This is a genomic window from Arthrobacter endolithicus (genome assembly GCF_026627425.1).
In the GTDB taxonomy this organism is placed as follows: Bacteria; Actinomycetota; Actinomycetes; order Actinomycetales; family Micrococcaceae; genus Arthrobacter_M.
In genome coordinates, this window is sequence record NZ_JAPNLH010000009.1 from 113,415 (window position 1) to 170,397 (window position 56,983).

The 56,983-nt window shown below is 62.8% G+C and carries 49 protein-coding genes; 30 read left to right on the top strand and 19 right to left on the bottom strand.

The annotated features are described in order from the left end of the window. Window positions 1-6: 6 nt before the first annotated feature. Window positions 7-489, bottom strand: a complete 483-nt coding sequence (locus OS914_RS10025; RefSeq protein WP_267545918.1) for a hotdog fold thioesterase — start codon at window positions 487-489, stop codon at window positions 7-9. Here OS914_RS10025 and polA point away from each other — a divergent pair. Next, complete coding sequence (gene polA / locus OS914_RS10030; RefSeq protein WP_267545919.1) at window positions 488-3,277, top strand: DNA polymerase I; 2,790 nt, start codon at window positions 488-490, stop codon at window positions 3,275-3,277. The two genes, OS914_RS10025 and polA, sit on opposite strands and share 2 nt — an antisense overlap. On the opposite strand, the gene OS914_RS10035 is transcribed toward polA, so the two are convergent. After that, window positions 3,274-4,032, bottom strand: coding sequence for an ABC transporter permease (locus tag OS914_RS10035; protein ID WP_267545920.1), 759 nt, complete (start codon window positions 4,030-4,032; stop codon window positions 3,274-3,276). The two genes, polA and OS914_RS10035, sit on opposite strands and share 4 nt — an antisense overlap. A 56-nt stretch (window positions 4,033-4,088) precedes the next feature. Here OS914_RS10035 and OS914_RS10040 point away from each other — a divergent pair, with 56 nt between their 5' ends. Together OS914_RS10040 and rpsA are read left to right on the top strand one after the other, a co-directional pair. Further along, the gene (locus OS914_RS10040; protein ID WP_267545921.1) at window positions 4,089-5,405 is read left to right on the top strand and encodes a GNAT family N-acetyltransferase; all 1,317 of its coding nucleotides are present in this window, start codon (window positions 4,089-4,091) and stop codon (window positions 5,403-5,405) included. Window positions 5,406-5,623: 218 nt separating this feature from the next. Continuing rightward, a complete protein-coding gene (gene rpsA, locus OS914_RS10045; RefSeq protein ID WP_267545922.1) occupies window positions 5,624-7,108 on the top strand; it encodes a 30S ribosomal protein S1 in 1,485 nt (494 codons plus the stop codon). Between the two features lie 163 nt (window positions 7,109-7,271). On the opposite strand, the gene OS914_RS10050 is transcribed toward rpsA, so the two are convergent. Then, window positions 7,272-7,994, bottom strand: a complete 723-nt coding sequence (locus tag OS914_RS10050) for an IMPACT family protein (protein ID WP_420713924.1) — start codon at window positions 7,992-7,994, stop codon at window positions 7,272-7,274. Between the two features lie 22 nt (window positions 7,995-8,016). On the opposite strand from OS914_RS10050, the gene coaE reads away from it, so the two are divergent. Beyond that, complete coding sequence (coaE, locus tag OS914_RS10055; RefSeq protein ID WP_267545923.1) at window positions 8,017-9,249, top strand: dephospho-CoA kinase; 1,233 nt, start codon at window positions 8,017-8,019, stop codon at window positions 9,247-9,249. 90 nt (window positions 9,250-9,339) lie between these two features. Here the strand turns inward: coaE and OS914_RS10060 are convergent, their stop codons facing one another. Further along, the gene (locus OS914_RS10060) at window positions 9,340-9,831 is read right to left on the bottom strand and encodes a DUF4190 domain-containing protein (protein WP_267545924.1); all 492 of its coding nucleotides are present in this window, start codon (window positions 9,829-9,831) and stop codon (window positions 9,340-9,342) included. A 151-nt stretch (window positions 9,832-9,982) separates the two neighbouring features. Between OS914_RS10060 and uvrB the strand changes: the two genes are divergently transcribed. After that, the gene (uvrB, locus tag OS914_RS10065; RefSeq protein ID WP_267545925.1) at window positions 9,983-12,070 is read left to right on the top strand and encodes an excinuclease ABC subunit UvrB; all 2,088 of its coding nucleotides are present in this window, start codon (window positions 9,983-9,985) and stop codon (window positions 12,068-12,070) included. A gap of 20 nt (window positions 12,071-12,090) precedes the next feature. Here the strand turns inward: uvrB and OS914_RS10070 are convergent, their stop codons facing one another. From OS914_RS10070 to OS914_RS10080, 3 genes are all read right to left on the bottom strand, one after another. Further along, the gene (locus OS914_RS10070) at window positions 12,091-13,440 is read right to left on the bottom strand and encodes an alpha/beta fold hydrolase (RefSeq protein WP_324290646.1); all 1,350 of its coding nucleotides are present in this window, start codon (window positions 13,438-13,440) and stop codon (window positions 12,091-12,093) included. Further along, on the bottom strand, window positions 13,437-13,997 hold the full coding sequence (locus OS914_RS10075; protein ID WP_267545926.1) for a GNAT family N-acetyltransferase: 561 nt from the start codon (window positions 13,995-13,997) through the stop codon (window positions 13,437-13,439). The genes OS914_RS10070 and OS914_RS10075 overlap by 4 nt, the downstream gene beginning before the upstream one ends. An 83-nt stretch (window positions 13,998-14,080) precedes the next feature. Beyond that, window positions 14,081-16,612: a DEAD/DEAH box helicase gene (locus tag OS914_RS10080; RefSeq protein ID WP_267545927.1), complete on the bottom strand. Its 2,532-nt coding sequence runs from the start codon at window positions 16,610-16,612 to the stop codon at window positions 14,081-14,083. A gap of 44 nt (window positions 16,613-16,656) precedes the next feature. Between OS914_RS10080 and OS914_RS10085 the strand changes: the two genes are divergently transcribed. Both OS914_RS10085 and OS914_RS10090 read left to right on the top strand, forming a co-directional pair. Further along, the gene (locus tag OS914_RS10085) at window positions 16,657-17,613 is read left to right on the top strand and encodes a trans-aconitate 2-methyltransferase (protein WP_267545928.1); all 957 of its coding nucleotides are present in this window, start codon (window positions 16,657-16,659) and stop codon (window positions 17,611-17,613) included. Beyond that, complete coding sequence (locus OS914_RS10090; protein WP_267545929.1) at window positions 17,610-18,308, top strand: PIG-L deacetylase family protein; 699 nt, start codon at window positions 17,610-17,612, stop codon at window positions 18,306-18,308. Before OS914_RS10085 ends, OS914_RS10090 begins: the two co-directional genes overlap by 4 nt. A gap of 187 nt (window positions 18,309-18,495) precedes the next feature. Here the strand turns inward: OS914_RS10090 and OS914_RS10095 are convergent, their stop codons facing one another. Beyond that, window positions 18,496-19,152 carry an MBL fold metallo-hydrolase gene (locus tag OS914_RS10095; protein ID WP_267545930.1) on the bottom strand — a complete coding sequence of 219 codons (657 nt, stop codon included), beginning with the start codon at window positions 19,150-19,152 and terminating at the stop codon, window positions 18,496-18,498. A gap of 158 nt (window positions 19,153-19,310) precedes the next feature. Here OS914_RS10095 and OS914_RS10100 point away from each other — a divergent pair, with 158 nt between their 5' ends. The 15 genes from OS914_RS10100 to OS914_RS10170 all read left to right on the top strand — a co-directional run bounded on the left by OS914_RS10100 (window position 19,311) and on the right by OS914_RS10170 (window position 37,042). Beyond that, window positions 19,311-21,053 carry an ABC transporter ATP-binding protein gene (locus OS914_RS10100; RefSeq protein ID WP_267545931.1) on the top strand — a complete coding sequence of 581 codons (1,743 nt, stop codon included), beginning with the start codon at window positions 19,311-19,313 and terminating at the stop codon, window positions 21,051-21,053. Further along, complete coding sequence (locus OS914_RS10105) at window positions 21,050-22,969, top strand: ABC transporter ATP-binding protein (RefSeq protein WP_267545932.1); 1,920 nt, start codon at window positions 21,050-21,052, stop codon at window positions 22,967-22,969. The genes OS914_RS10100 and OS914_RS10105 overlap by 4 nt, the downstream gene beginning before the upstream one ends. Next, complete coding sequence (locus tag OS914_RS10110) at window positions 22,966-23,394, top strand: GntR family transcriptional regulator (RefSeq protein WP_267545933.1); 429 nt, start codon at window positions 22,966-22,968, stop codon at window positions 23,392-23,394. The genes OS914_RS10105 and OS914_RS10110 overlap by 4 nt, the downstream gene beginning before the upstream one ends. A gap of 63 nt (window positions 23,395-23,457) precedes the next feature. Further along, window positions 23,458-26,382, top strand: coding sequence for an excinuclease ABC subunit UvrA (gene uvrA, locus OS914_RS10115; RefSeq protein ID WP_267545934.1), 2,925 nt, complete (start codon window positions 23,458-23,460; stop codon window positions 26,380-26,382). After that, window positions 26,379-27,125, top strand: coding sequence for an HAD hydrolase-like protein (locus tag OS914_RS10120; RefSeq protein WP_267545935.1), 747 nt, complete (start codon window positions 26,379-26,381; stop codon window positions 27,123-27,125). Before uvrA ends, OS914_RS10120 begins: the two co-directional genes overlap by 4 nt. 66 nt (window positions 27,126-27,191) lie before the next feature. Beyond that, window positions 27,192-29,183 (top strand): excinuclease ABC subunit UvrC, encoded by a 1,992-nt coding sequence (gene uvrC, locus OS914_RS10125; RefSeq protein WP_267545936.1) that lies wholly within the window; start codon window positions 27,192-27,194, stop codon window positions 29,181-29,183. Between the two features lie 93 nt (window positions 29,184-29,276). Then, window positions 29,277-30,194: an RNase adapter RapZ gene (gene rapZ, locus OS914_RS10130; RefSeq protein WP_267545937.1), complete on the top strand. Its 918-nt coding sequence runs from the start codon at window positions 29,277-29,279 to the stop codon at window positions 30,192-30,194. Beyond that, complete coding sequence (locus tag OS914_RS10135; RefSeq protein WP_267545938.1) at window positions 30,194-31,204, top strand: gluconeogenesis factor YvcK family protein; 1,011 nt, start codon at window positions 30,194-30,196, stop codon at window positions 31,202-31,204. The genes rapZ and OS914_RS10135 overlap by 1 nt, the downstream gene beginning before the upstream one ends. Before the next feature lie 30 nt (window positions 31,205-31,234). Next, a complete protein-coding gene (whiA, locus tag OS914_RS10140) occupies window positions 31,235-32,215 on the top strand; it encodes a DNA-binding protein WhiA (RefSeq protein WP_267545939.1) in 981 nt (326 codons plus the stop codon). A gap of 137 nt (window positions 32,216-32,352) precedes the next feature. Beyond that, the gene (locus OS914_RS10145) at window positions 32,353-32,976 is read left to right on the top strand and encodes a superoxide dismutase (protein ID WP_267545940.1); all 624 of its coding nucleotides are present in this window, start codon (window positions 32,353-32,355) and stop codon (window positions 32,974-32,976) included. A gap of 227 nt (window positions 32,977-33,203) precedes the next feature. Then, window positions 33,204-34,214: a type I glyceraldehyde-3-phosphate dehydrogenase gene (gap, locus tag OS914_RS10150; protein WP_267545941.1), complete on the top strand. Its 1,011-nt coding sequence runs from the start codon at window positions 33,204-33,206 to the stop codon at window positions 34,212-34,214. 8 nt (window positions 34,215-34,222) lie between these two features. Further along, window positions 34,223-35,503, top strand: a complete 1,281-nt coding sequence (locus tag OS914_RS10155) for a phosphoglycerate kinase (RefSeq protein WP_267545942.1) — start codon at window positions 34,223-34,225, stop codon at window positions 35,501-35,503. Beyond that, window positions 35,500-36,315, top strand: a complete 816-nt coding sequence (tpiA, locus tag OS914_RS10160) for a triose-phosphate isomerase (RefSeq protein WP_267545943.1) — start codon at window positions 35,500-35,502, stop codon at window positions 36,313-36,315. Before OS914_RS10155 ends, tpiA begins: the two co-directional genes overlap by 4 nt. Before the next feature lie 45 nt (window positions 36,316-36,360). After that, window positions 36,361-36,606 (top strand): preprotein translocase subunit SecG, encoded by a 246-nt coding sequence (gene secG / locus OS914_RS10165; RefSeq protein WP_267545944.1) that lies wholly within the window; start codon window positions 36,361-36,363, stop codon window positions 36,604-36,606. 130 nt (window positions 36,607-36,736) lie between these two features. After that, window positions 36,737-37,042: an RNA polymerase-binding protein RbpA gene (locus OS914_RS10170; protein WP_267545945.1), complete on the top strand. Its 306-nt coding sequence runs from the start codon at window positions 36,737-36,739 to the stop codon at window positions 37,040-37,042. On the opposite strand, the gene pgl is transcribed toward OS914_RS10170, so the two are convergent. The 6 genes from pgl to tkt form a co-directional block, all read right to left on the bottom strand. Then, window positions 37,026-37,835, bottom strand: a complete 810-nt coding sequence (gene pgl / locus OS914_RS10175; RefSeq protein WP_267545946.1) for a 6-phosphogluconolactonase — start codon at window positions 37,833-37,835, stop codon at window positions 37,026-37,028. The genes OS914_RS10170 and pgl overlap by 17 nt on opposite strands. After that, window positions 37,832-38,770 (bottom strand): glucose-6-phosphate dehydrogenase assembly protein OpcA, encoded by a 939-nt coding sequence (locus OS914_RS10180; protein ID WP_267545970.1) that lies wholly within the window; start codon window positions 38,768-38,770, stop codon window positions 37,832-37,834. The genes pgl and OS914_RS10180 overlap by 4 nt, the downstream gene beginning before the upstream one ends. Then, window positions 38,767-40,311 (bottom strand): glucose-6-phosphate dehydrogenase, encoded by a 1,545-nt coding sequence (gene zwf / locus OS914_RS10185; RefSeq protein ID WP_267545947.1) that lies wholly within the window; start codon window positions 40,309-40,311, stop codon window positions 38,767-38,769. Before zwf ends, OS914_RS10180 begins: the two co-directional genes overlap by 4 nt. Before the next feature lie 6 nt (window positions 40,312-40,317). Then, complete coding sequence (locus OS914_RS10190; protein WP_267545948.1) at window positions 40,318-41,952, bottom strand: glucose-6-phosphate isomerase; 1,635 nt, start codon at window positions 41,950-41,952, stop codon at window positions 40,318-40,320. A 4-nt stretch (window positions 41,953-41,956) separates the two neighbouring features. Further along, a complete protein-coding gene (gene tal / locus OS914_RS10195) occupies window positions 41,957-43,114 on the bottom strand; it encodes a transaldolase (RefSeq protein WP_267545949.1) in 1,158 nt (385 codons plus the stop codon). A 76-nt stretch (window positions 43,115-43,190) separates the two neighbouring features. Further along, window positions 43,191-45,395 (bottom strand): transketolase, encoded by a 2,205-nt coding sequence (gene tkt / locus OS914_RS10200; RefSeq protein ID WP_267545971.1) that lies wholly within the window; start codon window positions 45,393-45,395, stop codon window positions 43,191-43,193. Window positions 45,396-45,817: 422 nt separating this feature from the next. On the opposite strand from tkt, the gene OS914_RS10205 reads away from it, so the two are divergent. Further along, window positions 45,818-46,765, top strand: a complete 948-nt coding sequence (locus OS914_RS10205; protein ID WP_267545950.1) for a heme o synthase — start codon at window positions 45,818-45,820, stop codon at window positions 46,763-46,765. Between the two features lie 194 nt (window positions 46,766-46,959). Here OS914_RS10205 and OS914_RS10210 read toward each other — a convergent pair whose 3' ends face one another. Genes OS914_RS10210 through OS914_RS10220 form a run of 3 tightly spaced genes read right to left on the bottom strand, consistent with a single transcriptional unit; the run spans window position 46,960 to window position 49,650 of the window. After that, window positions 46,960-47,916, bottom strand: coding sequence for a COX15/CtaA family protein (locus tag OS914_RS10210; protein ID WP_267545951.1), 957 nt, complete (start codon window positions 47,914-47,916; stop codon window positions 46,960-46,962). Window positions 47,917-47,920: 4 nt separating this feature from the next. Continuing rightward, the gene (locus OS914_RS10215; protein ID WP_267545952.1) at window positions 47,921-48,697 is read right to left on the bottom strand and encodes an ABC transporter permease; all 777 of its coding nucleotides are present in this window, start codon (window positions 48,695-48,697) and stop codon (window positions 47,921-47,923) included. Next, window positions 48,694-49,650: an ABC transporter ATP-binding protein gene (locus OS914_RS10220; protein WP_267545953.1), complete on the bottom strand. Its 957-nt coding sequence runs from the start codon at window positions 49,648-49,650 to the stop codon at window positions 48,694-48,696. Before OS914_RS10220 ends, OS914_RS10215 begins: the two co-directional genes overlap by 4 nt. A 214-nt stretch (window positions 49,651-49,864) precedes the next feature. On the opposite strand from OS914_RS10220, the gene OS914_RS10225 reads away from it, so the two are divergent. The 7 genes from OS914_RS10225 to OS914_RS10255 all read left to right on the top strand — a co-directional run bounded on the left by OS914_RS10225 (window position 49,865) and on the right by OS914_RS10255 (window position 55,772). Then, window positions 49,865-50,659, top strand: a complete 795-nt coding sequence (locus tag OS914_RS10225) for a helix-turn-helix transcriptional regulator (protein ID WP_420713925.1) — start codon at window positions 49,865-49,867, stop codon at window positions 50,657-50,659. Continuing rightward, on the top strand, window positions 50,659-52,134 hold the full coding sequence (sufB, locus tag OS914_RS10230) for a Fe-S cluster assembly protein SufB (protein WP_267545954.1): 1,476 nt from the start codon (window positions 50,659-50,661) through the stop codon (window positions 52,132-52,134). The genes OS914_RS10225 and sufB overlap by 1 nt, the downstream gene beginning before the upstream one ends. Continuing rightward, complete coding sequence (gene sufD, locus OS914_RS10235) at window positions 52,134-53,420, top strand: Fe-S cluster assembly protein SufD (RefSeq protein ID WP_420713926.1); 1,287 nt, start codon at window positions 52,134-52,136, stop codon at window positions 53,418-53,420. Before sufB ends, sufD begins: the two co-directional genes overlap by 1 nt. Further along, window positions 53,420-53,797, top strand: coding sequence for a non-heme iron oxygenase ferredoxin subunit (locus OS914_RS10240; protein WP_267545955.1), 378 nt, complete (start codon window positions 53,420-53,422; stop codon window positions 53,795-53,797). The genes sufD and OS914_RS10240 overlap by 1 nt, the downstream gene beginning before the upstream one ends. A gap of 16 nt (window positions 53,798-53,813) precedes the next feature. After that, window positions 53,814-54,578: a Fe-S cluster assembly ATPase SufC gene (gene sufC / locus OS914_RS10245; RefSeq protein WP_267545956.1), complete on the top strand. Its 765-nt coding sequence runs from the start codon at window positions 53,814-53,816 to the stop codon at window positions 54,576-54,578. Between the two features lie 37 nt (window positions 54,579-54,615). After that, window positions 54,616-54,960, top strand: coding sequence for a metal-sulfur cluster assembly factor (locus tag OS914_RS10250; protein ID WP_267545957.1), 345 nt, complete (start codon window positions 54,616-54,618; stop codon window positions 54,958-54,960). Between the two features lie 179 nt (window positions 54,961-55,139). Further along, window positions 55,140-55,772, top strand: coding sequence for a glycosyl hydrolase 53 family protein (locus OS914_RS10255; protein ID WP_267545958.1), 633 nt, complete (start codon window positions 55,140-55,142; stop codon window positions 55,770-55,772). On the opposite strand, the gene OS914_RS10260 is transcribed toward OS914_RS10255, so the two are convergent. Continuing rightward, window positions 55,740-56,402: a DUF1254 domain-containing protein gene (locus tag OS914_RS10260; RefSeq protein ID WP_267545959.1), complete on the bottom strand. Its 663-nt coding sequence runs from the start codon at window positions 56,400-56,402 to the stop codon at window positions 55,740-55,742. The genes OS914_RS10255 and OS914_RS10260 overlap by 33 nt on opposite strands. After that, window positions 56,399-56,794 carry a DUF1214 domain-containing protein gene (locus OS914_RS10265; protein WP_267545960.1) on the bottom strand — a complete coding sequence of 132 codons (396 nt, stop codon included), beginning with the start codon at window positions 56,792-56,794 and terminating at the stop codon, window positions 56,399-56,401. Before OS914_RS10265 ends, OS914_RS10260 begins: the two co-directional genes overlap by 4 nt. Window positions 56,795-56,983: the final 189 nt, after the last annotated feature.

The window sequence follows — 56,983 nt, forward strand, 5'->3', positions numbered from 1 at the left end:
AATGGGCTAGCGGGACGTGGCAGCAGCGTCCGGTTTTTGCCTGATCATATTGGTGATCCGTGCGGTGGAAAGGCGTCGGCCGGCTTCGTCCCGTATGACGATCTCGTGGGTGGCCAGCGTGCGCCCCAAATGGAGTGCCGTGCACGTGCCGGTGACCAGTCCGGTCGCAATACCCCGGTGGTGCGTGGCGCCGATTTCTATACCCAGCGCCTGACCGCCGGCGCCGGCGTGCACCCCGGCGGAAAAAGAGCCCAGCGTTTCTGCCAGCACCAGATGTGCGCCGCCGTGCAGAATACCGGCCACCTGAGTGTTCCCTTCGACCGGCATTGTGGCCACCGAAAGCTGCGCGCTGATTTGTTGGAAGCGGATGCCCATTTTCTCCACCAGCGCGCCGATCCCATAGCCGCTGAGCCATTCGTGCATGTCCTCCGGGACGCCGGCCGCCCGCAGGACCGCGGTAAATGGGTTCGGTGTGAGTTTGTCGGTCATGATGACTAGGCTGGCACCTGTGAGCGAAACTACCAAAACGGCCCCTGAAGCAACCGCACTGCCTGCAGTATCCGACGTGGCACCGGTGGCCATTCCTGCCGGTTCAGATCCGGGCCGTCTGCTGGTCATTGACGGCCATTCCATGGCCTTCCGGGCGTTTTATGCCCTTCCACCCGAGAACTTCTCGACGGACACCGGCCAGCATACCAACGCCGTCTATGGATTCACCTCAATGCTGCTGACCATGATCCGCCAGCACAAACCGACGCACGTGGTCGTCGCCTTTGATCTGGACACGCCCACCTTCCGGTCGGTCGAGTACACCGAATACAAAGCCGGCCGTTCCAAGACGCCGCAGGAATTCCACGGCCAGGTCGACCTCATCATCAAGGTGATGGACGCCATGCGGATTCCCACCATCTCCCTGGATGGCTATGAGGCGGATGATATCATTGCCACCTTGGCGGCACAGGGAGAGGCTGCCGCGTGGGATGTTCTGGTCGTCTCGGGGGACCGGGACGCGTTCCAGCTCATCACGGACAAGGTCTCCGTGCTCTATCCGAAAAAAGGTATTTCCGACATCCCGCCGATGGACGCCGCAGCCGTCGAGGCAAAGTATTTTGTCCGGCCGGACAGGTATTCCGATCTTGCAGCACTGGTGGGGGAGAGTGCGGACAATCTGCCGGGCGTACCCGGCGTCGGGCCGAAGACGGCGGCCAAGTGGATAAACCTGTACGGCGGCCTGGACGGCATTCTGGCGAACATCGGGTCCATCGGCGGCAAAGTCGGTGCTGCGCTGCGTGAACATGAGGAAAGCGTCAAGCGTAACCGCCGGTTGAACCACCTGCTGCGCGATCTTCAGTTGCCGGTGCAGCTGGAGGCGATGGTGCTGCAGCGTCCGGACCGCGGCGACATCGAGGAGCTCTTTGATGCGTTGCAGTTCAACACTTTGCGTAAACGGCTCTTTGATCTTTTCGAGGACGAGGCGGAAGTCGTCGAGAACGATGGCCACACGCCTCCGGTGCACAGCACACTGCGCAGAGCCGCCGAGCTGACCGCGTGGTTCACCGCGACAAACGAATCCACCGTCGGGCTGGCCTTGGTCAGTGAGAGCGCAGCTGCGGGGCTTAGCGCCGTCGGGCCTGACGTCGTCGGCCTGGCGTTTTGCACCAACAGTTCGGCGGCCTACGTCGGGTTAGCCGACCTGGACGCCGCCGCTGATGCCACTCTTGGCCAGTGGCTGGGGAGCCGGGACGCACCCAAGGCCGTTCATGATTTCAAGTCCGCGTACAAGGCGCTGTCCGCACGAGGACACGAACTTGCCGGCGTTGTCGATGACACTGCACTCTCCGCCTACCTGATCCAGCCGGACCGGCGCAGCTACGATCTGGCCGACCTGAGTGAAGTCCATCTGAAAATCACGGTGGGCGCGTCGGCTGCCGATGCCGGCGGCCAGCTGGAGCTGGGGCTGGAGGATACGACGGCGGCGGATGCCGTGCTGAAGGCGTACGTGACGCTTCAGCTTAGCGAGCACTTTGTCGGCCAGCTGCTGGAGCGCGGGGCCAACAAGCTCCTGGGCGAACTTGAGCTTCCGCTGGCGAAGGTGCTGGCCGGAATGGAGATGACCGGAATAGCGGTATCGTCCCCGAAGCTGGACCGGCTGCTGGCCGACTTCAGCGCCACCATCAGCGCCGCTCAGGCCGCTGCCTTCGAGGCGATTGGCCACGAGGTTAATCTTGGCTCGCCGAAGCAGCTGCAGACCGTGCTGTTCGATGAGCTGGGCATGCCGAAAACAAAAAAGATCAAGACGGGGTTCTCCACGGATGCCGATGCCTTGGCGGATTTGGCAGTGAAGACCGGGCATCCCTTCCTGCTCCAGCTCCAGGCATACCGTGACGCGTCGAAACTGCGGCAAACGGTGGAGGGCCTGAACAAGGCAACCGCCGAGGACGGCCGCGTCCACACCACGTACGCGCAGAATGTGGCCGCAACCGGGCGGCTGTCCTCCACAAATCCGAATCTGCAGAACATTCCGATCAGAAGTGAAGAAGGCCGCCGCATCCGCGAGGTATTCGTTGTGGGGGATGGATACGAAACGCTGCTGACGGCGGATTATTCGCAGATTGAAATGCGGATCATGGCCCATCTCTCGGGAGACCAAAGTTTGATTCAAGCGTTCCGTGAGGGTGAGGACCTGCACCGGTTCGTGGGCTCGCACGTCTTCCACGTCGCCACCGAGGACGTCACCAGCGCTATGCGTTCGAAGGTCAAGGCGATGTCCTATGGTCTGGTCTACGGGCTGAGTTCGTTCGGGCTATCCAAGCAGCTGAGTATTTCGGTGGACGAGGCGCGCACGCTCATGAAGGACTACTTCGACCGCTTCGGTGCCGTACGGGATTACCTTCGCGGCGTGGTCGAGCAGGCCAGGAGCGACGGGTTTACTGCCACCATCGAGGGCCGTCGCCGTTACCTGCCGGATCTCTCCAGCGATCACCGGCAGCTGCGGGAAATGGCGGAACGGGCCGCGCTTAATGCGCCCATTCAGGGCTCGGCTGCGGACATCATCAAGAAAGCCATGCTGGGCGTTGATGCTGCGCTGCGGGCACAACGGCTGTCCTCCCGTATGCTGCTGCAGGTTCACGATGAGTTGGTGCTGGAGGTCGCGCCGGGCGAGCGCGAGGCGGTAGAGGAGCTGGTGGTGGCCCAGATGGGCCAGGCGGCAGAACTTTCCGTGCCGCTGGATGTCCAGATCGGCGTCGGGGCGAGCTGGCATGAGGCCGGGCACTAACGCCCGGCAGCAGCATGCCGCCACGCGCCGTGGTTGCTCAGCAGCATGGTGACCCAGGCCGCCGAGGTGTTCACCAGCAACAAGGAAATGAGCACCAGCAGCTGAATCAGGCCAGCGTCGAGGGGGCTGGCCCCGCCCAGAATAAGACCGACGAAGGCACCCGGCAGCGTAACCAGGCCCGAGGTCCGCGTCTGGTCGATGCTGGGCAGTACGGCCTCGCCGGCCACCGGCTTGGCCACCATTGACCGGGCCTCAGACCAGAGGAAACCCAGGGCCACGCCGGCTTCCACCTCACCCCGGCGCGTGATCAGCTCAGCTTCCACCCGGCGCCCCGCAAGTGTTGTGCTGGCCATCGCGCCGCCAATCTGCTGGCCCAGAACTGCTATGACGGCCAGCGCGTTCCACGGCAGGACCGAGCTGACAAACATAAGGGCCGCCGTAGGCAGCACACCTGCGGCTATCGGGATGCCGGCGAGCCACCACCGCCCCGTTGGCGCAACGCGGTGCCCGGACGTCCAGACCGACACTGCAAACATCAGCGCCACAAACGCCAGGGCGAGCCCGGGATGCCCGGCCAGCCGGGAAATCAGCAGCGCCACGACGGCGAGTTGAACGAGTGCCCGCAGACCGGCAATGATCACTTCCGAGGCGCGGCGCTCCAGTGCGGCACGCCACACCGTTGCGGCGAGAGCCAACAACAGGGCCAGCAGAACCCAGCTCGCCGGCCCGGTGTTCAGCAGAGTTGAATTGTCCACGAAGTGAATTATCCCTGCTGGCGGGAGAGGATCAGACTGATCTACGCTGGGAAACTGTGACGATCATTGTGGAACCCACCGACGACTTTCCCTACGAGATCCGCAGCTTCCCGGCAAAGTTTGCCGCCGGCGGTGCCGATCCGGCGTCGAGGAAATGGGAGGAAGCCGTCGACTTTGGCTTTCATGGCAGCGCACCGGAAGACTCGGACATCGAAAAATCCCTGATTTCCGAGGAAAAAGACGGGCGGGTCCACACCGGCGCTTATGCGGCGTCAGCGCCGCACGGAGCCTGGGACGCCGCCTACCCGGTGGCCACCTATGCGAGCTACCGCAAGACCCTCAATGTAGGAGCAGGCAAGCTGCTGCCGGCGCATTTGATCAGCGCTGTGACGGTCCGGCCCACACACCGGCGGCGTGGACTGTTGCGTGCCATGATCACCGAAGACCTTCGCCGTGCCAAAGCCGATGGGCTGGCGATCGCCGCGTTGACGGCGTCAGAGGCCACCATTTATGGTCGCTTCGGATTTGGCGCGGCCACGCACGCCGCCACCATCGAGGTGGACAGCGGCCACGGTTTTGCGCTCAAGGCTGCCCGGCTGGGCCGCGGATTTGTAGAGATCGCGGAGCCGGGCGAATTGCGGGGGCTGGAGCCCGGCCTTTTTGACCGTGTCCACGCCCGCACCTTCGGATCGATCGGCCGGCAGGACTCCTACCGCCACCGGGTGTCCGGCTACTGGAATTTCGGCAAACCCGGCCGGGACAGGACCGTGCGGGCGGCGTTGTATTACGCCGCGGACGGAACGTGCCAGGGCTATGTTTCCTACCGGGTGCAAGAGAGTGAAACGCCGCCCACCCTGAAGGTGATAGATCTGTTGGCTACCGACAGCGACGCCCACCTGGCCCTGTGGCACTTCCTGGGGTCCGTGGACCTGGTGCAGCGGATCCGCAGGGAGGGCGTTCCATTGGCCGATCCGCTGCCCTGGGCGCTGGCGGACAAGCGCCGGTACCAGGTCAAGGAGGTGGAGGATCATCTGTGGCTTCGGATCCTTGACACGGTGGCGGCTCTGCAGGCCCGGCACTACTGGCTGGACGGCACCGTGACGTTTAGGGTGACGGACGCACTGGGTTTCGCCGGCGGTGTTTTCCGGCTGCACACGCTCGACGGCGTCGGAACCGTCACCCAGCTGGCCGCGAGTGAACCGGCGGACCTGGAGTTGGGCGCGGCGGAGCTGGCGCAACTGTATCTGGCCGGAGTCGGCGCACAGACGCTGCTGGCGGCCGGTACGGTCCGCGAGCTGCGCACCGGCGGGGCCGCCGCCGTCGACGCCGTATTTGCGGCACCCGTACCCGCGCACTCCCTGACAGACTTCTAGACCGGGCGTGACCTGACGCGGTCGTCCGTTTTTTGCGATCGATTGGCGAAGTGACTAGACTCAAAAGGCGCGTAATGCGCGAATTGCCTTGTGCAGTCAGTGTTTGACTGCACACACCATGTCACTGCACAATCCATAATCCGGAGTCATCAGGCGCCGCCGAAGCGTCGCCGCGTGAGTCTGGCTCAATTTACTATCCACAACGGAGCCCCTACTACATGACCATCACGACCCCCGAGAAGACCAGCACCCCCGTTGTCGCCATTAACGACATCGGTTCGGCTGAGGACTTCCTCGCAGCTGTTGACGCCACCATCAAGTACTTCAACGACGGAGATCTTGTTGAAGGTACCGTCGTCAAGGTTGACCGCGACGAAGTCCTGCTCGACATCGGTTACAAGACCGAAGGCGTCATTCCTTCCCGCGAACTGTCCATCAAGCACGATGTTGATCCCGGAGACGTTGTTTCCGTTGGCGATCTCGTCGAAGCCCTGGTTCTGACCAAGGAAGACAAAGAAGGACGCCTGATCCTCTCCAAGAAGCGCGCGCAGTACGAGCGCGCCTGGGGAGACATCGAGAAGGTCAAGGAAGAAGACGGCGTCGTTACCGGTACCGTTATCGAGGTTGTCAAGGGTGGACTTATCCTCGACATCGGCCTGCGCGGCTTCCTGCCCGCTTCCCTGGTCGAGATGCGCCGCGTCCGCGACTTGGCTCCGTACATTGGTCAGAAGATCGAAGCCAAAATCATCGAGCTGGACAAGAACCGCAACAATGTGGTCCTGTCCCGCCGTGCCTGGCTCGAGCAGACCCAGTCCGAGGTTCGTTCCACGTTCCTCAACAAGCTGGAAAAGGGTCAGGTCCGTCCCGGCGTCGTTTCCTCCATCGTCAACTTCGGTGCCTTCGTGGACCTGGGCGGCGTAGACGGTCTGGTACACGTTTCGGAACTGTCCTGGAAGCACATCGACCACCCGTCCGAGGTCGTCGAAGTCGGCCAGGAAGTCACTGTCGAGGTGCTCGAAGTGGATCTGGACCGCGAGCGTGTTTCGCTCTCGCTCAAGGCTACGCAGGAAGATCCGTGGCAGACCTTCGCCCGGACGCACGCTCTGGGTCAGGTTGTCCCCGGTAAGGTCACCAAGCTTGTTCCGTTCGGCGCGTTTGTCCGCGTTGAAGACGGCATCGAGGGCCTGGTGCACATCTCCGAGCTGGCCGTGCGCCACGTGGAGCTGGCCGAGCAGGTTGTCTCCGTGGGCGACGAGCTGTTCGTCAAGGTCATCGACATCGACCTGGAGCGTCGTCGGATTTCGCTCTCACTCAAGCAGGCCAACGACGGCGTCGACGCCGACAGCACCGAGTTCGACCCGGCACTGTACGGCATGGCGGCCGAGTACGACGAAGAGGGCAACTACAAGTACCCGGAGGGCTTCGACCCGGAGTCCAACGAGTGGCTGGAGGGCTACGAGACGCAGCGCGCCGTGTGGGAGCAGCAGTACGCTGATGCCCAGGCCCGCTGGGAAGCGCACAAGAAGCAGGTTGTCCAGCACGCCGCCGACGATGTCGCAGCTGCCATGACCACCAGCGAAAGCGATTCCGGCTCGTCCTCGTCCAGCTACTCCTCGGAGCCGGTAGCTACCGATTCGGGTGCCGGCACGCTGGCCTCCGATGAGGCACTCGCGGCTCTGCGCGAAAAGCTCACCGGCAACTAGCGTGCACCGCTGGCCCTTCCGTGTCGACTCCGTCGCCACGTAGGGACCCGGCAGCGCTGCACTTGCACTGAGAGGACCTCCGCCCGCGGGCGGGGGTCCTCTTTGCATGCCGGATGGGGTCTACCCGGTTCAGGAGTTCGCGGGAACGCATGGCGGCATCGATTCAGCTGACGTCTACCCATGTTGTGGTGCCGAAGGTCGGCTCTGCCGTGCCAGCAGACAACGCCGCGACGAGTTGCCGGGCGGCGGCGATGGCTTCTGGTGTGTCTTTCAGAGCCACTTCCAGCTGGACACCCGCGGGACCGTAATTGCTCCCGCGAAGCGTCATTCCAGCCGCGCGTAGCCCATGCTCCAGCCGGCCTGCTTCGGCGTGGATGACGGTCACGGTGAACAGACGTAGCCGTTGTCGGCGTACCAGAACGGCGGCGTCCAGCGCCAGGGAAACGGACGATGAGTACGCCCGGACCAGGCCGCCGGCGCCGAGCAACACCCCGCCAAAATACCTGACGACGACGGCACACACGTCACTGAGGTCAGCGGCGGCGCCGCTGGCGCCCGTCCTGCGGGCTGCATGCCTGCGCAGCACCTCAAGCATCGGCGCGCCGGCAGTTCCGGACGGCTCGCCGTCGTCGTGAGCGCGCTGAATGTTCCGGTCCGGACCCAATATCAGCGCCGAACAATGGTGGCGGGCGTCGCGGAATTCCCTGCGCACGGAGCCCAGCACGTCAGCGGCCGCTTCTTCGGTCCCGACGCGGCGTAGCACAGTGATGAAGCGGGAGCGTTTGATTTCGAGTTCATGCCGGAATTCCCTGCCCGCGACGGGAACAGTGTATTCCGCCACTGCGCCCGTACCGTCGAACGGCTGCGCACTGGCGGGAAGGCTCACCGGATCAGCTTAGTGTGTAGGTATGCTCAAAATAGGCCTGACCGGCGGGATTGCCAGCGGAAAGTCACTGTCGGCACGGTATCTGCAAAGTCTTGGTGCAGTCCTGATCGATGCGGATGAGCTGGCCCGAGCGGTGGTGGCGCCGGGCAGCAAGGGTCTGGCGGCGGTGGTGCAGCGGTTTGGTCCAGGGGTTCTTGGGCCAGACGGTGCGCTCTACCGGGCAGCGCTGGGAGCGCTGATTTTTGCCGATTCCTCAGAGCGCGATGCCTTGAACGCCATCATCCATCCGCTGGTCCGCGCCCGTGCCGCAGAATTAGTGCAGGCCGCCGCTGCGGACGACGATAATGCGGTCGTGGTGCAGGACATTCCCTTGCTGGTGGAGACGGGCCAGGGCAGCTCATTCCACCTGGTGCTGGTGGTGGATGCGCCGGTGGAACTGCAGATTGCGCGCATCGTGGCGCACCGCGGGCTCAACGAAGCGGATGCTGCGGCGCGGATTGCTGCGCAGGCCCCGCGCGGGGACCGGCTGGCCGCGGCCGACGCCGTCATCGATAACAGCGGGACCGTCGAAGGGACGCTTCGCCAGATGGATCGATTGTGGGAGCAACGGCTGCTGCCCTTCGTGGACAACCTAAGGCACGGCAGGGTAGCGGGACGGGCCGGACCGGCAGTATTGGTACCGCCGAATCCGCTATGGCAAACCCAAGCGGCCAGACTCTCCGCACGGATTGCCGCGGCCGCCCCGGGGGAGGTGCTGGCCGTGGACCACATTGGTTCCACCGCGGTGCCCGGCCTTCCCGCGAAGGATGTCCTGGATCTGCAGGTCCGGGTCCGTTCGCTGGCAGCGGCGGACCGGTTGGCTCCGGCTCTGGCTGCTGCCGGCTTTCCGCGGCTGCCCGGGGTCTTGCACGATACCCCGCATGCCCCGTTCCTTGATCTGGCGCAGTGGCAAAAGCGGTTGCATGCTTCTGCAGACCCGGGGCGCGCGGCGAATGTCCATGTCAGAGTGGAGGGATCCGCCGGCGCACTTTTCGCGCTGGCCTTTCGTGATTGGCTGCGGGCAGAGCCCGCGGCCTGTGCCGAGTATCTGAGCATCAAACGAGGTGCAGCAGCACAGCACAGTGCTGATCTGGGAACCGGCGGCTATGCCGTAGCGAAGGAACCGTGGTTCAGGGACGTTGCCTTCCCGGCAGTATCACGCTGGACAGCCGCTATGGAATGGACTCCGCCCTTGGACCACTTCCCGCTGCCGTAGCGGGGTACGTGTCCACGTGTCCGAAGTTGAAAAGAGCCGTCGCTGCGGATGCAGCGGCGGCTCCTTTCGGTCCCTGATCAGTTCCAGGGCCTATTGCTTCACAGCGGGGCAGGCCTGCTGCACACCGTTGAATACGAAGGTGGGCTGCCCGTTGCCGCAGGCATCTTGAAGTTCGTTGGTCAGGTTCACCAGCGCAATCGCGACGATGATGATTCCGGCGATCCACAGCACCGAGACAATGATGCTGACAAAGATTCCTACCTTGGCCGGGGTATTCTTGAAACCCGCGGCCTTGGACTTCTGAAGCGCAATGATGCTGACGACGAGGCCGGCGATGCTGATCAGGAAGGCCAAGACCAGGCCGATGATGCCGAGCGTTTTGCCCGGATCCTGCACGGTGGCGCCCTGGTAGCTTTGTTGTGGCTGCTGGCCGTAGGGAGCCGGCGGCTGGGCGCCGTAGGCAGGCGGGGCCGCTTGCTGGTAGGGGGGCGGAGCAAACTGACCGAAGGCCGGAGTTGGCTGATCGGACTTCGCGGACTCCTGGCCGTAGGGTGTGGGCTGCTGCGGATTGCTGTCAGTCATAATATCCTCTGTCTTAGGTGCCGAGCAGATACGGGTGGTTCCCCGGCCATTCTTCCACCCAACCAGCGTACCGGGCTGGGGACAACGGAGTTCCACCGCTGCGGCACCCGTATGCCTTACCCGTGTCGGTGGCACGCGGTAGCGTTAGGGTATGAGTCTTGCGCAGGAAATCAACCGTATTGTGGCACCCTTTGAAGTCATTAGCGACTATCAGCCGGCGGGCGATCAGCCTGCTGCGATCAAGGAACTGACGGAGCGGATCAACAACGGCGAGAAGGATGTTGTCCTCTTGGGCGCCACGGGAACCGGTAAATCGGCGACGACGGCGTGGCTGATCGAACAGGTCCAGCGGCCCACGCTGGTGATGGTGCAAAACAAAACGCTGGCCGCGCAGTTAGCGAACGAGTTCCGCGAGCTGCTGCCGAACAACGCCGTAGAATACTTTGTTTCGTATTACGACTACTACCAGCCGGAAGCGTACGTTCCGCAGACGGACACTTTTATCGAGAAGGATTCTTCGGTCAACGAAGAGGTTGAGCGGCTGCGGCACTCGGCAACCAACACCCTGCTGACCCGCCGGGATGTGATTGTGGTGGCCACCGTCTCCTGCATCTATGGACTGGGTACGCCGGAGGAGTACGTGGCCGGCATGGTGACTTTGCGTCGCGGTGCCGAGATGAGTAGGGACAATCTGCTGCGAAAGTTTGTCAGCATGCAGTACGCGCGCAATGACATCGATTTCCACCGAGGCACATTCCGGGTGCGCGGGGACACGGTGGAAATTATCCCTATGTATGAGGAACAAGCAATTCGGATCGAGTTCTTCGGCGACGAGATTGAAAAGATCTACACCCTGCACCCGTTGACCGGCGAGGTCATCCGCGAAGAGACCGAAATGTATGTTTTTCCGGCCTCGCATTATGTTGCCGGCCCGGAGCGGATGAATCGTGCTGTTAAGCAGATCGAGGATGAGCTGGCCGTACGGCTCCAGGAGCTGGAGGGGCAAAACAAACTGCTGGAAGCCCAGCGGCTGCGCATCAGGACCACCTACGATCTGGAAATGATGCAGGAGATGGGGTTCTGCAACGGCATTGAGAACTATTCGCGGCACATTGATGGACGCGGCTCCGGGACCGCCCCGCACTGCCTGCTGGATTACTTCCCGGACGATTTCCTGCTGGTCATCGATGAATCGCACGTCACGGTCCCGCAGATTGGGGCGATGTATGAGGGGGACATGTCGCGGAAGCGCACATTGGTGGATCACGGATTCCGGCTGCCCTCGGCAATGGACAACCGGCCGCTGAAATGGGACGAATTCCTCGAACGGGTGGGCCAGACGGTCTACCTGTCCGCGACGCCGGGCAAGTACGAGCTGGCCAAGGCGGACGGTACGGTGCAGCAAATCATTCGCCCCACCGGACTGATCGATCCGGAAATCATCGTTAAACCCAGCAAGGGACAGATTGATGATCTGCTGGCCGAGATCCGGGTCCGGGTGGAGCGGAACGAGCGTGTTCTGGTCACTACGCTGACCAAGCGGATGTCTGAGGACCTCACCGAGTATCTCCTGGGACACGGCGTCAAGGTCCAATACCTGCACTCCGACGTGGATACGTTGCGGCGCGTTGAACTGTTGCGCGAACTCCGGATGGGCACCTTCGACGTGCTGGTGGGAATTAACCTCCTCCGCGAGGGCCTGGACCTGCCGGAAGTGTCCCTGGTGAGCATTCTGGATGCGGACAAGGAAGGCTTCCTGCGCTCCGCCACCTCGCTGATCCAGACCATTGGGCGTGCAGCCCGGAATGTCTCGGGTCAGGTGCACATGTATGCGGACCGGATCACGGACTCGATGGCCAAAGCCATCGATGAAACGAACCGCCGGCGCGTTATTCAGGTCGAGTACAACACGGAGCACGGGATAGATCCGACGCCGCTGCGGAAGCGGATCGCGGACATCACGGACACGTTGAACCGTGAGGATGCCGATACCAGAGAACTGCTGGAGGCTGCGGGTAAGGGACGCGGCAAAGCGCGCGGTAAAGCACCGGTCCCGGTCCGCCACGATGGACTTGCTGCCGTGCCGGCCGAGAACCTGCTGGATCTTATATCTCAGCTGACGGAACAGATGCATTCCGCGGCCGCGGATCTGCACTTTGAACTGGCGGCCAGACTGCGTGACGAGGTGGGGGACTTGAAAAAGGAACTGCGTCAGATGCAGTCCGCCGGGCACGCCTAGGCCTGCCCCGCTGCGGCCGGCTACAGTCCTCGGCACATCCCCAATAACCGGGCGAAGATTTCTTCGCCGTCTTCGGTGATGCCGTCATGATGGTAGTCGGCTGTTTCCCAGGCCTGTAGTCCGCGCACGGCGGCAGCCGTCTCCATCGACAGATCATGATCAACATAGATGTCGTCGAGATACACGGCCGCGGCCACCGGCACGGAGTTCCGGGCCAGCTGGGTCGGATCATACAGCGGAGGCCAAGCTGGCCGGGCGGCCAGCAGCTCCGCCACGTCCGCCAGCGGCACGAGCGCCGGGTCCTGGTCGAAGTACCAGGGGTAGACCATTTCACCGGTCAGCAGCGGCGCCTCGCCGCCCGGCTGGAAGTCAGGGTATTGGTCCAGCACCCGCCACGCGGCCCAGTTGGTGGCCCCGCCCTGGGCGTAGATCGACTCGTGCAGCAGCGCATAGAGCGGGTTCGAACTGCGGCTGACCTGGGATCCTACCTGGGCCATGAACACATCCGACAGGCGCCAGCCATCGGCAGTGGAGAGGAACGCGTCTTCCAATAAGTAATGCAGCGCGTCCATCCGGGTATTGCCGCCCAGGAAGTTTCCGACCATCTGAAAGCGCTCGGGCGTTAGCCGCTCGCCCGTCGGAAGGTTCTCCGTTACATTTGCCAGGTGCCGGAAGATCCGGCTGGTCAAGGCACGGTCTTCGGGGTAGCGGGCAAAATATTCGGCGTTGCGGGCGGCTACCCTGGCATAGGTGGCCTGGTAGACGCGGTCCGGAGAACCGGCTAAGGGGGCAAGGCCTCCGGTGATCAATACCTCACGCAGGCCCTCGGGCGCGAAGGAGAGATAGGTCAGGGCGCAGAACCCGCCGAAACTCTGGCCAAAAATGGTCCACGGTGCGCCGACGAGTACGCCCCGGATGAGCTCGGCATCGGCAACGATCGAGTCAGCCCTAAAATTCGACAGATACTCTGCCTGCGCTGCGGCGGTTCCTACCGAGGGCAGAGTCTGGCGTGTGGCGGGCGTGGACAGGCCGGTTCCGCGCTGGTCCAACATCAGCACACGGAAGGACGCCGTAGCTTCCTTCAGCCAGCCGTTGAGGGAAGCGGGGCGATTGCCGCGGCCTCCCGGGCCACCCTGCAAGTACAGCAGCCACGGGAGCTCCGCCACGTCAGCGGGGGAGTGGGCGGAGGCCGATATTTCCCGGGCGAAGATTTCCAGTTGCGCACCCTTGGGCTGGGAGTGGTTCAGTGGCACGGTGAACCAATGATCCGTTAGCCGCATCCCTCGCGTTTTATGCGTTAGGCCCAGTCGATGTACCTGTGGCTGCAGCTCACTGGGGCGGTCCCGGCGAGTGGACAGTTTCCCGCTCATGGGAGCTTCTGGCCTGCCGCTGCCCGGACGCTTCCGAAGTTAGCCAAGGCCTCACCGCTGAGTCGAAAAACGGACCAGCCATCCATCGGCGCAGCGCCGATTCCCTGGTAAAACCGGATCGACGGCGCGTTCCAATCCAGCACGCTCCATTCCACCCGTGCATAACCCCGGTCGGACGCAATGCCGGCGAGTGTTCGCAGCAGCGCCTTGCCGTGCCCGGCTCCGCGAGCCTCAGGCCGCACGTAGAGGTCCTCCAGATAGATGCCGTGGCTACCCTCCCAGGTGGAGTAGTTCAGGAACCACAGTGCGAAGCCCTGAACGGTATCCGTCCCGTCGCCTGCCGGTGCCGCGGCGTCCCCGCCGCCGTCGTCGTCGTCAACTCTGTCATTCAGCGCCACGTGCGCGAAGATCCGCGGGTTACTGCCGAAGAGCGTCTGCATCAACATCTCTTCGGTGTTCCTGACGGCGTGTGGTTCCTTCTCATAAATGGCGAGATCGTGGATCAGGGACAAAATTGCAGGGACGTCAGCGGGCACAGCGGCACGAATAAAAGACATGTTCCGAGCCTATCGTCTGAACCCGCCGGACTGAATCGGCCGGTTACGGATCGGTCGGACTAAACTGGCGGCCCCGCGACAGCTCAGAGCCGGCTGAAATTGAGAACGCGCACCACCGCGGTCCCGGCCGCATCGGATGCCGCCAGGTCCACCTCGGCCGCAAGGCTCCAATCGTGATTGCCTGCCGGGTCATCAATGATCTGCCGCACCTTCCACACGCCGGGAGCGGGGGTGATTTCCAGCAGTGCGGGACCCCTGGCAGTGGGCCCATCGTTAAGGTATTCGTGCTCGTCCCAATACGCGTCCAAAGCGTCGGCCCAGCGGTCGGCGTTCCAGCCGGCGCCGTCGTCGAGCGCCCCGAGGGCCTCAAAATTATCCGCGGCGGCCAATTCAATGCGCCGGAACATCTCATTGCGCACCATCACCCGGAACGCACGCTCATTCCTGGTCAAGCTAGGAGGAGGCGGCGGCGGCGCATCATGCGGCTGCGGTGCGGCACCGCTGGTCAGCTCTTCCCACTCGTCGAGCAGGGAAGAATCCACCTGCCGGACCAGCTCGCCAAGCCAGGCAACAATGTCCTCCAGGTCTTCACGCAACGCGTCCTGCGGGACCGTCTGGCGCAATGCCTTATAGGCGTCCGCCAGGTAGCGCAGCACAATGCCTTCCGAACGCGCCAGCGAGTAGAACTGGACAAATTCACCGAAGTTCATGGCGCGCTCATACATATCCCGGACAATGGACTTCGGCGCCAGCTCAAAGTCCCCGACCCACGGGGCACCCTTGCGGTACACCTCAAAGGACTGCTGCAGCAGCTCCCCCAGCGGCATTGGGTAGGTGACTTCATCGAGCAGGGCCATCCGCTGGTCGTATTCCATCCCCTCGGCCTTCATCGCGGTGATGGCCTCGGTGCGGGCGTGCCTCAGCTGGGCCGAGAGAATCTGCCGTGGCTTTTCCAGCGTGGACTCAATCACGGAGACCGCGTCCAGTGCGTAGCCCGCGGACTCAGGATCCAGCAGCTCCAGCGCGGCCAGGGCAAAGGGGGAGAGCGGCTGGTTTAGGGCGAAATTCAATTGTAGGTGCACGGTTAGCCGCACGGTTCGGCCGTCACCGGTCTGCTCCTCGGGTGGGATACGTTCCAGGATGCCAGCGCCCAATAGCTCGCGATAAATGCCGAGCGCCTTGCGCATCAGCTTCAGCTGTGCCGCACGCGGTTCCCGGTTACTGGTCAGCAGACGGCGCGCAGCCTGGAACGGATCGCCAGGGCGTTCCAGCAGGTTCAGCAGCATGGCGTGCGTGATGGTGAAACTGGAGGTCAACGGTTCGGGGACGGATTCCACCAGCCGGTCGAAAGTCGGCTCACTCCAGCTGACAAAACCATCCTGCGGTTTTTTCTTCACCACCTGGCGAAGCTTTTTTGCATCATCGCCGAACTTGGCGTGCGCCTTCGCCATGGCCTTGACATTCTCCACCACATGCTCCGGTGCTTGGACGACGACGGTCCCCGCAGTGTCGTAGCCGGCCCGCCCCGCGCGGCCGGCAATCTGGTGAAATTCCCGCACCTGCAGAATCCTGGTGCGGACACCATCGTATTTGCTCAGCGCCGTCAGCAGCACGGTCCGGATCGGCACATTAATACCCACACCGAGCGTGTCTGTACCGCAGATGACCTTCAGCAGTCCAGCCTGCGCCAGTTGCTCCACCAGCCGCCGGTATTTGGGCAGCATGCCCGCGTGGTGCACGCCAATGCCGTGCCGCACCAGCCGGTTGAGCGTCTTGCCGAAACCGGCGGCGAACCGGAAGCCGGCAATGAGCTCGCCGATCCGGTCCTTCTCCTCGCGGGTGCAGACGTTGATGCTCATCAGGTTCTGTGCCCGGTCAATGGCCTCGGCCTGGCTGAAGTGCACCACATAGACCGGGACCTGCTTGGTGCTCAGCAGTTCCTCTAGCGTCTCGTGGATGCTGGTCTGCACGTAGTAGTAGTGCAGCGGGATCGGGCGCTCTGCGGAGGAGACCGTCGTCGTCGTCCTGCCGGTTAGCTCTGTCAGCTCGCGCTCAAAACCTGCCACCTCCCCGAGGGTGGCGGACATCAGCAGGAATTGAGCCTGCGGGAGCTCCAGCAGCGGAACCTGCCACGCCCAGCCGCGTTGCGGGTCCGCGTAGAAATGGAACTCGTCCATAATCACCACGCCCAGATCCGCGGCGGCACCTTCGCGAAGGGCAATGTTGGCCAGAATCTCAGCGGTGCAGCAGATAATCGGTGCGTCCTGGTTGACCGAGGAATCACCGGTGATCATCCCAACATTCTGGGCACCGAAAATGTCGCACAGGGCAAAGAACTTTTCCGAAACAAGTGCCTTGATCGGAGCTGTGTAGTAGCTGCGTTGTCCGGCCGAGAGTGCCTGGAAATGGGCGCCGACGGCCACCAGCGACTTGCCCGACCCGGTGGGAGTGGACAGGATGACGTTGTTGCCGGAAACGAGTTCCATAACCGCTTCCTCCTGCGCCGGGTAAAGGCTCAGTCCGCGCCCCTCCACCCATTCCAGGAAGGCCGTGAAGACGGCGTCCGGATCGGGAGTGCCTGAGGTGCGGGGAGGAAGCTGCTGCGCAAGATTCATGATGCCTCAAGCTTAAGGGCTAATACTGTGGCACGATCATCCCCATGGAATCGAAGACACCCGAGGGGCTTACACCTGAGGGGCTCGCACCCGAGGGGCCTACACCTGAGGGGCCGGCTCAGCGGCGGACGACGCCGGTCTGGGATCCGGAGCAGTACGTCCGGTTTGGCGATCACCGTGACCGGCCGTTTTTTGACCTGACTGCGCGTATTGGTGCGCAACAGCCGCGCCTGGTGGTTGATCTGGGCTGCGGCCCCGGGACCCTGACCGCGTCATTGGCGCTCCGCTGGCCCGGAGCGCGGGTGGTGGGAGTGGATTCCTCAGTGCAGATGATTCAAGCGGCGCAGCGGATTTGTCATGCCCCCGATGCCCCAAAGAACCTGTCCTTTGCATTGGGGGACATCGCCGGCTGGATGCCGGAGCCGGATACCGATGTGCTGGTCTCCAACGCAGCCCTGCAATGGGTGCCCGGTCATCAAACACTGCTCGCGGCCTGGCTTCGGGCTTTGAACCCGGGATCGTGGCTGGCTGTGCAGGTGCCCGGTAACTTTCGGTCGCCGTCGCACGCGTTAATGCGCGACGTCGCCACCTCCGAACGCTGGCAGCACGCGCTGGCGGGGGTGCTGCGGGACGAGGACACGGTAGGAGAACCGGACGATTACCTGCGGCTTTTGCTGGACTCGGGGTGTGCCGCCGATGTCTGGGAAAGCACCTTTCAGCAGGTACTGACTGGCGAGCGCCCGGTGCTCGACTGGGTACGCGGCACCGCGCTCCGCCCGATTCTGGCGGCGTTGGGGGAAGCGGACGCGGCGGAGTTTGAGGAAACGTACGCCGCGCTGCTTGCCGGCGCGTATCCGACGACGGCGCAGGGAACTATCTTCCCGTTCCGTCGGATCTTCGCGGTGGCACAGAAAAGGGCGGCTGAGTGGGAGCCAGCAGACCGTCGAGTGGCAAAGACATCCGTTCAGCAGACGCTGGCGCAAACGAGAGGACAACGATGAACGAGCTTGAGCCGTTTCCGCATGATTGGCAACGCGCCCTGGTGGTGATGGCGCATCCGGACGACCCGGAGTACGGCGTGGCGGCGGCGGTTGCGCAATGGACTGCTGCCGGCAAGGAAGTGGGCTACCTGCTGGCAACCCGTGGTGAGGCGGGGATCGCCGGAATGAATCCGGCGGAGGCTGGCCCGCTGCGCGTCGAGGAGCAGCAGAGGGCCTGCGCCCACGTCGGCGTCCGCCATCTGCAGTTTTTGGATCTTCCGGATGGCAGGCTTGAAGAGGGACTGCAACTGCGCAGGCTCATCGCCAGGGAGATTCGCCGGCAAAAACCCGCGCTGGTCATTACATTGAACCATCGCGAGACCTGGCGTCCGGGGGCGTGGAACAGCTCCGATCACCGGGTAATGGGAAGGTCCGTTTTGGATGCTGCTGCGGATGCGGGCAACGAATGGATCTTTCCTGAATTGCTGGCCGAGGGACTGCCGGCACACCGGGTGCGGTGGGTGGCTGTTGCTTCCACCGAACCATCACACCGCCAGCCGGTGGATTCGGCCAGCGTCGCCGCGGCCGTGGACTCGCTGTCCGAGCACCGGCGGTACCTGGCGGCTCTTAGCGACGTGCCCGTCCGGGAACAGGCCGCTGCGCAAGTGAAGATGGTCACCGGGGACGGACAAGTCCGCTTCGAGCTCTTTGGCTGAGAAGATTGACGGGGGCCGGAGCGGCGTTGGGCGGCAAGGCGACGGCGGCCGGCGCGCGTCCTCAACGTCTCACCATGTCCGGCGGGCGGGCCGGGCGTCCAACAATATTGTCTGACGCTGCTGCATCCTGACCCAGGCCAATGGCAATGCCGTCGCCGGCTAGAAGCCGCCGCTCGAGATTAAGGAATTACCAGCCGCGGGCCCGCCATTGCTGAAGATGCGGACGCTCGTGCCCGAGCGTAGTTCCGCTGCCATGACCGGGATGAACCAAGGTATCGTCCGGGAGAACGTCGAAGATCCGTGCTTCTACATCATCGATCAACTGACCGAAGCGCACGGAGTCCTGCTGCGTATTGCCTACACCGCCGGGAAAGAGAGAGTCGCCGGTGAACAGGTGCGCGGGGCCCGCTGGATCACGGTACAGCAGCGCCACGGACCCGGGGGTATGACCGCGCAGGGCGATCACATCAAGGGAAAAACCGGCAAAACTGAGTACGTCACCGTTCGCCAGCAGTGTGTTCGTTGGAACCTCGATGCTTGCGGCGTCGTCGTGGCCTGCCGCGGTTTTTGCCCCCGTTTGCGCCACGACTTCGGCCAGGGCACGAACGTGGTCCCAGTGCGAATGGGTCGTCACCACCAACGCCAGCCGGGCGGTGGCCTCTGTGTCGCTGTCCCGGTCAGCCTCGGCCAGCAGCGCAAGGATTGCACTGCTGTCGTCGGCCGCGTCGATGAGGACCTGATCACCGCTTTGCCGACCCGTAAGTAGGTACACGTTGTTGTCCATGCCGCCCACCGCAATGCTCCGGACGGTCACGGCGGGCAGGTTCCAGATATTGGCGCTCATTCCAAGAGCCTACGCAAATTCCGCCGTGAGAATAAGCGCTAGGGCAGGCCAATCGGCTAGAGGATCTTTGACGAGAGTAGTTTTACACTGTCAGTGGTGCCAAAAGATGTCTGCGGCGCTGGTATCGAACTCTCGTCACTAGGTCCGCTGGAGGACTCGTGCTCATCCGATTAATCGTACGGAACCTGGCTCCGCACAAGGTCCCGCTAACGTTGATCATTGTGCTGCAGTTCCTGTCCACTCTGGGCACGCTGTACCTGCCGACCATCAACGCGAACATCATTGACGACGGCGTGGTCAAGGGTAATACAGCTCTGATTTTCCAGCTCGGGGGCTGGATGCTGGCCATTACCGCCGGCCAGATTGTCTGCGCAGTCGGGGCGACGTATTTCAGCGCGCAGCTGGCGATGAAGGTCGGGCGGCAGATCCGCCGGGATTTGTTTACCCGGGTGGAATCGTTTTCGGCCCAGGAAATGGGGGTGTTCGGAGCTCCGTCACTGATCAACCGCACTACCAATGACGTGCAGCAGGTCCAGATGCTGACACTACTTGGCTTTACCATGATGGTGACAGCGCCCATCATGTGCGTGGGCGGGATTGTGCTGGCGCTCAAGCAGGACGTTCCGCTGTCCGGGCTTCTGGTGGTGATTCTGCCGGTGCTGATTCTGGCCATCTGGCTCATTGTGCGCAAATTGGTTCCGCTGTTCCGGCTGGTGCAAAAACAGCTGGACCGGATCAACGCGGTCCTGCGCGAGCAGATCATGGGCATTTCCGTCATTCGGGCGTTTGTCCGGCGCGATTTCGAGATGGAGCGGTTCGGCCAGGCTAACTGCGATTTGACGTTGACCCAGTTGCGCACCGGACGGCTGCTGGCGCTAATGTTCCCGACCATTTTCGTGGTGGTCAACGTAACCTCTGTGGGGGTCCTTTGGTTTGGCGGCCAGCGAATCGACAGCGGCGCCATGCAAATCGGAGCGCTGACCGCCTACTTGAGCTACATCATGCAGATACTGATGTCGGTGATGATGGCAATGTTCATGTTCATGATGATCCCGCGGGCCGCAGTCTGCGCGGAGCGGATTCAGACGGTGCTGGATACGGAGTCCTCGGTGGCGGATTCCCCGGGAGCGCTGGCGCTGCGGGAGTTGGGCGGCGCGCTGGAATTCAGCAATGTCGGGTTCACCTACCCCGGCGCGGAAGCGCCGGTAGTTTCCGGTCTGAGCTTCACTGCAAAACCGGGAACGACGACGGCGGTCATAGGGTCCACGGGCAGCGGTAAATCAACGCTGCTGAATCTGATTCCACGTTTGTTGGACCGGTCCGCCGGATCCATCTCGGTGGGCGGTCATGACAGCCACGCCGTGACCTTGGAAACGCTGCGCTCGGCGATTGGGCTGGTGCCGCAGAGGGCGTATCTGTTCTCCGGGACGGTAGCCAGCAATCTGCGCTTCGGCCGTCCTGACGCGACGGACGAGCAGCTGTGGCGGGCCCTTGAAATCGCCCAGGCTGCGGACTTCGTCAGGGACATGCCACAGGGGCTCGAGGCTCCCGTCGGTCAAGGCGGAACCAATTTCTCCGGCGGCCAGCGTCAGCGGCTCTGCATCGCCCGGGCCGTGGTCAGCGAACCGTCGATTTACCTTTTTGATGACAGCTTTTCCGCCTTGGATTTCACCACGGACGCGAAACTGCGGGCTGCACTGAAACCGGTTACCCGGAACGCCACGGTGCTCGTGGTGGCCCAGCGCGTCAATACGATCATGCATGCGGACCACATTTTGGTCCTTGATGAAGGGCGGCTGGTGGCCCAGGGAACGCACGAGGAGCTGATGGCTGGCTCCGGGACCTACCAGGAGATAGTAACGTCGCAGCTCACGGACGAGGACGGGGTGCGGGCGGTATGAGTATGCGCGGGCAAGGCGGGCCGCCGCAGAAGGCAAAATCGTTTGGACCCAGTGTCAAACGCATCTTTACGTTGATGGCGGCCGACAGGCCGCGGATGATCTGGGTGGTTTTCCTAGCGGCTGTCTCGGTCAGCATGAGTGTGCTGGCTCCGAAGATTCTCGGCCATGCCACCGACCTGATTTTCCAAGGCGTGGTGGGCAAGATGTTCCCCGCATCGGTGACGAAGGCGCAGGCCGTGGAGGGGCTGCGGGCCAAGGGCCAGGGCCAGGTCGCGGACATGCTCAACGGGATGAACGTGGTGCCCGGTCAGGGACTCGATCAGCAGGCGCTGGGCTGGGTGCTGCTGGGTGTGCTGGTCCTGTACGCAGTGGCGTTCTTCTTCAACTGGAGCCAGGGCTACATCACGGCGGGAATTGTCCAGCGCGCCATGTACAAACTGCGGCAGGATATCGAAACGAAGCTGGACCGGTTGCCGATGTCCCATTTCCAGGAGGAATCCCGCGGCGATGTGCTCAGCCGGGTCACTAATGACATCGACAATTTCTCGCAGACGTTGAATCAGACGCTGACGCAGCTGCTGGTCTCCGTCCTGACAGTTGTCGGTGTGCTGTCGATGATGTTCTCCATTTCACCGCTGCTGGCGCTGATAGCGCTGGCAACGGTTCCCGTCACGGTGCTCGTGACCGTCCTGATCGCTAAGCGGTCCAAGGTCCAGTTCACCGCACAGTGGAAGACGACCGGTGAGCTCAACGGTCACATTGAGGAAATGTTCACCGGCCACGAGGTGGTCAAGGCGTTCGGGCAGCAACAAGTGGCGATCGACAAATTCGCAGTTTCGAACGACACCCTGTTCCGCTCCAGTGCCAACGCGCAATTCATCTCGGGCATCATCATGCCGTCGATGAACTTCATCGCCAATCTGAATTACGTGGCGGTAGCAGTGGTTGGCGGTGTGCAGATTGCGGCCGGAAACCTGACCATCGGCAGCGTGCAGGCGTTCATTCAGTATTCACGCCAGTTCAGTCAACCGATGGCGCAAATCGGCGGGATGATTAATTTGCTGCAGTCCGGGGTCGCCTCGGCGGAGCGGGTTTTTGACTTGCTCGATGCCAAGGAGCAGGCGCCCGATCCGGCGCCCGCAGCTACGCTCGGTGCCACGGTCGGCAGGGTTGTCTTCGAGAACGTGAACTTCAGTTATGTTCCAGGTGAGCCGCTGATCCAGGATCTGTCTCTGGTGGCGGAGCCCGGGCAGACGGTGGCGATTGTCGGGCCTACGGGCGCAGGTAAGACGACCCTGGTGAACCTGCTGATGCGCTTTTACGAAATTGACTCTGGCCGCATCACCATCGACGGCGTGGACACAGCCAAAATGACGCGCGATGATCTGCGCCGGCGGTTTGGCATGGTGCTCCAGGATGCATGGCTTTTCGGCGGAACAATTCGGGACAATTTGGCCTATGGGCGCCTGGAGGCGACGCAGGAGCAGATCGTTCAGGCCGCGGAGGCGACGTACGTCGATCACTTCGTCAGGTCCCTCCCGGAGGGTTATGAGACGGCATTGTCCGCAGACGGGGACAGCCTCAGTCAGGGACAGCGCCAGCTCATGACCATCGCCAGGGCCTGGCTGGCCGATCCCGGCATCCTGATTCTGGACGAGGCCACCAGCTCCGTAGATACCCGTACCGAGGTGCTGATCCGCCAGGCGATGAACCGGCTGCGCGAGTCGCGCACCAGTTTCGTTATTGCGCACCGGCTCTCCACCATCCGCGACGCGGACCTGATCCTTGTGATGGACCACGGCAGAATTCTTGAGCAGGGCAGTCATGAGGAGCTGCTGGCCGCAGGCGGTTTCTACTACGACCTTTACATGTCCCAATTCGGTGATCCGCTGATCGAGGAGACGGCTGCCCTGTGAAAGATGCAGGAGCGGTGAAAGTTGCCGGAACTGTGAAAAGCGGGGTCGCCGTGCTGGGCAGGTGGCTGCTGGATGAAACTTCGTCGGTACCGCCGTTCGAGCAGATCCGGGTGCGCATTTTGGACCTCGCTGCCTCCGGGAAGCTCGCTGTGGGGACACGGCTCCCGCCGGTCCGGACGCTGGCCGGCCAGCTGGGTGTCGCGGTCAATACAGTAGCCCGCGCGTACCGGGAACTGGAACAGGCCGGGATCGTGCGCACCGGGGGCCGCGCCGGGACGGTGGTCGCCGCAGCGGGGGACGAGTCGCTGGCGCAGGTGGCGGCCGCCGCCTCGGACTACGCCGCCGTCGTCAATCGTCACGGCGTGGAGCTGGGGACGGCGCTGGAATTGGTTCGCGCCGCCGTCGAACGTTCCAACGCCAAGTAGACTTTCTAAGCCTCTGGCGAAAGTTCCGGGGGGAACTCATATTCGAACGAAGATTCGATTATTATGGAGTACGTGCCTAAAGCAGTTGAAACATCCGAAATAGTATCGCGGCAGCCGGTCCCCAGTCGGCCATTGACCCACCAGGACCGGTCGCGTTTGGTCGTCAAGGGGGCGCGGGAGAACAACCTGCGCAATGTGGATCTTGATCTGCCCCGCGATGCCATGATCGTCTTTACCGGGCTCTCCGGTTCGGGGAAGTCCTCGCTGGCCTTCGATACGATCTTCGCCGAAGGGCAGCGCCGCTACGTGGAGTCCCTCTCCGCCTACGCCCGCCAGTTCCTGGGTCAGGTGGACAAGCCGGACGTCGATTTCATCGAGGGCCTCTCACCCGCGGTTTCGATCGACCAGAAGTCAACGAATAAGAACCCGCGATCCACGGTCGGCACCATCACGGAGATCTACGACTACATGCGCCTGCTGTGGGCGCGGGTAGGGACCCCGCACTGTCCCGTGTGCGGGGAGCCGGTGGCCCGGCAGACGCCGCAGCAGATCGTTGACCAGCTGCTGGAAATGCCGGACGGGACCCGCTTCCAGGTGCTTGCGCCGGTAGTGCGGGCCCGCAAGGGCGAGTTTGTGGAGCTTTTCAAGGAGCTGACCGCGAAGGGCTACTCCCGCGCCAAGGTGGACGGCGAACTGATCCAGCTGGCCGAGGCGCCGAAGCTGAAGAAGCAGTTTAAGCACACCATCGAGGTGGTTGTGGACCGTCTGGTGGTCAAGGAGGGAATCTCCCAGCGGCTGACTGATTCGGTGGAGACAGCGCTCGGTCTGGCGGAGGGCCGGGTGCTGGTGGAGCTGGTCGAACTCGACGCCGACGACCCACAGCGGATCCGGTCCTTTTCGGAGAATCTGGCGTGCCCCAACGAGCATCCCCTGGCCATCGATGAGGTGGAGCCGCGCTCGTTTTCCTTCAATAATCCTTTTGGCGCCTGCCCTGCATGCAGCGGCATCGGAACCAAGCTGGAGGTCGACGAGGAGCTGGTAGTGCCGAACCCGCAGCTCTCGCTGGCGCAAGGCGCGATCGCGCCATGGTCTTTGGGGACTGCCACGACGGAGTACTGGAACAGACTGCTGGATGGCTTGGCGAAGGACATGGGATTCTCCATGACTGCGCCGTGGCGAAAACTCTCCGAAGACGCCCGGCAGTCAGTGCTGTACGGCAAGGACCACAAGGTAGTGGTGCAGTACAAAAACAGGTTCGGTCGGGAACGCAAGTACAGTACCGGCTTTGAGGGTGCTGTCCAGTACATCCAGCGCAAGCATGTGGAAACCGAATCCGATACCGCACGCGACCGCTATGAAGAGTACATGCGGCAGATCCCTTGTCCGGTGTGCGGCGGAGCGAGGCTGAACCCGGCGTCGCTCTCCGTGCTGATCAACGGTAAGTCGATCGCCGCTGTCTCGGCACTGCCGATGCGCGAGTGCTTCGCGTTCCTTTCCAATCTGGTGCTGACCGGGCGGGAGGCCCAGATCGCCAGCCAGGTACTTAAAGAGATCCAGGCCCGGCTGACTTTCCTGCTCGACGTGGGGCTGGAGTACCTGAACCTGGAGCGCGCCTCTGCGACGCTCTCCGGCGGGGAGGCGCAGCGGATCCGGTTGGCCACGCAGATCGGATCCGGCCTCGTGGGCGTGCTCTACGTCCTGGACGAGCCGTCCATTGGGCTGCACCAACGGGATAACCGCCGGCTGATCGAGACCCTGACCAGGCTGCGCGATCTGGGGAACACTCTAATTGTTGTTGAACATGATGAAGACACAATTCAGGAAGCTGACTGGATTGTGGACATTGGCCCCGGTGCCGGAGAACACGGCGGCGAGGTGGTGCATTCGGGCTCCTACGCGGACCTGCTCACAAACACCAAGTCGCTGACCGCCGACTACCTTTCCGGCAGGAAGAGCATCGAGATCCCGGCGAAGCGGCGCAAATATGACAAGAAGCGTGAGCTTAAGGTCGTGGGGGCGCGGGAGAACAATCTGCGGAACGTGGATGTGGCTTTCCCGCTCGGGCTGTTCACCGCGGTGACGGGGGTGAGCGGTTCGGGCAAATCGACGCTGGTCAATGAAATTCTCTACAAGGTGCTGGCCAACAAACTCAACGGCGCCAAACAGGTGGCCGGCCGGCATCTGCGGGTGGACGGTCTGGAGCATCTGGACAAGGTTGTCCATGTCGACCAAAGCCCGATCGGCCGCACTCCGCGGTCCAATCCGGCCACCTACACCGGAGTCTTTGACAATATCCGCAAGCTCTTCGCCGAAACCACCGAGGCCAAGGTCCGTGGATATCAGCCGGGCCGGTTCTCCTTCAACGTCAAGGGCGGCCGCTGCGAAGCGTGTTCCGGCGACGGGACGCTGAAGATCGAAATGAACTTCCTGCCGGACGTTTATGTCCCGTGCGAGGTGTGCCACGGGGCCCGTTACAACCGCGAGACGCTGGAAGTCCATTACAAGGGCAAATCGATTGCGGATGTGCTGAATATGCCGATCGAGGAGGGAGCGGAGTTCTTTGCAGCGTTCACTCCGATTGCCCGTCACCTGAACACTCTGGTCGACGTCGGGCTGGGCTACGTGCGGTTGGGCCAGGCTTCCACGACCCTCTCCGGCGGGGAGGCGCAGCGGGTCAAGCTGGCCGCCGAACTGCAGAAACGCTCGAACGGACGCAGTGTCTACGTGCTCGATGAACCAACCACCGGCCTACACTTCGAAGATATCCGCAAGCTGCTGCTGGTACTGCAGGGGCTGGTGGACAAGGGGAACACAGTGATCACCATCGAGCACAACCTTGACGTTATTAAGAGCGCGGACTGGGTAGTGGATCTGGGCCCGGACGGTGGCTCAGGCGGTGGTCTGCTGATGGCCTCGGGGACCCCCGAGAAAGTCGCTTTGTCCACGACGAGCTACACCGCTTCCTTCCTGAGTGAAGTGTTGTCGTGATTGCCCAGGCACTGGTGCCGGACGGGATGCAGGAGCGCGGACCGGACGGGGTGCAGGGCTGTGACGCGGTGCTGTTCGACTTGGACGGCACCCTGGTGGATCCCGCCGGCGGTATAAGCGGCGGGATAGCCCACGCGCTGAAGCAGATGGGACTTCCAATCCCGGGGGAATCTGTGCTGGCGGCCATGGTCGGTCCCAAACTCTCGGATGCCTTGTTGGACCTGACGGACGCTGCCGCGGCGCAGGTCCCGGAGTTGATCCGGATTTACCGGCGCTGGTATGCGCTGGAGGGTATTGCGATGGGGCAGGTCTACCCCGGCGTCAGGGAAGTGCTGGGGGACCTGCAGGAAAGGGGCGTAGCGCTGGGCGTGGCTACGCAGAAACCGCAGGCTTTGGCAGGGACCGTGCTGCGCGCCCATGGTCTTGCGGGTTATTTCAGCGCCGTATTCGGTTCCGCAAATGACGAAGCCCAGCGGCCGTCAGACCCCGGGTACCGCAGCGGGAAGAAAGAAATCATTGCCTCTGCCGCGCAGGCCCTGGCCGGTTCGCGCCGGCCCATTATGGTGGGGGATCGTGCACAGGATGTCCGCGGGGCCCTCGCTAACGGGCTGGACTGCATCGGCGTGACATGGGGCTTCGCCCTGGGCGGGGAGCTGGAAACCGCGGGCGCGGCCATAGTAGTTGGAGACGCGCCAGCTCTGCTGGCGGAACTGAACAGACGTTTGACCGGCATTTCGCGTTAGCGTCCGCAGCTGCTGACCCCGGCAGCTGGAACTCCGCGGCACAGGCAGCGTCTTTAGGATGGAATTGTGGCAGACCCAGCTAGTTACCGGCCTCAAACCGGCGAAATACCAACGGATCCGGGCGTGTACCGCTTCCGGGACGAGCACGGGCGCGTCATTTATGTCGGTAAGGCTAAGAGCCTGCGCTCCAGGCTTAATTCATACTTCGCCAATCCGCTGACGCTGCTGCCCAAAACGTATGCAATGGTGCACTCGGCGGCCAGTGTGCAGTGGACAACGGTGGGCAGCGAACTCGAAGCCCTGCAGCTGGAGTGGACCTGGATTAATGAATTTAATCCCCGCTACAACCTTGTCTTCCGCGATGACAAGTCCTACCCGTACCTGGCCGTTACCCTGGGAGAAAGGTTCCCGCGGGTCCAGGTCATGCGCGGAGAGCGGCGGAAGGGGGTCCGATACTTCGGCCCTTATACGGCGGGGGCTATCCGCGAGACGGTCGATACCCTGCTGCGGGTCTTTCCCGTGCGTACCTGCAGCCCTGGCGTGCTCAAGCGGGCGCAACGCAGCGGGCGCCCCTGCCTGCTGGGCTATATTGATAAGTGTTCCGCGCCGTGCGTGGGCAAAGTGACCCCAGAGGAACACCGCGCGCTGGCGGACGCGTTCTGCTCCTTTATGGGCGGGGAGGCAAAACCGTTCATCGCCAAACTCGAGCGCCAAATGATGGAGGCAGTCAAGGAGCTCGATTACGAGCAGGCGGCCAGGTTGCGCGATGACGTGATCGCGTTGCGGAAGGTCTTTGAACGCAATGCAGTGGTGCTCTCCGAAGATACGGACGCGGACATCTTTGCTGTTTCCCAGGATGAGCTGGAAGCTGCCGTGCAGGTTTTTCACGTCCGGGCCGGGCGGATCCGTGGCCAGCGCGGTTGGGTGGTTGAAAAGGTGGAGGATTCTACGCCTGCGGAATTGATTGAGCACCTGCTGCAGCAGGTTTACGGGGATGACGGCACCGAGCGGCACGGCATTCCGCGGCAGATTCTGGTCCCCGAGCAACCATCCAACAGCGAGCAGCTCGCCGTCTGGCTAGGCGGACTTCGCGGAGCCAAAGTTGAAATCCGGGTACCGCAGCGCGGAGATAAGGCGGCACTGCTGGACACCGTGCGGCAGAACGCCGAGCAGTCGATGAAACTGCACAAGTCGCGCCGGGCCGGAGATTTGACCACCCGATCGTTGGCTTTGCAGGAACTGCAGGAAGCCCTCGACCTTCCGGTGCCGTTGCTGCGGATTGAATGTTATGACATCTCGCATGTCCAGGGCACGAACGTCGTGGCCTCTATGGTGGTCGTCGAAGACGGCATTGCCAAAAAGTCCGAGTACCGCAAATTCGCTATTACCGGGGACGCGGCGGTGGATGACACCGCTTCCATGTACGACGTCATCAGCCGGCGGTTCAGGCATTACCTCCAGGAGGGCGCCGGCGCTGGTCCGGACGCCGCTGCAATCCAGGCCACTAGCCCCGTGTCCGGCGAAGTCACCGACCAGATAGCGGTGAAGCCGAAGTTTGCTTACCCGCCGAACCTGGTGGTGGTCGACGGCGGCCAACCACAGGTCGCTGCTGCCGCGCGCGCCCTGTCCGATCTGGGGATTACCGATGTCTTCGTCGTTGGCTTGGCCAAACGTCTCGAGGAAGTCTGGCTTCCGGACAGCGATTTTCCGGTGATTCTGCCGCGCACCTCACAGGGGCTGTACCTGTTACAGCGGATCCGCGACGAGGCGCATCGGTTTGCCATTACGTTCCATCGGCAGAAGCGAGCGAAGTCCATGACCGTGTCCGCACTGGATTCGGTGCCGGGGCTGGGGACCGCCAAACGGGGGGTCCTGATGGAAGCCTACGGGTCCGTCCGTAAAATCAAGGCGGCGTCCACCGCGGAGCTGGCCCAGGTCAAGGGGATCGGACCGGTGTTGGCTGCGGCCATCTACTCAACGCTGCACCCGGCCGCGGACTCCGCAGACGTTGCGGCGCCCGCCGTCAATATGGCCACCGGCGAAGTTCTTCAATCCTAGGTAGGCTAAAGGGACGGCGGGCTCGTGAGGTCGTAAGTACTGCCCGATTATATTTTGCACGCGAAATACGGCACTGGACAGGATTCTTTTTTAATGACGGAGCACAGTACGACACCGCCATCGGCAGATCTGACCCCGATCAAACCGGTGGAATCGGAACTGCTGGTGGTCACCGGTATGTCTGGAGCGGGCCGGAGCACTGCGGCGAACGCACTGGAGGACCATGGCTGGTACGTCGTGGAGAATCTTCCTCCGCAGATGCTCGGTACGCTGGCTGAGCTGATGTCCCGGATGCCGCAGGCACTGCCTAAGCTGGCCGTCGTCATCGACGTGCGCAGTAAGGGCCTATTTTCGGACATCCGGGATTCCCTGAACGCGCTTGCCGCCGGCGGAATTTCCTTCCGCGTCCTGTTTCTGGACGCCAGCAATGAGACGTTGGTGCGCCGCTTCGAGCAGGGCAGGCGTCCACATCCGCTGCAGGGCGACGGCAGGATGTTGGACGGAATAGCAGCCGAACGTGAACTGCTGGCAGAGATGAAGTCCGGCTCCGAAATGGTGCTCGACACCTCGGCGATGAACGTGCACGAGCTGGGCAGCGCGGTGACCGAGCTTTTTTCGGAGACCGGACCGGTGGCCCTACGCCTGACGGTGATGAGTTTCGGGTTCAAATACGGTCTGCCGGTGGACGCCAACTACGTTGCAGACGTCAGGTTCATCCCCAATCCGCATTGGGTCCCTCAGCTGCGTCCGCATACCGGACTCGACCAGGACGTGAGTGACTTTGTCCTAGTGGAAAACAACGCCTGCGAATTTGTGGACCGCTACGTGCATGCGCTGGAACCGGTGCTGGCCGGATACCGGCGGGAAAACAAGCACTATGCCACGATCGCTGTGGGCTGCACCGGCGGCAAGCACCGTTCCGTGGCGGTGGCCGTGGAGCTGGCCAAGCGCCTCGCCCAACTCCCTCGAGTCACGGTCAGCACGCGTCACCGCGATCTGGGCCGGGAATAATGGCGCTTCTGACCGGCCCGCTGCCGCTGATTCCACCCTCGGGTTCATTGTCCGCCGGCGCAGCGGAGCCGCGAATTGTTGCCTTGGGCGGGGGGCATGGTCTGTCCGCGTCGCTGTCCGCGCTGCGGCTGCTCACCACGGAGCTCACCGCCGTTGTGACCGTTGCCGACGACGGCGGCTCGTCCGGCAGGCTGCGGGAGGAGCTCGGCGTGCTGCCGCCCGGGGATTTGCGGATGGCCTTGGCGGCATTGTGTGATGACACGGACTGGGGCCGTACCTGGCGGGATGTGATGCAGCATCGGTTCACGTCCCGTCCGGGGATAACCGGCTCGCTGGACAGCCATGCGATGGGAAATCTGCTCATTGTCACGCTCTGGGAGCTGCTGGGGGACCCGGTGTCCGGCCTGCAGTGGGCCGGCGCGCTGCTCGGCGCCCGGGGGCAGGTTCTGCCGATGGCCAGCGTCCCGCTCACCATCGAGGGAGACGCTGTGGAGATTTCAGCGGACGGCTCGCGGCAGCGAACGACGATCACTGGCCAGGCTTCGCTGGCGTTGGCCGGTGAAGTCGAGAATGTGCGCCTGCTGCCCGCTGACGCGCCCGCGTGCGTGGAGGCGCTCACGGCCATCGAACTTGCCGACTGGGTGGTGCTGGGACCGGGTTCCTGGTACACCTCGGTGCTGCCGCATCTGCTGCTGCCGGAACTGCGTCAGGCGCTGTGCGATACTCCCGCGAAGCGGTGCATCACCATGAATCTGGACATCAATGACAAAGAGGCAACCGGGATGAATGCCGCGGACCATTTGCGGGTGATCTCCCGTTACGCCCCTGAATTCAGCGTTGATGTGGTGCTGGCGGATCCGTCGTCGGTGTCGGACCTGCCGGATTTCGAGCGAGCGGCCTCGATGCTGGGTGCGGAGGTTGTCTTCGGTAAAGTGGGTGCGTCCGGGGGACGGGCGGTGCACGATCCGTTGCGCCTCGCTGCGGCCTATCAGGACCTCTTCTCAGCGTAGGATTTCACTTCGGTAGTTAGGACAAGCACCATGGCGCTGACAGCGGCAGTGAAGGACGAACTTTCCCGGCTGGACATTAAGAAGTCTTCGGTCCGCAAGGCGGAAGTGTCGACATTGCTCCGCTTCGCCGGCGGCCTGCATATCATTTCCGGCCGGATTGTGATCGAAGCGGAGGTTGATCTGGCGGCCACCGCGCGGCGGCTGCGTGCGGCGATAGCCGAAATATACGGTCAGCAGAGCCAAATTACGGTGGTCTCCGGCGGGGGACTGCGCCGCGGCAACCGTTATGTTGTCAAGGTAGAGCGCGACGGCGAGGCGCTGGCCCGCCAGACCGGGCTGCTGGATGCACGCGGCCGGCCGGTGCGCGGACTGCCCTCCGTCGTCGTCAATGGTTCCGCCGCGGATGCGGAGGCCGTATGGCGCGGCGCCTTCCTGGCTCATGGCTCGCTGACCGAACCGGGACGGTCCTCCTCGATGGAAGTCACCTGTCCGGGCCCGGAAGCGGCGCTGGCACTGGTAGGTGCGGCGCGACGGCTGAATATTGCAGCCAAAGCCAGGGAAGTGCGGGGCGTAGACCGGGTGGTTATCCGAGACGGGGACACTATTGCAGAACTGCTCGTGAGAATGGGTGCGCATGAAGCGCTGCTGGTGTGGGAGGAGCGGCGGATGCGCAAGGAAGTCCGGGCCACGGCAAATCGGCTGGCAAATTTTGACGATGCGAATCTGCGCCGTTCCGCGCAGGCTGCGGTTGCGGCGGGCGCCCGCGTGGATCGTGCCCTCGAGATCCTTGGCGATGACGTGCCGGAGCACCTCAAATATGCCGGGGAGCTCAGGGTCGCCCACAAACAGGCCAGCCTGGACGAGCTGGGCCGGCTCGCTGACCCGGCCATGACCAAGGACGCCATTGCCGGGCGAATCCGTAGACTCTTGGCCATGGCGGATAAGAAAGCCACTGAAACCGGTATCCCCGGCACCGACGCCAACGTGACGCTGGACATGCTCGACGAGTAACGAGGCACGTCCCGTAATAAACGCTCGTGCATGGCGTCTATTGAAATAGCGGCCTTGAACTAAAGACATAGTATGAAAGAGTTGAAGGTGATCCGGGGGAACCCGGGTTATTCATAAAAAATCGCTACGGAGGAATCGTGACCGAGTACACACTTCCCGATCTGCCCTACGACTATGCAGCGTTGGAGCCTCACATCTCCGGCCGCATCATGGAGCTGCATCACGACAAGCACCATGCCGCCTACGTCGCGGGCGCCAATAAGGCCATGAAGCAGCTGGCCGAGGCCCGCGAGAATGGCGAATTCGGCAATATTAATCAGCTCTCCAAGGATCTGGCGTTCCACACCGGTGGCCACGTAAACCACTCGGTCTTCTGGAACAACCTCTCGCCAGACGGCGGGGACAAGCCCGAAGGTGAACTGGCCGCCGCCATTGAGGACGCCTTCGGTTCCTTTGACGCTTTCCGCGCGCAGTTCAGCGCCGCTGCGCTGGGCCTGCAGGGATCCGGGTGGGCTTTCCTTTCCTATGAGCCCATCGGCGGAAACCTGCTCATTGAGCAGCTTTACGACCAGCAAGGCAACGTGTCGGTGGGCAGTACTCCTCTGCTGATGCTGGATATGTGGGAGCACGCGTTCTACCTGGACTACGTCAATGTCAAGGCCGACTATGTCAAGGCGTTCTGGAACATCGTGAACTGGGCCGACGTTGCCCGGCGTTTTGACGGAGCGCGCAATCATGCTACGGCCCTGATCGTTCTCTAACGCAGCTGATCGGCATTCGACTGCCCGCCGCTGCTCTTGCGGCGGCGGGCCGCCTTAAACGTAAGATAGGTCACGAAAGGCCCGTAACCTTTCGATATGCGGCCGGCCACCGGCCGCATATTTTCCACATCTCTGCCCAATGGCGTGCGGGAACTGCTGAGCTGACGGCCGTGTCATTAAAGTCCGGCCGGACTAGGTGTGCTGGAGACAGCACTAAGGAGATATAAGTGACTACTCGTATTGGTATCAACGGCTTTGGCCGCATCGGACGAAATTACTTCCGCGCCGCGCTTGAGCAAGGGGCGGACCTGGAGATTGTGGCAGTGAACGATCTGACCAGCCCCGAGGCGCTCGCCCACCTGCTCAAGTACGATTCTGTTACGGGGCGTCTGAAGGCGAGCATCGAGGTTGTCGATGGACAGCTGGTAGTGGACGGCAAAACCATTCAGGTGCTCGCCGAGCGCGACCCTGCCAACTTGCCGTGGGCCAAGCTAGGCGTGGACATCGTGATCGAATCCACCGGATTCTTCACTAAGGCAGCGGATGCCCGCAAGCACATCAGCGCCGGCGCCAAGAAGGTACTGATCTCCGCGCCCGGCTCCGATGAAGACATCACGATCGTGATGGGAGTCAACGACGGACTCTATGACCCGGCCGAGCACAACATCATCTCCAATGCCTCCTGCACCACCAACTGTCTTGGCCCGCTGGCCAAGGTGCTGGTAGACAATTTCGGCATCGAACGTGGCCTGATGACCACCATCCACGCCTACACGGCCGATCAGAACCTGCAGGACGGCCCGCACAGAGACCTGCGGCGGGCCCGCGCCGCAGCGATCAACATGGTGCCGACCTCCACCGGCGCAGCCAAGGCCATCGGCCTGGTCCTGCCGGAGCTGAAGGGGAAACTGGACGGGTTTGCGATCCGCGTTCCGGTACCTACCGGCTCCGCGACGGACCTGACCGTGACGCTGGGCCGCGAAGCCAGTGTCGCGGAGATCAATGCAGCCTACAAGGCAGCGGCCACTGAGGGATCCCTGGCCCCGTACCTGAGCTACACGGAGGATCCGATCGTTTCTTCGGACATCGTAACCGACCCGGCATCATGCATCTTTGATTCAGGGCTCACGAAAGTCATCGGTAACCAGGTTAAGGTGGTCGGCTGGTACGACAACGAGTGGGGCTACTCCAACCGCCTCGTCGACCTGACCAAACTTGTCGCCAGCAAGCTGGGATAGGGGGAACCATGACTCTGCACTCTCTCGACGAGCTGATCGCTGACGGTGTCCGGGGGCGGTACGTTTTGGTCCGAAGCGATCTTAACGTACCGCTGGACGGACCGGATGAACACCGTTCTGTCACCGATGACGGCCGCATCAAGGCTTCTTTCCCGGTATTTTCCAGACTTGCCCAGGCCGGCGCCCGAGTTTTGGTCTGCGCCCATCTGGGCCGTCCTAAAGGCAAGCCGGAAGCGAAATACTCCTTGAAACCGGCAGTAGATCGGCTGGCGCAGATAGCTTCTGCTCAGTCCGTGAAGGTGTCCCTTGCCTCGGATACGACGGGAGAGTCCGCCCGCGGGCTCAGCGCCGCGATGGCCGACGGTGAAGTGCTGGTGCTGGAAAACGTGCGCTTCGACGAGCGTGAAACCAGCAAGGACGATTCGGCCCGGTCCGCACTAGCTAGCGAGCTGGCGGGCTTAACAGGGAAGGACGGCGCCTATGTGGACGACGCCTTCGGCGCTGTCCACCGCAAGCACGCCAGCGTCTATGACGTTGCCGGTCTCCTGCCGTCTTATCAGGGCGATCTGGTACGGACGGAACTTACCGTGCTCACGAAGCTGACCGCGGACACTCCGCGGCCCTATGCGGTAGTCCTGGGAGGTTCGAAGGTCTCCGACAAACTCGCGGTGATCGACAACCTGATCGGCAAGGCGGACAGCATCCTCGTTGGTGGCGGCATGGTCTTCACCTTCCTCGCCGCCCAGGGCTTTAAGGTCGGAACGAGTCTGTTGGAGCCGGACCAGCTTCCGACCGTACGGGACTATCTGCGGCGCGCCGTGGACGCCGGCACCAGCTTCGTTCTGCCCACAGATATTGTGGTCGCCGCGAAATTTGCCGCCGACGCTGACCACGGTGTGGTCCCGGCGCAGGACATGGAGGGCGGCCGGCTGGGAGCCGACTGCGCAGGCCTGGACATTGGACCTGACAGTGCTGCGCTCTTTGCCGAGCGGATCAGCGGCGCCCGCACGGTGTTCTGGAATGGGCCGATGGGAGTCTTCGAATTTTCGGCCTTTGCCGAAGGCACGCGTGCGGTAGCTCAGGCATTGGCGGACGCAACGGCGGCAGGCGCCTTCACCGTCGTCGGCGGCGGTGACTCCGCGGCCGCCGTGCGCGCGCTGGGTTTCACCGATGACCAGTTCGGACACATTTCCACCGGTGGCGGCGCATCGCTGGAATTCCTCGAGGGAAAAGAGCTGCCCGGGCTGACTGCCCTGGATGCCACTGACGATAGTGAAAGAGAGCGATGACCACCTCCACGAACGGAAAATTCGACCGCAAGCCGCTGATCGCGGGCAACTGGAAGATGAACATGGACCATGTCCAGGGCATCACCTTGCTGCAGAAGCTGGCCTGGACCCTTTCGGACGCACGGCACGACTACAGCCGGGTGGAGGCAGCTGTCTTCCCGCCCTTTACGGACCTGCGCGGCGTGCAGACGCTGGTGCAGGGCGACAAGCTCAAGCTGGTCTACGGTGGGCAGGACCTTTCTGCGGAGGACGAAGGTGCCTACACGGGGGACGTTTCCGGAGCATTTCTGGCCAAGCTTGGCTGCACCTACGTTCTGGTCGGCCACAGTGAGCGTCGAAGTATCCACGGCGAAACGGACGAGCTAGTGAACCAGAAGGTCAAGGCGGCGTTCCGGAACAGTCTGACGCCTATTTTGTGTGCCGGTGAAGGCCTGGAGATTCGCCATGCCGGGACCCACGTGGAGCATACACTCAGCCAGGTGCGTGCCGGCACCGAAGGATTGACCGCCGAGCAGGTTTGCGAGCTAGTGGTGGCCTACGAACCTGTGTGGGCCATCGGCACCGGGGAAGTGGCCGGGCCTGCGGATGCACAGGAAATGTGCGCAGCCATCCGGGCCGAGCTGGGTAAGCTGTTCGACGCCGATACCGCCGCAAAGGTGCGGCTGCTGTACGGAGGTTCGGTTAAAGCTGCAAACGTTGCTGCAATTTTGCGCGAACGTGACGTCGACGGGGTACTGGTGGGCGGGGCCAGCCTGGATGCCGCAGAGTTTGCTAATATTGTCAGGTTCGAGAAACACCTGCTGACCGCCTGAGCTGACCGGCTGTTGTTTTTTTCCCGTACATCCTGAAAGGCCGTCGTGGCTACTCTCCAAATCGTTCTGCAGATCCTGCTGGGCATCACCAGCCTCCTGCTGACCTTCCTGATCCTGCTGCACAAGGGACGCGGCGGGGGCCTGTCCGACATGTTCGGCGGCGGGATGAGCTCCAATCTGGGCTCCTCCGGTGTGGCAGAACGCAACCTCAACCGATTTACCGTCATTCTGGGGCTGACCTGGGGGCTGGTCATCGTTGGCTTGGGGCTGATCATGCGCTTTACCGGCTGAACGAAGCCAAGCCACGCTGTATAGTCGGTACCAGTAGCTATTCCCAAGGTAGGGAGTTTTTGCGGTGCTTCACATCAGCGGTGGTTTCAGCGGTACACGGGTGGGCGCCACGGCTGGTGGCCGGTCACCTATGCAGAATGACAATCCGGATGCGGAGCCTGTGCCCCGCATCCGGATTTCTTATTGGTGCGGCAGCGGGCACGAGACCATCACGGTCTTCGCGCGGCTTCCGCAGATGCAGATCCCACCGTTTTGGGACTGCCGGCGCTGCGGACAGCGGGCCTCCAGCACCCCGGCTTTGGCCGGATCCGGTGCAGCCGAAAACGCTTTTAAGACCCATCTCGACTATGTCAAGGAACGGCGGACGGCCGCCGAGGGCGAAGAGCTGCTCAGCGAGGCACTGGCAAAACTGCGCGCTGCTAATCCTGCCGGATAGTGAGCTGCTGCGGAACCTTCGCGGCAGCGTCCTGGTCGATCAGCCACAGGGTTTTTGACCGACCGCGGGGACCAGCGGCAGGAACCTGCACCGGATTGGCGCCGGCCAGCGCCAGTCCGACAGCTGCGGCCTTATCACTGCCGGCGGCGACCAGCCAGATTTCATCGGCGGAACTGATGGCCGGCAAAGTCAGCGAAACGCGCAGCGGCGGCGGTTTCGGTGAGCCGTCCACCCCCACCACGTTGGCGTCTTTGGTCCGGATTCCCGCCATCTCAGGAAAAAGCGAGGCAATGTGGGCGTCGGGGCCGATGCCCAGGAGGAGGATGTCGAAACGCGGCAGCGCCGGTGCCGGGCTTTCATCCGGACGGTCGTGGTAGCGCTGATGTTCGTCCAAGGCGGCGGCGGTCAGCTTGCGGCTGTACTCTTGGGCCGCTGAGGCGGGGTCGGCAAACTCATCGGAGGCACCCATCCGATGGACGCGGGCCGGGTCAACACCAATCTGGTCCAGCAGCGAGTCCTGGGCCTGTACGCAGTTACGTTCCACGGAGTCTGCAGGGACAAAACGCTCGTCTCCCCACCAGAAATTCACCTGTCCCCAGTCAACGGCCGGGCACGCCGGCGACGCGGCGACCGCCTTGAGCGTGGCGATGCCGACGCTGCCTCCGGTGAGGACCACGGTGGCCTCGCCCCGGTCACTTTGCACATCAAGCAGCCTGGTGATCAGCCGGGCCGCCGTAGTGGCGGCGAGCACTTCGAAGGTCGGATGAATATTGATCCTCAGATTGGAGGTCAAAGCCCTACCGCCTTCTCATGTTCCAGCAGCCGTGCGAGCCCGTCCGTGACGACCTCGCCAAAGACCTCGTCCGGGTCCAGCCTGCGAAGTTCTTCGGCGAGGCAGTCCTGCAGAGTCCGGCGCGGCAGCGAAATGCGTTGCTCGGGCTGACCTGGTTGGGTCAAGAACGCTTCCACGGTTCCGGGGCGCACCAATTCCACGTTACCGCCGTCGCGTTCCAGCAGCACGCGGCGGATTCCGGTTCCAGCAGGGTCATCAACGACCCTGATGGGTGCTCCGAGTGCACCAAACAGCCAAGCGGCCAGCAGGAAGGTGCTCGGTGAGTCCGCGGCGCCTTCAACGACCAAGCCGGTGACCGGTTCGGGATCGAGCTGATCGAGGGCAGCAGCCAATTGGATCCGCCAGTGCGTCAGCCGGGTCCAGGCCAAGTCGGTGTCGCCCGCGGCATAGGTGGCGCTGATGTGCTTCAGCGCTGCACGCGGATCAGGTTCGTTGGCCGAATCCGTTATTCGGCGGTGCGCTATCCGTCCAATCGACGTGGTCGATGCTTTGTCGGGAATGCCGTGTGGCCACCAGGCGACGATCGGCGCGTCGGGCAGCAAGAGGGCGGAAACCAGAGACTGACTTTGCGCTGCGAGTTCGCCGTAACCTCGCAGGATGATGACCTCGGAGGCCCCGGCATCACCACCCACCCGGATCTGCGCGTCGAGGTGCGTGTCTGCCTCCTCGGAGCCCTCGGATAAAACTATGATGCGGCAGGGATGTTCCCGGCTCGCCAAGTTCGCCGCCTCGATGTTCTCTTCCTCGAAGCCCACCTTGGTGAGCACCACCAACGTCAGGACACGCCCGAGGGTGACTACTCCTCCCTCTTCTCGCATGGCCATGATTTTTTTAGAAACTTTGGAGGTTGTGGTTCCTGGCAGGTTGACGATCATGGTCTTCTCCACGTCCTTCCATCACGGGCCAGCAGTTCATCGGCGGAGGCCGGTCCCCAGGTGCCGGGGGCATATGACTCGGGCCGGGTGCCCGCTGCGGCCCAGAAGTCCTCGAACGGGTCCAGGATCTTCCAGGACAGCTCCACCTCCTGATGCCTTGGGAACAGCGGCGGTTCGCCAAGCAGGACGTCGAGGATAAGGCGTTCATACGCCTCCGGGCTGGACTCGGTAAAGGCATGGCCGTAGCCGAAGTCCATGGTGACATCGCGGACTTCCATCTGCGTCCCCGGGACCTTGGAGCCAAACCTGATGGTGACGCCTTCATCCGGCTGCACGCGGATCACGACGGCGTTTTGGCCAAAGTCATCCTTCTTGTTGTCGGTGAACAGCAGGTTGGGCGCGCGCTTGAAGACGACGGCGATCTCCGTCACCCGCCGACCCAGCCGTTTACCGGTGCGCAGGTAGAAGGGCACACCGCTCCAGCGCCGGGTGTTGATGTCCAGTCGGATCGCCGCGAACGTTTCGGTAGTGGAATCGACCGGAATACCCTCTTCCTCCAGATACCCCAGCACCTTCTCGCCGCCCTGCCAGCCGCCGCCGAACTGGCCGCGGGCAAAGTGCTTTGAAAGATCATCCGGCAGCTTAACGGCGGCCAGCACCTTTTCCTTTTCCGCACGCAGGTCCGCTGCATTAAAGGAAATCGGCTCCTCCATGGCCGTGAGCGCCAGGAGCTGCAGGAGATGATTTTGGATCACGTCCCGGGCCGCACCCACGCCGTCGTAGTAACCGGCGCGACCGCCTGTTCCGATATCCTCGGCCATCGTGATCTGGACATGGTCAACATAATTCGCGTTCCAGAGCGGTTCGAAGAACTGATTGGCAAAGCGGAGGGCGAGAATATTCTGCACCGTTTCCTTGCCCAGATAGTGGTCGATCCGGAAGACGGAGTCCGGCGGAAAGACGGATTCCACGATCTCGTTGAGCGCGCGGGCGGATGCCAAGTCATGCCCGAACGGCTTTTCAATCACGACCCGCCGCCACGCATCGTTCCTGGCCTGCGCCAAACCGTGCACAGAGAGCTGGCGGCAGACCAGTTCAAAGGCCTTTGGCGGGATCGACAGGTAGAACGCATGGTTCCCCCGCGTACCTCGCTGAACGTCGAGCTCGTCCAACGTTGCCTTCAGCTCCTCGAAAGAGGCGTCGTCGTCGAACTCGCCTTGGACAAAACGCACGCCCTCGGCCAGCTGCTCCCACACGCTCTCGACAAATGGCGTCCGGCAATGCGCCATCACCGCTCCTTTGACTTCCTCCGCGAAGTCTTCGTCCTCCCATTGCCGGCGCGCGAAGCCAACCAGAGCGAAGCTCGGTGGCAGTAGACCGCGGTTGGCCAGATCGTAGACGGCCGGCATGAGTTTCTTGCGCGCCAAGTCACCGGTGACCCCGAAAATCACGAGCGACGACGGGCCCGCCACCCGGGACAGCCGCCTGTCGCGGCCGTCCCGGAGCGGGTTAGGACTCTTATTTGGATCGGTTTGGGGCATAATTTTTTAGTTGCCTTGGCTGTCGGGAAGCTGGCCGGAGAGCCCGGCCACCACGGAAGTGAATTGTTCCACGCCGGCCGCACGATCGGTGAAGTGCAGACGGAGCACCGGGCGGCCATGTTCGGCCAGCACCTGCGCGTCTCCGGCGGCCTGCGCCTGAATGAGCTCGCCGAAGCTAAAGGGCCGATCGGGGATTGCCAGATCTTCCCTGGTTTCCGCCGTGAGCTGCACAAACACCCCAATGGCGGGGCCGCCTTTGTGGAACTGGCCGGTGGAATGCAGGAATCTTGGCCCCCAGCCGAATGTCACCGGGCGTCCGACGGCTGCCGCCAGCTCGTCTCTGACCTGGGCGAGGGGAGCGAAGGTGAGTCGGTCAAGGTAGGCCTGGACGCTGAGGTAGCCGTCCGTTCCCAACTGGCCGAAGAGGGCAGCCAACGCCTCCTCCACGGTGCGGACGTCCCCGAGCCAGGGGGCCCCGCGGACCTCGATGGCGCCGTCAACAAAGTCCGCCGGTTCGGCGGCAGGGGTGCTGTCCAGGAGACCGCGGGCGGCCTTCTTCGCCGCTTCAACGTCCGGCTGGTCGAAGGGGTTGATGCCCAGAATGCGGCCCGCCACGGCGACCGCGAACTCCCACAGCATCATCAGCGTGCCCAGATCCCCGGCCACGGCGATCTGATTATCGGCCAGGACAACGTCCGCGTCGGGCGCGATCAGCCGGACCACCAGTACATCCGGTGCAGCCGAGGTGACCTCGGGGGAGTCGCGGTCCGCGACCACCGGCAGGAGGCCGGTTCCCAGCTTGCCCGTGGACTCTGCGATCAGCTGTTCGGCCCAGTCGGCGAAACCATTGATACCGGAGCCTTCATCCACGATCACTAGCTTATTGCGCAGCGGATCCGTCCCGCCCAGGACAGCCCCAAGCGCGAGGCCGATATTATCCTCGGCGTCATCGCGAAGAACTTCCCCGGCCTCCTCTGCGTCGTCGAGCAACGCCTGGATGTCCACGCCGGCCAGCCCGGACGGAACCAGTCCAAAGGCCGTCAGCGCCGAGTACCGGCCGCCGACGTTCGGATCGGCAGTAAAGATCTTGCGGTAGCCTGCCTTACGGGCGTCGGCCTCAAGAGGGGACCCGGGATCCGTGACGATAATGATCCGGCTCTTGGCGTCGACCCCTGCCTTGCTGAGTTCCTGCTCGAAGATCCGGCGCTGCGAATCGGTTTCCAAGGTGGATCCGGACTTTGAGGACACCACAATGGCGGTCTCGCTCAGGCGTTCCGCCAGCGCTGCCCGGACCTGCTCCGGATCGGTACTGTCCAGCACCGTCAGTTCGACGCCGGCGGTCTTGGTGATTACCTCCGGGGCCAGCGAGGAGCCGCCCATGCCTGCCAAGACGATGTGCGTGACGCCGTCGGCCTGCAGCTGAGCCCGCAGTTCCAGGATCTGCTCCACCAGCGGCGCTGAAACGGCCGGTGCGTCTACCCAGCCCAGCCGCACCGCGGACTCGGACTCGGCATCCGGACCCCAGAGGGTAGCGTCCTTCGCGAAAATCCGCGACGCGAAGCGCTCCGCGACTAGCGTGCCAATGTGTTTCTCGACCGCCCGCTGGGCGGCTCCCGTTGCCTCGAAGCCTAAGGATGCCATGAAATTACGCCTCCGACTGAGCAGAACCCGTGGACTTGTCCAAGGCCTTCTGCACTGTTTCGAGCAGTTCGTTCCAGCTCACGATGAATTTGTCCACGCCTTCGGCCTCCAGCTGGGCCACGACGTCGTTGTAGGGGACGCCGGCCTTTTCCAGCTGATCCAGCACCGTATTGGCATCAGCATAACCGGCGGTGATCGTGTCGCCCGTGACCTCACCGTGGTCCTGGGTGGCGGCGAGGGTTTTGCGCGGAACCGTATTCACCACGTTCTCGGCCACCAGCCCGGTGACGTACATGGTGTCTGGATAGGACGGATCCTTCACTCCCGTGGAAGCCCACAGCGGACGCTGCGTCTTGGCGCCGGCGTCGGCCAGCAGATGCCAGCGCTCGGAGGCAAACTGCTCCTGGTAGATCTGGTAGGCCAGGCGAGCGTTGGCAACGCCCGCTTTGCCCTTGAGAGCCGCGGCTTCCGCGCCACCGATCTTGTCCAGCCGTTTGTCGATTTCGCTGTCCACGCGGGACACGAAGAACGACGCCACGGAATGGATGTGTGCCAGGTCGTGGCCGTTTTCCTTCGCCTGCTCCAGCCCCAGCATGAACGCGTTAATGACCCCGCGGTACCGGTCCAACGAGAAAATCAGCGTGACGTTGACACTGATTCCGGCGGCCAAAGTTGCGGTGATGGCACCAAGGCCTTCTTCGGTGGCGGGGATTTTGATGAACACGTTGGAACGGCCCACCTTGTCAAAGAGTTTCTTGGCGTTTTCCACGGTGCCGGCTGTATAGCGGGCCAGCCGCGGGTCGACCTCGATGGAGACGCGGCCGTCGACTCCGTCCGTCGCCTCGGCTGTCGCCGCGAAGACGTCGCAGGCGGCGGTGACGTCGTCGGTGGTGATCTCGAAAACGGCAGTGTCCAGATCCACCTTGGCAGCGGCCAGCCAGGCGACCTGGCTGGCGTAGGCCTCTCCGTTAGCCAGCGCGCCGGCGAAGATGGTCGGGTTTGTAGTGACGCCGACGACGTTGGTCTCCTTGATCAGCTTGAGTAGGTCTCCTGTCACGATGCTCTCGCGGGAGAGATCGTCGAGCCAGATCGAAACCCCTGCATCGGACAGCGCAGCTGTGGTGGAGGTCCGGTTGGTCTGTTCGGAATGGGTGGTGGTCATTGCTGTTGGCTCCTTAGATCGCGCTGTATTCAAGATCGCACTGCATTTAAAGATCGCACTGTAATAAGTGCTGACGCTACTTTTGATCCCCGGTGGACGACGATTCGGCGCCGGACGGGGCTGCCGAGGATTTGCTCAGGGATTCCTGAGCGGGGGAGCCGGATCCGCCGTTGACCGCAGCGAGAGACTCCTTGGCTGCTGCGGTGACTGCCTCCGCGGTAATGCCGAATTCGCGGAAGAGGGTTTTGAAGTCGGCCGATGCGCCGAAATGCTCCAGCGAAATTGTCCGTCCGTTATCTCCCACCAGCTGGTGCCAACACTGCGCGATGCCGGCCTCCACGGATACGCGTGCCTTGATGGCGATGGGCAGAACCAGCTCGCGGTACTGGGCATCTTGTTTGTTGAACCATTCCAGGCAGGGCATCGAGACGACGCGGGTGGGGATGCCTTGGGCCTGCAGCGCGTCCCGGGCCTGCACGGCAAGTTGAACCTCAGAGCCCGTGCCGATGATGATGACCTGCGGCGTCACACTCCTGCCGCCGTCGGACGCTTCCGCCAGGATGTAACCACCGCGTGCCACTCCTTCGGATGAGCCGAAGGTGTCACCGTCCGCTTCCCCCTCGCCGCGGTCGAAGGTGGGGACGTTCTGACGGGTCAGGACAATACCGGCGGGATTGTCGCTGTTCTCCAAAATGGTCCGCCAGGCGATGGAAACTTCATTGGCGTCGCCGGGACGGACGACGTCCAGGCCCGGAATTGCCCGCAATGATGCGAGTTGCTCCACCGGCTGGTGGGTCGGGCCGTCCTCGCCGAGTCCGATCGAATCATGCGTCCAAACGTAGATCGACGGAACACCCATCAGCGCGCCGAGCCGGACCGCAGGCCGCTGGTAGTCGCTGAAGATCAGGAAGGTAGCGGAGAAGGCCCGGGAACTGCTGTGCATCACAATTCCGTTGACAATCGCTGCCGCCGCGTGCTCCCGGATACCGAAGTGCAGGGTCCGCCCGTAGGGGTTCCCTTTCCACAGCTCGGTCTGCTTGCCTGCCGGGATAAACGACGCGCCTCCCTCGAAAGCGGTGTTGGTCGATTCGGCCAGGTCACACGAGCCGCCCCATAGTTCCGGCAGCTCCGCGGCAATCGCGTTCAGCACCTTCCCGGACGCCTTGCGGGTTGCCACATCCTCGCCGGCCTTGAAAGCAGGGAGTTTTTGGTCCCATCCCTGCGGCAGCTTCCGGGCGGCAATGCGTTCCAGGGTCTTGTTTTGTTCCGGGTGCGCTTCCTTCCAGGTTGCGAAACGCTTTTCCCAGTCGGCGCGCAGTTCCCGGCCGCGCGTCTTGACTTCTCGGGCGTGCGCCAAAACCTCCGGTTCCACCACAAAGGACTTCTCCGGGTCGAAGCCGAGCACTTTCTTGGTGGCGGCAACCTCGTCGGCACCCAGCGCAGAACCGTGGGCTTTGCCCGTGTTCTGCAAGGTAGGGGCCGGCCAGCCGATAATGCTGCGCAGGGCAATGATCGACGGTTTGGACGTCTCCGCCTTGGCCGCGAGCAGAGCAGAATACAACTCCTGGACGTCTTCAACGTATTCGCCGGTCTTGGTCCAATCGACCCGCTGAATATGCCAGCCGTACGCTTCATACCGCATCAGCACGTCTTCGGAGAAGGCGATGTCTGTGTCGTCTTCAATGGAAATATGGTTCTGATCGTAAAGGACCACCATATTGCCCAGTTCCTGGTGTCCGGCCAGCGAACTGGCCTCGCTCGTCACGCCCTCCTGCATGTCGCCGTCGGACGCGAACGCCCAAATCACATGATCGAAGGGGCTCGTCCCGGCCGACGCGTCCGGATCGTACATGCCGCGGTCACGGCGCTGGGAAAACGCCATGCCGACGGCGGACGCAAGTCCCTGACCCAGCGGGCCAGTGGTGATTTCCACACCCTTGGTGTGCCGGTATTCGGGGTGGCCCGGGGTCTTGGAGCCCCACGTCCGCAATTCTTCCAGGTCCTTCAACTCCAGGCCGTAGCCGGAGAGGAATAATTCAATGTAGAGCGTCAGTGAAGTGTGTCCGGGAGACAAAACGAAACGGTCGCGGCCGGTCCACTGCGGGTCCGACGGGTCGTGGCGGAGCAGCTTCTGGAACAGAAGATAAGCGGCCGGTGCCAGGCTCATGGCTGTCCCCGGGTGTCCGTTGCCGACTTTCTGCACCGCGTCCGCCGCGAGCACACGGATCGTGTCCACGGCGCGTTGATCCAAATCGGTCCATGACAGTGCTTCTTCTTCCAGATGTGCCACGTACGGGGCCCTCTCGTTCGGTGTGTACGGATCACGCGCAGGCACCCTACGGCACCCCTCCACCGCGGGGAGATCCTGCAGTTCCCCGTCAGCAGCTGCTGTTCACCGTCGAAACAGATCTTTACTCACTACTTTCCAGCTTAGCCCTAAAGGCATCGGGGGCACACTGAGTCCGACGGCGTGCAGCTCACCAGCGCGTAACGTTGCCGAACCTCGGGTTATCAAACCATCGGCGGCCGGACGCGGGCCCAGAGGGCGATCCCGGCTATGATAATAGGGATACTTTGGGCTTTGGCCTCTGGGCTTACCTCGATTGACTTCGGCGGTGCCGCCCGGCCCGGACAATGGGCCACTGAACGACACAGCTAGAACGACGCAGCTAGAACGACGCAGATAGAACATGGTGACCTTCCGTGAGTGCAACTGATACCCCGATCGCCCCCACCCTCCCGAGGGGCAGCCTCGGGTTCGGCGGCAAAGTCAAGGCCTACGTCGCCCTGACTAAACCCCGGGTGATCGAGCTGTTGCTGGTCACCACCTTGCCGACCATGTTTTTCGCCGCCCGGGCCGTCCCGGATGTTTGGCTGATGGTCGCGACAATGGTCGGCGGCGCATTGGCTGCGGGTAGCTCGGGCGCCTTCAACTGTTATATCGACCGCGATATCGACAAACTCATGCACCGGACGGAAAACAGGCCGCTGGTGACCGGCGCCGTGTCGCCGCGGGAGGCGCTGATCTTCGCTTGGATTCTGGCCGGTGCTGCCATTGCGATCCTGTGGTTCGGGGCGAATCCGCTCACGGGAATGCTCGGCGTCGTGGCTATCTTTCTTTATGTCGTGGTGTACTCGCTCATCCTCAAACGCCGCACCTCGCAGAACATTGTTTGGGGCGGGGCCGCCGGCTGCATGCCAGTCTTCATTGCCTGGGCAGCCGTCACAAACTCCCTTGACTGGCCGGCCTTGATCCTGTTCATGGTGATCTTCCTGTGGACGCCGCCGCACTACTGGCCGCTGTCGATGCGCTACAGCGATGACTACAATGCCGCAAAGGTTCCGATGCTCGGTGCCATCGCGGGGTCTAAGATCGTCGCGGTTCAGGTAGTTCTCTACACCTGGGCCATGGTGGTCTGCTCGCTGCTGATGATCCCGCTGGGCCGGGCCGGCATCGTTTACAGCGTGGTGGCACTGGCGGCGGGCGTGTGGTTCCTGTACGAGGCGCATAAGTTGTACAACCATGCCCGCCACGACGAGGTCACTAACAAGGGAGCCATGAAAGTGTTCCACGGCTCGATCAGTTATCTGACGCTGGTCTTCCTGGCCTTGGCCGTCGACCCGTTCGTCGGTTCACCACTCTTCGGCTGACCGCTGTCCAGTCCTGCCATTCCGGGCTGCATCGCCGGGGCCTACGGCAGCGGCACCCCAGGTTTGCCGTCGTCGACGGGGGCGCCCTAGATGCGCCGTCATCTACCTAAATCCTTGGACGCCTGTCCCCATAAATGACGCCCGCTCCCCACGTAATGTCGGGGAACGGGCGTCATTTGGCCCTTGAGCGGTTCTTAGCGGCGCCGGCGGGAGACTGCGAGGTCAGTGAAGTTCGTGGAGGCAGCCAGCAGAGTCGCGGCGCCAAGCATATGCAGGCCTACCAAGACCGGGGGCAGTCCGGTGAAGTGCTGGGCGTAGCCGATCGCCCCTTGAGCCAGCACAGCAGCCACCAGCAGGATCGCTCCGTGGCGGAGCAGATCCGTGGTTCCGCGCCGCCACAGCAGGGCGAGCAGCACCACGGCGCTGATCACCAAAACGTACACAGGCAGCACATGCATGCGGGTGATCAGATCGGAATTGAGCCCATTGCGGGGGGCATTGGCATCCCCGGCGTGCGGACCGGATCCGGTCACCATCACGCCGAGCATCACGGCCAGACCGGTGCACACGGAGGTGACGACGGCCAGCTGGCGGATGGTTTTGGCCGGACGGCGGTGAACCTCAGGCGCACCCGCCCCGGTTCGGCCGTAGGTCCTGTTCACCAGGAGCATTGAAAAAATGACCAGGGCCGCGGAGACCAGGAAGTGCAGCCCCACCACCCACGGATTGAGCTGCATGAGCACGGAAATCCCGCCAATGACGGCCTGGACTGGAATGCTGGCCAGCAATCCGAACGCGAGCCAGAACAAGTCCTTGCGTTCCTTGCGCAGGTTCCACAGGAAGACCAGCATTAGGGCCGCAACAAGGGCCAGCACAAAGGTCAGCGTACGGTTACCGAACTCGATGACGCCGTGGATTCCCATTTCCGGTGTGTTCACCAGCGAACCGGCGGTACAGCGGGGCCAGGTGGGACAACCGAGGCCGGAGGCCGTCAACCGGACCGCGCCCCCGCTGACGATCAGGACGGACTGACCGATCAGTGAGGCCACGGAGAGCCGACGCAGGGCGGGTGTGACGTTGCGCGGCAGCCTGGCCCGAAGGCCGCGCCGCTGCGCATGGGTCTGTCCGGTCTTTTCTTGGAAAACGGTCACGATCTCAACTCCACTTGAACCAACGAATTGCCGCTGCGGAGGCCACAACCGACCACCCTAATAAGACTACAACTGCCAAAATATTGAACTCGCCGTGCACCAGCGCACCCCGCATGGCCTCACCCAGCGCGCCAGAGGGAAGGAAATGCACGACGGCGGACACTGTGTCCGGCAGGCGGGTGGGCGGCAGTACTATGCCGCCCAAGGCGCCGAACAGTATCCACAACAGATTCGTGATGGCCAGCGTGGCTTCCGGGCGGACCGTGCCGGCCACCAGCAGGCCCAGAGCGGTAAAGGCTACGGCACCAAGAGCCAGCAGCGGGATGCCGAGCAGGATGCCTGCCAGGGGCGGCTGCCACCCCAGGAAGAGGGCGACGGCGGCGACGACGATTGCCTGCAGCACCAGTACCGCGAGCACGGCCAGCACCTTGCCGGCAATCAGGCCGCCCTTGCCCAGCGGGGTGGTGGACAGGAAACGCAGCACGCCGTAGCGGCGGTCGAATCCGGTGGCTATGCCTTGACCGGTGAAGGCCGTGGACATTGCACACAGTGCCAGCACCCCGGGGGTGGCTACGTTGATGCGGCTGGCACCAAGACCATCGAGCAGGGGAGTGACGGCCAATGCCACCAGGACCATCAGCGGCAGCACTATTGCCAAGATCAACTGCTCACCGTTGCGCAGCATGGTCAGTGTTTCGTAGCGGCCCTGCAGCATGATCCGGCGGCCCAGGGCCGCCGGCTTCGAGCGGGCCGAGAGCGGGCGCGTGGCGGGAAGAGTCATCGAAGCTCCGTTCCGGACAGTGCCAGGAATACGTCCTCCAGGGATCGCGAGGCCAGGTGCAAGGAGGTGGGCATGACGTCCAGAGCCGCCCACCATCGGGCGAGCTCGAGCAGATCACCGGGTTCCAGGGCGCCGGTGACGGAGTAACTCCCCGGCCGCGTCTGGCTCACCGACAATTCGCGGCGAAGCGCCGCGGCAGGATCGAGCCCCGGGGGCGCCTCGAAGGTGACGGTGCGTTGCGCTTCCGCCGACGTGGCCTGGCTGAGCAACTGCGCGACGGTTCCGGCAGCAACGGTGGCGCCGGCGTCGACGATGTAGACGTAATCTGCTAATTTCTGCGCATCATCGAGTAGATGAGTGGTCAAAATGATGGCCAGGCCCTCGTCCCGCAGTTCGCGGATCAGGTCAAAAACCATCAGCCTGGCCTGCGGGTCCAGCCCGGCACTGGGTTCGTCCAAAAAGAGGACTTCAGGGTTGCCGACCAGGCTTGCCGCCAGAGCCACCCGCTGTTTCTGCCCGCCGGAGAGCCTGCGGATTGCCGTGTCGGCGAAGGCCCTGATGCCCAGCCGGTCCGCCAACTCGTCGACGGAGCGCGGGGACTCATACATTTGGGCCACATGCCGCAGCAGCGGGAGCGGATGCGCGGACGGAGGCAGGCCGCCATCCTGCAGCATGACTCCCACCCTGGCACGAAGAGCGGCGCTAGGCTTGTCCGGGTCCTCGCCAAGCAGCGAGATCGTTCCGCCATCGCGGCGCTGCAGCCCCTGTGCACATTCAATCGTGGTGGTCTTGCCGGCTCCGTTTGCCCCTAGCAGTGCCGTCACCTGGCCGAACCGAGCGGTGAGGTACACGCCGCTGATGATGCGTTTCATGCGGCCGTCCAATGCGGGGATCGGGCCGACATCGCGGATCAAGCCGTCGATGATCAGGGCGGGGGCGGTAGGTTTTGACACAGGGCCATTCTACGGGATGTAGTAGACGGGCAGTGAGCCTGGCCGTGCGGTGCTTCGGGTAGGTTAACCTTACTGGCCAGCGGGACTAAATTAGATCATGATTGTGTTGTCTAATATATGCAGTCAATCGACGTGTCCTCAGTCCGGCGCAGACTTTTGATCCAGGCATAATTGATCCAGCAATTTTTGATTTAGCAGGGAGTGGAGGTGCTTCGTGAGTTTGCCAGCTAGCCAACCGCCGGTCGAGCCGCCTCACGGACACAGGTCCGGTCCGCTGGCCGAAAGCGATGAACGGACCCGAGACCGGGTACGGGCAGCCGTCCTGGAGCATGGGCCGGTAAGCGCCGCCCAGCTTGGAACACTGCTGGGGTTAACCCCAGCAGCCGTCCGCCGGCACTTGGACACGTTGTCCCATGCAGGTGTCATCGAGGTCAAGCTGATCAGCAACGCCAAATCCGGCGCCGGCCGGCCGGCCCGCCGTTACGTGCTGTCGCGGCGGGGGCAAAGTGAACTCGGTGACGACTATTTGGAGATAGCCCGCACGGCTCTGGAGCAGCTTTCCCTTCTCGGCGGCGACGCCGCCGTCAAGGATTTTGCCGCCAGCCGCTTTGCCGGGATGGAACGGCGCTATCTGCCTATCGTGGAGGCAGCCGGGTCCGATGTCGCGAAACGATCCCGCGCGCTGGCCGAGGCCCTCAGCGGTGATGGTTTCGTGGCATCAGCGGCGACTATCCACGGCGCGTCGGCACTGTCTGCCCAGCAGTTGTGCCAGGGACATTGCCCGGTTCAAGAGCTCGCCACAGAATTTCCACAGTTCTGCGACGCGGAAACCGAAGTTTTTGCCCGCTTGCTCGGAGTGGATGTGCGTCGGCTTTCGACGCTGGCCCGCGGCGGGCATGTCTGCACGACCCATATACCAACGGGACGGGTCAGGGGGCCGGCCGTTGTGGCAGGCCCCGGGGCCCGGCCGCTTAGTGAAGCATCCAACCATCAGCAAGAAAGGCCGTGATGACTGATCAAATAGCGCACGACGTAGGCGCAAAGAGTGTTGTCGAGGACACCACGATTTCGCACATCCTGGAAAACAACCCGGAGTTGGAAGGCATCGGTAATTATGCCTTCGGCTGGTCGGACAAAAACGAGGTCAGCGACAATGCCCGCCGCGGCATCAATGAGGACGTGGTGCGGGATATTTCGGCCAAAAAAGGCGAGCCGGAGTGGATGCTGGATCTACGCCTGAAGGGGCTGAAGTATTTCGACCGCAAGCCCATGCCTACCTGGGGTGCCGACCTCTCCGGCATTGACTTCGACAACATTAAATACTTTGTCCGCTCCACGGAGTCGCAGGCCAAATCGTGGGAGGACCTCCCGGAGGACATCCGGAACACGTACGAAAAGCTCGGTATCCCAGAGGCCGAGCGCAGCCGTCTGGTTTCCGGCGTCGCGGCCCAGTATGAGTCCGAGGTGGTCTACCACCAGCTCCGCGAGGACCTGGAACGGCAGGGCGTGATCTTCCTGGACACGGATACCGCGTTGAAGGAACACCCGGAGATCATGCGTGAGTACTTCGGCACCATCATTCCGGTGGGGGATAACAAGTTCGCCTCGCTCAATACCGCGGCATGGTCCGGCGGGTCGTTCGTCTATGTGCCCAAGGGCGTTCACGTTGAGATCCCGCTGCAGGCGTACTTCCGCATCAACACGGAGAACATGGGCCAGTTTGAGCGCACGCTGATCATCGCGGATGAGGACAGCTACGTTCATTACATCGAGGGCTGCACCGCACCGATTTACACTTCGGACTCGCTGCACTCCGCCGTTGTCGAAATCGTCGTCAAAAAAGGTGCCCGCGTACGGTACACGACCATTCAGAACTGGTCGAACAACGTGTACAACCTCGTAACGAAGCGTGCCATTGCGCATGAGGGTGCGACCATGGAGTGGGTCGACGGCAATATCGGCTCCAAGGTGACCATGAAGTACCCGGCCGTCTACTTGGTTGGCGAGCATGCGAAGGGTGAAACCCTCTCGGTCGCCTTTGCCGGCGAGGGCCAGCACCAGGACACCGGGTCCAAGATGGTGCATATTGCGCCGAACACGAAGTCGTCCATTATTTCCAAATCGGTGGCCCGCGGCGGTGGCCGTTCGGCATACCGCGGCCTGGTGCAGATCCGTGAGGGCGCAACGCATTCGGCCAACACCGTCCGTTGCGATGCCTTGCTGGTGGACACGATTTCCCGCTCCGACACGTATCCGTACGTCGACGTCCGCGAAGACGATGTCTCCATGGGACACGAGGCAACGGTGTCCCGGGTGAGCGAGGAGCAGCTGTTCTACCTGATGTCCCGCGGAATGCCTGAGGACGAGGCCATGGCGATGATTGTGCGCGGATTTATTGAACCGATTGCACGTGAGCTGCCGATGGAGTACGCCCTGGAGCTTAACCGGCTGATCGAACTTCAAATGGAAGGGGCGGTGGGTTAATGACCAACGCTGAACTGACAAAGGAAACATCCGCCGCCAGCAATATTCGCCGGATCGCGGGTATGGACGAGGAGGGTGAGCAGCTCTCCGAGATCAACCCGGTGTCCTCCCCGCTCGGCGGCGCGGCAGCGAAGTCGCACAGTCACGGGGCAGGCGCGGGTATTCCGGACAGCTCACGGGCCGGACGGCTGACCTCATATCAGGTGGCTGATTTCCCGGCGATCACGGGACGCGAAGAGGACTGGCGGTTCACGCCGCTGAAGCGATTGCGCGGATTGGACAGGCTGGCGCTCGACGGCGCAGCCCCCACCGTGGAAGTCCTAAAGCCCGATGCTGTGACCATCGAAACCGTGGGCCGGGAGGACGCACGGATCGGAAGTGCGGGCATTCCCGACGACCGCGTCTCTGCCGCCGCGTGGGGTGCCTTCGCCGAGGCCACCGTCATCACCGTTCCGGCCAATTTTGACGGCCGCTCCGAGGAGCAGGTCACCACGGTGACGTTGACCGGGGCGGGACATGCTCCGGCAGCCAGCCACGTCTTTGTGCACGCCAAGGCCAATTCTGACGCCGTCGTCGTCCTTGATCACCGCGGCTCGGCCGTTGTATCCGAGAATGTCGAAATTCTGGTGGCGGACGGCGCCCGGCTGACAGTGGTCAGCATTCAGGACTGGGCAGACGGCACCACGCACGCCAGCTCCCAGCAGATGAAGATCGGCCGCGACGCCAAGCTCAAGCACGTTGTGGTCAACCTTGGTGGGGACCTGGTCCGCATTAATCCCTCGGCCCGTTTCGCGGGTACCGGCGGCGACGTCGAAATGTATGGTCTGTATTTTGCCGACGCCGGCCAGCACTTTGAGCAGCGGATTTTCGTTGACCATTCGGTGCCCAACTGCAAATCACGCGTTACCTATAAGGGCGCGCTTCAGGGTAAGGATGCGCACTCGGTGTGGGTTGGCGACGTGCTGATCCGCAAGGAAGCCGAGGGTACCGACACCTACGAAATGAACAGAAACCTGATCCTCACGCAGGGCGCGCGGGCGGACTCCGTGCCAAACCTGGAGATAGAAACGGGACTGATCGAGGGCGCCGGGCACGCCAGTGCCACCGGCCGGTTCGACGACGAGCAGCTGTTCTACCTGCAGGCCCGCGGAATTCCCGAGGACGTAGCACGGCGCCTGGTGGTCCGTGGCTTCCTGAACGAAATTATTCAGCAGATCAAGGTTCCGGCCCTCGAAGAGCGGCTCCGGGACGCAGTTGAACACGAATTGAAGGCGGGCTCGCTCTGATGAGTGCCCCCTCGGAATACCGCCAACCGGCCGGCCGTCTTGTCTGCACCGTAGGCGACGTGGGCCTCAAAAGCGCCGTGCGCCTTGAGGTGGACGGTTTTGCCGTTGCTGTGGTTAAAGACTCCGAGGGGAATCTGTTCGCCGTCGGCGACGCCTGCTCGCATGGGGAAATTTCCCTCAGCGAGGGAGACGTCGAGGGCCAGACCATTGAGTGCTGGGCGCACGGGAGCTCGTTTGATCTGCGCACCGGCGAAGCACTGACGTTGCCGGCTTACGAGCCGATACCCGTGTTTGCGCTGGCCGTGGACAGCGGGAACGTGTACGTGGACGTGGAAAACATTCTTAACGGGGTTGCCGCCCCGGAACTCGAAGCTTAAAAGGAGAAATTAGGGTATGTCTACTCTGGAAATCAAGGACCTGCACGTCAGTATCGACACTGAGCAGGGCAAAAAGCCGATTCTCAAGGGCGTTAGCCTTTCCATCAACTCGGGTGAGACGCACGCCATTATGGGGCCCAACGGTTCCGGCAAATCCACTCTTGCATCCACGATTGCGGGCCACCCCCGCTACGTGGTGGACAGCGGTTCCATCACCCTGGACGGGGAAGATGTGTTGGCGATGAGCGTTGACAAGCGCGCCCGCGCGGGACTTTTTCTGGCCATGCAGTACCCGGTCGAAATTCCGGGGGTAACGGTGACCAATTTCCTGCGCACTGCCAAGACGGCAATTGATGGCGAGGCCCCTAAACTGCGGACCTGGACCAAGGACGTCAAGGACGCCATGGCCCAGCTCCGGATCGAACCCGAGTTTGCCGCACGCAACGTCAACGAGGGTTTCTCCGGAGGTGAAAAGAAGCGGCACGAGATTCTGCAGTTGGAGCTCTTCAAGCCCAAATTCGCAATCCTGGACGAGACCGATTCTGGGCTCGACGTGGATGCCCTCAAGGTTGTGTCCGAGGGTGTCATGCGCGCCAACGAAGACGGCACCATGGGCACGCTGCTGATCACCCACTACACCCGCATCCTGCGCTACATTAAGCCGGACTTTGTCCATGTCTTTGTTGACGGCAACATTGCCGAGCAGGGCGGTCCAGAGCTGGCGGACCGGCTTGAAGCAGAAGGCTATGACCGCTTCCTGCCCGCAGCAGCCCAAGCCTAATTTCATCCGCGAGGATGGATAAATGTCAGAAGGAATCATGACTGAGACCAGCACCACCCCAGCCAATCCGGCACAGACGAACCTTGAGGACGTAGAAGAAGCCCTCAAGGATGTCATTGACCCCGAACTGGGCGTCAATGTGGTCGATTTGGGCCTGTTGTACGGCCTGCGCTATGCCGAGGACGGTGCTCTGCTCATCGACATGACCCTGACCACGGCGGCATGCCCGCTGCAGGATGTTATTGAAGAGCAGGTCGAGAGCTCCGTCAGCGATCTTGTCGACGAGTGGCGGATCAACTGGGTGTGGATGCCGCCGTGGGGGCCGGAAAAGATCACCGACGACGGTCGGGACCAGATGCGGGCCCTGGGCTTCAACATCTAAGCATCACTGCATCGCTACGGTCTGGACAACCGCCGCCGACCCTCGACCAAGGGTCGGCGGCATGCGGTCGATGTCCAGCGTCGAGCGGGCGTTCGCAGGGGAGGGTGCTGGCTGGAACCGCGGGCGCAGCGGGGAAAACGAAGGACCAGAGCCCAGCAACCGGCGCGTCAGCGGCTCCGGTGAGTAGCTTGAGTGTCCGGGGCGCTGACATCTCTTTCACTCTGCAGGAGGTGGCCATTGGCACGGCGGTCCGGGATGCCGCCGGTGTTCGTCCAATCGAACAACTGCTTGCCAGCCGTGGTGCCAACACCCTCCGATTGCGGTTGTGGGTCAACCCCCTTCCCGGGACTAGTGGGCTCGCCGAGACGCTCGTAATGGCGCGTCGGGCGCGCGATGCTGGCCTGCGCATCATCCTAAGTTTGCACTACTCGGACACCTGGGCCGACGGTAAATCGCAATCGATGCCCAAATCATGGCGAATGTTTGACGACGCCCAACTGCTCAGTGCCGTAGAAAGCTACACCCGCATCGTCGTCGGCGCCTTAGACCAGCAGGGTACGCCAGCAGACGTTGTTCAGACCGGCAACGAGATCAGCAGGGGGATGCTTTGGCCCGCCGGGCAGGTTTACCGCTCCGATGGCGAGCTGGTCTGTGCCTTTTGGCGTAATTGGCGGCGTTTTCACAGCGCAATCTGGCGCACGGCGCAGCCCGCACGGAGATCCCTGAACGCACGCCTTGTGGGTGGCGTGTTCCGGGGACATGCGGTGCTCGCGAATTGCTCACGGTCTTTTTGTTGGTCTGAGTTGGATTAGCTTCGCGAGTTCGTATGCCGTGTGGCGGTCATTTTCGTTGGCGACGAAAACCCGGCCGATCAGTAGGGCGGCGTTGTGAGGAACGTCGATCCGGGTCATGCCAGGTGGCGTACTGCCGTGCCATGTGAGTGCGCAGAGGAGGAAGTCGCCGCTACTGGTTCCGGTGGTACGTTTGCCCACGTAGGCGAAGTTGGCGCCGCTGGTCGGGTCGGTGAATTGCACGCTGTAATAGCGTTGTTCCATCTCGGGCACGTGCAGCACTCGTGGTCCGGCGCTGACATCCAACCAGCCGCCAAAGTAAAGGACGTCATCGGTGCCGGTCGCGATGACGCTTCCGGACAAGGCGGACTGGGACGGGCTCTCTGGTACGGCATAAATCGTGTTCACTGGGATCGGTCCCTCGCCTAGCCCGTGCCGGATAAATATTCGTTTAAAGCCGCCCAACGTAATCCGCGGCCAGAAGTAGATGAAGACGAACGTACCGATCACCCAGATGGCCGCAGTTGTCGCTGCCAGCACAATGATCGAGCCCAGACCACCGGCCGAAATTCGCCTGGAGGTGACCCACGCGAAGATTGCCAGGATGGCGATCGTCACCGCAGTGGCATATTTCAGGATGAAGCGATTCATGACGGCACCCGTATGACCGGAGGAACCTGGTACCGGCCGTCTACGATGGCCGCTCCGGGGAGGTAGGCGCGGAGCATGAGCTTGAACCGGCCGGGCGGTGTCGCTACCCAGTTCTGCGCCGCACCGGATGGCTGGTGCGGCTGGAGCAGAATGTCCACTGAGCCGTCGGCGTTCGTCACGAGACCGGAGTGGTCATTCACGCTTGCCCGCCCGGTTGGGGCGTTGACCATATAGCCGACGGTGTCCGTCGCGGTAAGTGACCAGAAGGCATCATTCGGTGGAAGCTGACCTGCCGGGAAATGAAGGCGATACGCATGCTCGCCACTGAGACGGTTCCCCGCGTCATCACTGGCCGCTGTCCAGTAGGCGGCCTCTTCAAACACGTTGACCACCGGGAGTGCCTTCTGCAAGGCCGCTCGAACGAGGAGTCCGTTGCCGGGATGGCCAGCTTTGCGTGTGTTTCGTCAAGTTAAAGTAGGCCATTTCGGCGCTAAGAATCAGGCCACTGCGGCGCGTTTTTAGGCCATTTCAGCTGTCTGCTCATTTCATCAACGCGTTTTTGACTCGGTAGGACTCGCCGC

Excerpts from the sequence above, each read along its gene's own strand:
- OS914_RS10080 (WP_267545927.1), bottom strand. The coding sequence starts at position 16,612 with ATGAATCTTGCGCAGCAGCTTCCTCCCCGCACCTCAGGCACTCCCGAT.
- tpiA (WP_267545943.1), top strand. The coding sequence starts at position 35,500 with ATGACCACCTCCACGAACGGAAAATTCGACCGCAAGCCGCTGATCGCG.
- uvrA (WP_267545934.1), top strand. The coding sequence starts at position 23,458 with ATGGAGTACGTGCCTAAAGCAGTTGAAACATCCGAAATAGTATCGCGG.
- OS914_RS10085 (WP_267545928.1), top strand. The coding sequence starts at position 16,657 with ATGGAATCGAAGACACCCGAGGGGCTTACACCTGAGGGGCTCGCACCC.
- OS914_RS10025 (WP_267545918.1), bottom strand. The coding sequence starts at position 489 with ATGACCGACAAACTCACACCGAACCCATTTACCGCGGTCCTGCGGGCG.
- rapZ (WP_267545937.1), top strand. The coding sequence starts at position 29,277 with ATGACGGAGCACAGTACGACACCGCCATCGGCAGATCTGACCCCGATC.
- zwf (WP_267545947.1), bottom strand. The coding sequence starts at position 40,311 with ATGCCCCAAACCGATCCAAATAAGAGTCCTAACCCGCTCCGGGACGGC.
- polA (WP_267545919.1), top strand. The coding sequence starts at position 488 with ATGATGACTAGGCTGGCACCTGTGAGCGAAACTACCAAAACGGCCCCT.
- OS914_RS10135 (WP_267545938.1), top strand. The coding sequence starts at position 30,194 with ATGGCGCTTCTGACCGGCCCGCTGCCGCTGATTCCACCCTCGGGTTCA.
- OS914_RS10250 (WP_267545957.1), top strand. The coding sequence starts at position 54,616 with ATGACTGAGACCAGCACCACCCCAGCCAATCCGGCACAGACGAACCTT.
- OS914_RS10170 (WP_267545945.1), top strand. The coding sequence starts at position 36,737 with ATGCAGAATGACAATCCGGATGCGGAGCCTGTGCCCCGCATCCGGATT.
- OS914_RS10090 (WP_267545929.1), top strand. The coding sequence starts at position 17,610 with ATGAACGAGCTTGAGCCGTTTCCGCATGATTGGCAACGCGCCCTGGTG.
- OS914_RS10070 (WP_324290646.1), bottom strand. The coding sequence starts at position 13,440 with ATGAGCGGGAAACTGTCCACTCGCCGGGACCGCCCCAGTGAGCTGCAG.
- uvrB (WP_267545925.1), top strand. The coding sequence starts at position 9,983 with ATGAGTCTTGCGCAGGAAATCAACCGTATTGTGGCACCCTTTGAAGTC.
- sufD (WP_420713926.1), top strand. The coding sequence starts at position 52,134 with ATGACCAACGCTGAACTGACAAAGGAAACATCCGCCGCCAGCAATATT.
- OS914_RS10260 (WP_267545959.1), bottom strand. The coding sequence starts at position 56,402 with ATGAATCGCTTCATCCTGAAATATGCCACTGCGGTGACGATCGCCATC.
- OS914_RS10105 (WP_267545932.1), top strand. The coding sequence starts at position 21,050 with ATGAGTATGCGCGGGCAAGGCGGGCCGCCGCAGAAGGCAAAATCGTTT.
- OS914_RS10075 (WP_267545926.1), bottom strand. The coding sequence starts at position 13,997 with ATGTCTTTTATTCGTGCCGCTGTGCCCGCTGACGTCCCTGCAATTTTG.
- rpsA (WP_267545922.1), top strand. The coding sequence starts at position 5,624 with ATGACCATCACGACCCCCGAGAAGACCAGCACCCCCGTTGTCGCCATT.
- sufB (WP_267545954.1), top strand. The coding sequence starts at position 50,659 with ATGACTGATCAAATAGCGCACGACGTAGGCGCAAAGAGTGTTGTCGAG.
- OS914_RS10215 (WP_267545952.1), bottom strand. The coding sequence starts at position 48,697 with ATGACTCTTCCCGCCACGCGCCCGCTCTCGGCCCGCTCGAAGCCGGCG.
- sufC (WP_267545956.1), top strand. The coding sequence starts at position 53,814 with ATGTCTACTCTGGAAATCAAGGACCTGCACGTCAGTATCGACACTGAG.
- OS914_RS10095 (WP_267545930.1), bottom strand. The coding sequence starts at position 19,152 with ATGAGCGCCAATATCTGGAACCTGCCCGCCGTGACCGTCCGGAGCATT.
- whiA (WP_267545939.1), top strand. The coding sequence starts at position 31,235 with ATGGCGCTGACAGCGGCAGTGAAGGACGAACTTTCCCGGCTGGACATT.
- OS914_RS10190 (WP_267545948.1), bottom strand. The coding sequence starts at position 41,952 with ATGGCATCCTTAGGCTTCGAGGCAACGGGAGCCGCCCAGCGGGCGGTC.
- coaE (WP_267545923.1), top strand. The coding sequence starts at position 8,017 with ATGCTCAAAATAGGCCTGACCGGCGGGATTGCCAGCGGAAAGTCACTG.
- OS914_RS10180 (WP_267545970.1), bottom strand. The coding sequence starts at position 38,770 with ATGATCGTCAACCTGCCAGGAACCACAACCTCCAAAGTTTCTAAAAAA.
- OS914_RS10155 (WP_267545942.1), top strand. The coding sequence starts at position 34,223 with ATGACTCTGCACTCTCTCGACGAGCTGATCGCTGACGGTGTCCGGGGG.
- OS914_RS10060 (WP_267545924.1), bottom strand. The coding sequence starts at position 9,831 with ATGACTGACAGCAATCCGCAGCAGCCCACACCCTACGGCCAGGAGTCC.
- OS914_RS10240 (WP_267545955.1), top strand. The coding sequence starts at position 53,420 with ATGAGTGCCCCCTCGGAATACCGCCAACCGGCCGGCCGTCTTGTCTGC.
- tal (WP_267545949.1), bottom strand. The coding sequence starts at position 43,114 with ATGACCACCACCCATTCCGAACAGACCAACCGGACCTCCACCACAGCT.